Below are 57,671 nucleotides of genomic sequence, written 5' to 3'. Positions count from 1 at the left end.
CGGCTCTGGTTCATGGAGCAGTTCGCGCCCGGCACCGCCGCGTACAACATTCCCGTCGCCCGCAGGCTGCTCGGCGACCTGGACCGGGAGGTGCTGGCACGCGCTCTGGACACCGTGGTCGCCCGGCACGAGACGCTGCGCTCCCGGTACCCGGTGACCGACGACGGCCGCCCGGTCCTGGAGATCGCCGAGCCCGCGCCCGCGCCGCTGCCCCTCGTGGAGGCGACGGACGAGGAGCACGCTGCCCGGCTCGTGGACGAGGCGGGGGCCCAGCCCTTCGACCTGGCCGCCGGGCCCCTGCTGCGCACCCTCCTGGTGCGCGTCGGCACACGCCACCACATCCTGCTGCTCGTCGTCCACCACAGCGTCAGCGACGGCTGGTCCAGCGAGATCCTGATCTCCGAGATCCTGCGCTGCTACGCGGGCCACCTGGAAGGCGACGCCCACGTACTGCCCGAGCTCCCGGTGCGGTACGGCGACTTCGCCCAGTGGCAGCGCGACCGGCTGAGCGACGACGCGCTGGGCGCCGAAGTCGCCTACTGGGCCGGGGAACTGGCCGGCGTGGAGCCCCTCGCCCTGCCCACCGCCCGGCCCCGCCCGGCCCGGCAGACCTTCGACGGGGCCGGCTACGGATTCCAGGTGGACCGCGCACTCCTCGACCGGCTCGCCACCCTCGGCAAGGCGCACGGGGCCACGATCCACATGGTGCTCCTCGCCGCCTTCCAGGAACTCCTGGCCCGGTTCAGCGGCCAGCGCGACTTCGCCGTCGGATCACCAGTCGCCGGCCGCCCCGAACCGGAACTCGAGGGCCTGGTCGGCATGTTCGTCAACGTCCTGGCGCTGCGCGCCCGGCTCGACGGCGACCCGACATTCGCCACCCTGCTGGAACGCACCCGCGAAACCTGTCTCGAGGCGTACGCCCACCAGGAGCTGCCGTTCGCACAGCTGGTCACCGAGCTGAACGTGGAGCGCGACGTCTCCCGCTCCCCGGTCTTCCAGGCAGTACTCGCCGTGCAGAACTACGCCACCGGCCGCCAGGACGGCGCCGGCCCGGGCCTGGACGTGGAGACCTACGGCCTGCGCGCCTCGGGCACTCGCTTCGACGTCGAACTCTTCCTGATGGAGTGGCCGGACGGGCTGCGCGGCGCCTTCAACTACAACACGGACCTGTTCGACGAGGCGGACATCCTCCGCCTCGCCGCCCATCTCGACCGGTTGCTGCACGCGGTGGCCGACCGCCCCGACGTGCCGCTGTCCGCGCTCGACCTGCTCTCCGCCGGTGAACGCGCCCTGGAGATCGATGACTTCAACGGAACGCAGGCGCCGACACCGGCCGACGCCACACTGGTCTCCCTCATCGACGAGCAGATCGCGCGCACGCCCGGTGCCACGGCCGTGACGGCCGACGACCGCAGCCTCACCTACGCCGAACTGGACGCCGCTGCCGACCGCGTCGCCGCCCGGCTCCTCGCGGCGGGCGCCGGCCCCGGCGACGTCGTGGCCGTCGGCGCGGAACGCTCCCTCGAACTCGTCGCCGCCCTCATCGCCGTACAGCGCACCGGCGCCTGCTACACGCCGCTCGACACCGAATACCCGGCCGACCGGCTCGCGTTCATGCTCGACGACAGCGGCGCGCGGGTGCTCCTCACCCAGCGCGGCGCCCCGGTTCCCGAAGGCTGCCGGGCCACCGTCCTGTATCTCGATGACGACGAGCTGCTCGACGGGAGCGCTCCCACACCTCGGAGCCCCGCACGGCCGACGCCCGACGACCCCGCCTACCTCATCTACACCTCCGGCTCCACCGGCCGCCCCAAGGGCGTGCCGAACACCCACCGCGCCATCGTCAACCGCCTGCTGTGGATGCAGCGGGCCTACCCCATCGGGCCGGACGACTCCGTACTCCAGAAGACTCCGGCAGGGTTCGACGTCTCCGTCTGGGAGTTCTTCTGGCCGCTGATCACCGGCGCCCGCATCGTGCTGGCCCGCCCCGGCGGCCAGAAGGACGCCGCCTACCTGCACGAACTCATCCGCTCCGCCCCCGTCACGGTCGCCCACTTCGTCCCCTCGATGCTGCCCCTCTTCCTCGCCGAGGAGGACGCCGGACGGTGCACGGCCCTGCGCCGCGTCGTCTGCAGCGGCGAGACGCTGCCGCCGGACACGGCGCGCGCGTTCCGGGAGGTGCTGCCGGGCTGCGCCCTGGCCAACCTGTACGGACCCACCGAGGCGGCGGTCGACGTGTCGGCGTGGGAGTGCGAGGCCCGGGCCGACGTGGTCCCGATCGGCTTCCCGGTCGACAACATCCGCCTCTATGTCCTGGACCGGGCGCTGCGGCCGGTCCCTCCGGGGGCACCCGGTGAGATCCACATCGCGGGGGCCGGGCTCGCCCTCGGCTACCACCGGCGCCCCGGACTGACCGCCCGCCAGTTCGTCCCCGACCCCTACGGCCCGCCCGGCTCGCGGCTCTACCGCACCGGCGACCTGGGCAGGCGTCGGCCCGACGGCGCCCTGGAACACCTCGGCCGCATCGACCAGCAGGTCAAACTGCGCGGCCTGCGTATCGAGCTCGGCGAGATCGAGTCGGCCCTGCGCGCCCTGCCGCCGGTCGCCGAGGCGGCCGTCGTCGTACGGGAGGACAGCCCGGGAGACAAGCGGCTCGCCGCCTACCTCGTCACCGCGGACCGGCAGCCGGCGCCCGATCCGCAGGAACTGCGCGCCGAGCTCAAGCGGGTACTGCCCGACCACATGGTGCCCGTCTCCTTCACCGCTCTGCCCGCCCTTCCCCTCACCCCCAACGGCAAGCTCGACCGGCGCGGCCTGCCCGCCCCGCAGATCCACCGGACGACCGGTGCGGCCAGTGCGCCCGAGACCCCTGCGGAGCGCGTACTCGCAGCGATATGGGGCGAGGTGCTCGGTCTCGACGAGGTCGGCGCGGAGGAGGACTTCTTCGACCTCGGCGGCCACTCGCTCCTCGCCACCCAGGTCGTCGCCCGCGCCCGCAAGCTGCTCCCCGAGGCGGGTGCCCGGCCGGTCAGCGTGATGGACCTGTTCACGTGCCGCACGGTCAGGGATCTGGCGGCGCTGGCGGACCTCCCGGAAGACGCCCGGGGGCCCCGCCGCCTGCTGCACCGCCTGACCCGCCCGGCCCCCGCCGGGCACCTGCGCGCCACCCTGGTCTGCGTCCCGTACGGCGGTGGCAGCGCGGTCGTGTACCAGCCCGTCGCCGACCTCCTGCCGGAGGGCTACGAGCTGTGGTCCGTGGCCATCCCGGGCCATGACGTCGGCGTGACCGAGGAGCACCTGCCCTTCGGGGAACTCGCGGAGAACCTGGCCGCCGAGATACGCGAACGGGTCCGGGGGCCGCTGATCGTGTACGGGCACTGCGGCGTCGGCACCGCGCTGGCCGTGGCGACCGCCCGTCTCCTGGAGGCTTCGGGACGCGAGCTCGAAGCGGTGTACGCGGGTGCGCAGTTCCCCTTCGCCAAGCCGCGCGGGCGGGTGCTCGGCGCCCTGTCCCAGGTGGCGTCCCTGGAGGCGCTGCTCGGCAACCGGGTGTACGTCAACTGGCTCACCGGTATGGGCGTCGACACCTCCCAGCTCGATCGCGAGCAGACCGCGTTCATCGTGGGGAACATGCGCCGCGACAGCCAGGCCGCCGAGGAGTACTTCACGAGGGCGATCGCCGATGTGGAGGCGGGGGCACCCCGGCTGCGGGCGCCGCTGGTGTCGCTCGTCGGCGACCGCGACCCGGCCGCCGACTTCTACCAGGAGCGCTACCGGGAGTGGCTGCTGCTCGCGGAGCGCTCGGCGGTCGCGGTGATCGACCAGGGCGGCCACTTCTTCGTGAAGTACCGGGCCGCCGAGGTCGCGGAAGCGGTGACGACGGTGCACGAGGCGGTCCGCCGGGGATCCACCGGCACCCTGTCCGCTCACTCCCCGGACGCGGCCTGGTGGTTCCACGCCGAGACCGGGCCGGCCGCCGGCGCGGAGGTAACAGCGGACCCGGCGGCGGGCGGCGCCGGGGACGGTGATGCCGCGGAGACCAAGGGTGCTCCCGCACCGGGTGCCGCGCGCTTCCTCGCCGTCGTGCTCGGGCAGCTGGGCTCGATCGTGGGCTCCGCGCTCACGGAGTTCGCCCTGCCCATCTGGATTCTGCTGGAGACCGGTTCACTCGCCCGGTTCGCGCTGTACTCGGTCGTGGCGATGCTGCCCGGCATCCTCGTCGGCCCGCTGGCCGGCGCGATCGTGGACCGGTTCGACCGGCGCAAGGTCATGCTCGCCGGCGACATCGCGGCGGGGCTCAGCCAGGTGGCCATGCTGTGCCTCCTGCTGGGCGGCGCACTGGACACCTGGTATCTGTACCTGCTGCTCGGCAGCCTCTCGGTGGCGCTCACCTTCCAGCGGCTGGCGTACAGCTCGGCCGTCCCGCAGCTCGTCCCCAAGCGCTACCTCGGCCACGCCAACGGAATCGTGCAACTCGCCTTCGGGGCGGCACAGTTCGTCGTACCCCTCATGGCGGTCGCGCTCATGGCCGGCATCGGTCTGCGCGGCATCCTGATTCTCGACATCGCGAGTTACGCGGTCGCGGTGGCCGTCCTGACGTGCGTCAGGTTCCCCCGGACCCTGCCGTGGAGCCGCCGGGAACCGGTCGTCCAGGAGATCAAGCAGGGCTTCGCCTACACCTGGCGGCACCGGGGATTCCGGTCGATGCTCCTGTGGTTCGCCGTGCTCAATCTCTTCCTGTCCCCGCTTTTCCTGCTGGTGACGCCCCTGGTGCTGTCCTTCGACACCCTGGACGGGGCGGCGGCGGTCGCCACGGCGGGCGGTGCCGGTGCCGTCGCGGGCGGGCTGATCATGGGGGTGTGGGGCGGGCCCCGCAGACGCCGGGTGCGCGGCATGCTGGCTCTGGCCGGGGTGTTCGCCCTGGCCGGTGCGGTGACCGGGCTGCGGGCCGATCTCTGGGTGATCGGCGCCGGCGTCTTCGGGATGTCCTGCGCCATCGGCCTGGTCAACGGGGTGTACTCGACGATCGTCCAGGTCAAGGTCCCGCAGCGCTTCCACGGCCGCGTCTTCGCCCTGAACACCATGGTGGCCTGGTCCACCCTCCCCATCGGCCAAGGGCTCGTCGCCCCCCTGGGCGCCCGCCTGTTCGACCCGTTGATGACGGAGGACGGGGCGCTGGCGGACAGCGTGGGCCGGGTGCTGGGAACGGGGCCGGGGCGAGGCATCGGGCTGATGTACCTGCTGTGCTGTGTGGCGATGCTGGCGCTGGTGGCCCTGGCGCTGCGGCTGCCGGTGCTCGCCCGCTTCGACCTCGATGTGCCGGACGCCGAGCCGGACGACCTCATCGGGCTCCGGGAACGCGCCGCCGCCCTCGCCGCGTCCGCGTCGCGCGCCGAACCCGTCCCCGCGGGAGCGGACCGGTGAGCCCCGCCGCGCCCCCGGGCTCCCTCATCGAGCTGCTGGAGCATCGCGCCGCCCTCCACCCGGACCGCGTCGCCCTGCGCAACGGGCCACGTCACCTGGACTTCGGCACCTGGCGCCTGCGTGCCGCCGCCCTCGCCCGCGGCCTGCTCGCCCGCGGTCTGCGCCCCGGCGACCCGGTGGGGCTGCGCTACGGCAGTACGGAGTGGACGGATTACGCGGTCGCGTACTGCGGGGTGCAGTGGGCGGGCGGCATCGCCGTACCCCTGTCCGACCGGCTGGCCCCGGCCACCGCGGCGCACATCCTGGCGGACAGCCGGACGGTCGGCGTCCTGCATGCCGAGGGCGGGCCACCGCCCCGGCTGCCCGCAGAGCTATGGCAGGCATCCGGAGAAGACCTCGAAACCGGGTCCGGGGCAGGCCTCCCCCTGCCCGACCCGTCCGCACCCGCGCAGTACCTCTACACCTCGGGAACCACGGGGCTGCCCAAGGGCGTCCGGGCCGCCCACGCGAACCTGGCCCACGGCTGCACCCTCGACGAACGCCGCAGGCCCCTGCGCCACTCACGCACATTCCTGCACAGCTTCCCGATCGGCACCAACGCCGGGCAGACCATGCTCGTGAACTGCCTGGACGCAGCGGCCACCGGCGTCGCCGCCCCGCAGTTCACCCCGCTGCGGTTCGCCCGGCTGATCGAGAAGCACGCCGTCGGCAGCGTGTTCCTGGTGCCCTCCACCGCCATCGAACTGCTCGCTTCCACCGCCCTCGCCCGCTGCGACCTCAGCACGGTCAAACTGGTCGGGTCGACCGCGGCGGCGCTCCCGCAGGCTGTCGCCCTACGGCTGTCGCAGGTGTTCTCCGGCGCACAGATCGTCAACTACTACACCTCGACCGAGGCCGCGCCCGCTCAGATCACCCTGCTCTACGACCCCGACCGCCCCGACTCACCCGGCCGCCCCGCCTCACTCGGCCAGTTGCGCGTCACCGGCTCCGACGGGCGCCCGGCCGCCACAGGCGAAGCCGGCGAGGTCTGGCTGCGCTCACCCACCGCACCCCGCTCCTACCTGGGCTCGCCCGACGCGGACGCCGGGGTCTTCCGGGGCAGCTGGGTGCGCATGGGGGACATCGGGCGGCTCGACGAGGACGGCTACCTCCACCTGCTCGACCGGGAGCGCGACGTCATCAAGTCCGGGGCCCACAAGGTGTCCACGATCCAGGTCGAGAACGCGCTGCACGCCCACCCGGACATCGCCGACGCCGCCGCCTTCGGCATCCCGCACCCGGTGCTGGGCAGCGTGGTGGCAGCCGTCGTCGTGCCCCGGCACGACGAGCCGGACATCACCCGGCTGCGGGCCTTCCTGCTCGACCGGCTCGCCGCGCACGAGCTGCCGGCCCGCGTCCTCTTCCGCGCCACCCTGCCCCGCAACGAGGGCGGCAAGGTCCTCAAACGTGAACTGCACCGGCTCCTGGACGACGAGGCGACCTCATGACCCCTTCCACGACCTCCGCCGTACCCGCCCCGCTCGATCCGGCCCAGCACGGGCTCTGGGTCACCGAGCAGACCCTCGACACCGGCTCGGCGTACCACCTCAGCGTCGCCCTGCATGTCCAAGGGCCGCTGGAGACGGTGACCCTGGCGGCGGCCTGGGCCCGCTGTGTGCGGGAGGCCCCCCTGCTCGCCGCCCGGATCGACCCGGCGGGACCCGCCCTGGTCCCGGGCGAGGTGCCGCCGCTGCGGCTGGTCACCGCCGCCCCGGACGACCTCGGCAAACTCCGTGACGAGGAGACCGCCGCCCGGTTCGGCCCGGGTGGCCCCCTGGTCCGCCCCACGCTGTTCACCACCGCCCCGGACCGGCACCTGCTGCTCGTGGTCGCCCACCATCTCGTCTTCGACGGCGAGTCCAAGGACGTCCTCGTCTCGGGGCTGGGCCGCGCGTACCGGGCGGCGACGAGTGAGAGCGAACAGTCCGCTCCGGCCGGGGCGCCGGCACCCACGCCTCCCGCCCCCGCCGAGGCGGCCCTCGACGCCGCCACCCGCTTCTGGGCCGGCCGCTGGCGTGAGAGCTCCACCCCCGCGCTCCCCGGCCTCACCGCCCACCACGGGAACCCCGTCACCCCGGCCCCCGGCGTCGCCTGCGGCTTCCGGCGCGACGGGGAGTGGCACGCGCGCCTGGTGGCCGCCGCCGCGACGCTCGGCGTCACCCGGTTCGAGCTCCTGACGGCGGCCTGGCACGCGCTGTTGCTGCGTTACGGGAACGCCGGCCCTGCCACCGCGATCGAACTCTCCACCCGCGCACCCGGCGCGCCCCGGCAGGCCGGCCTGCACGTCAACGAACTGCCCCTGTTCACCGGCCCGCGGCCGGAGCTCTCCTTCGCGCAGTTCGCCCACGAGGTACGGGCCGAACTGCGCGCCCTCTACCGCCACCGCACCGTTTCCCTCAGCCGCGCGGTGCGCGGACTCACCCCGCGCACCGCACTGTGCCCGCTCTCCCTCAGCTACCGCCGCCGCGACGACTCCCGGCCCGTCGACTTCGGCCCCGCACTCGGCGTGCGCACCGAGTGGATCGGCTTCGCGCACACCGCCCGCAACATCGCCCACCTCCAGCTCGTCGACGCCGCCGACAGCCTCGAAGGCAGCCTCCAGTACCGCACCGCGGCCTTCGAGCCCGGCGCGCCCGCCCGCGTCCTGGACCACTTCCTCACCCTGCTCGACGGGGCCATGGCCGCCCCGGACACCGCCCTGGGCCGCCTGCCGGTCCTGCCACCGCGGGAGCGCGCCACCCTCCTGGCCGACACCACCCGCACCCCGGACAACGCCCGCACCACCCTGCCCGCGCTGTTCGCCGCCCAGGCCGCCGCCACCCCCGACACCGTCGCCGTCATCGAGGGCGACACCACCCTCACCTACGCGGAACTCGACGCGGCCGTACGCCGCCGCGCCCACCGGCTCCGCGGCCTGGGAGCCGGCCCCGGCACCCTGGTCGGCGTCGCCCTGCCCCGGTCAGCCGCCCAACTCGTCGCCGTACTCGGCACGCTCACCGCCGGGGCCGCCTACCTTCCGCTCGATCCCGACCATCCCGCGGAACGCCTGGCGTTCATCCGCGCCGACGCCGGGCTCACCCTGGAGACCGCCACCGATCCGGGGCCCGAGGACCTCGGCCTGCTGCCCGACGCCCCGCCTGCCCCGGCGCCGCCCGCCCTCACGGACCCCGCCTATGTGCTGTACACCTCCGGCTCCACCGGTGTACCCAAGGGCGTCGAGGTGTCACACGGCGCCCTCGCCAACCTCCTCGCGGCCCTGGGGGACACCACCGGCACGGGGCCCGGCAGCCGCTGGCTCGGGCTCACCTCCCTCTCCTTCGACATCTCCACCGTCGAACTCTTCCTCCCCCTGGTCACGGGAGGCACCGTCGTCCTCGTCCCCGAGGGCCGCCACCGAGACGGCTCGGTCCTCACCGCACTCGTCGAACGGCACCGCCTCACCCACGTACAGGCGACGCCGAGTGGCTGGCGAACCATGCTCGCCGCGGGGCTCCACGCGCCGGACCTCGTCGCCCTGACCGGAGGAGAGGCCCTGCCCGACGCCCTCTCCCGGGAACTGCGCACCGCCGTCGGCCGTCTGACCAACGTGTACGGGCCGACCGAGACGACGGTCTGGTCGACCGCCGCCGAGCTCGGACCCGAGGACACCGTCACCATCGGCCGCCCGCTGGCCAACACCCGTACCTACGTGCTGGACGCGCTCCTCCAGCCACTGCCTCGCGGACTGACCGGCGAGCTGTACATCGGGGGCGACGGCGTCGCCCACGGGTACCGGGGCCGGCCCGGACTCACCGCCTCCCGGTTCGTCCCGGACCCCTTCGGTCCGCCCGGTGCCCGCCTCTACCGCACGGGCGACCTCGCCCGGCTCACCGCCGACGGCCGGATCGCCTTCGCCGGCCGGTCCGACACCCAGGTGAAGGTGCGCGGGCACCGCATCGAGCTCGGCGAGATCGACGCCGCCCTCGGCGGCCACCCGCAGGTCGTGCAGGCGACGACGGTGCTGCGGGAGGGCCCGGACGGCGAGCCCGGCCGGCTGGTGGCCTACGTGGTCGCCGCCCCCGACCGCGTACCACCCACGCCCGAGGCACTGCGTGACCACCTGGCCCGGACCCTGCCCGCCGCGGCGCTGCCCGACGCGTACGTGACACTCGACGCGATGCCCCTGACCCCCAACGGCAAACTCGACCGCGCCGCCCTGCCCGAACCGCCGCGCCCGATGCCCGCCCCTGCCGGAGCCCACCCCGCCGAAAGCGGCGACCGGAGCATCACCGCCACGGTCCTGGCCATCTGGCGCGAGGTGCTCGACCTCGACGACCTCGGCCCCGACGAGGACCTGTTCGACCTCGGCGGCCACTCCCTGACGATCACCTCCATCGCGGGCCGGATCCGCAAGGAGTACGGGGTCTCCGTCCCCTTCGACGTCTTCTTCGACAGCCCCACCGTCCACGGCGTCGCCGCCTGCGTCGCCGAACTCATCGAGGAGAACCAGTGAACGCACCCGCAAGCCGCTACCTGGTAGCGGTCAACGACGAGGAACAGCACGCCCTGTGGCCTGCGGGCACCCCGTTGCCCGCAGGCTGGCGGCCGGAGGGTTTCATCGGCACCGAGGACGAGTGCGTGGCCCATGTCGACCAGGTGTGGCCCGACATCAGGCCCCTCAGCCTGCGCCGCAGACTGGCCGGGAAGGAAGGCAGTTGAGCACCGCACAGGAGCCGGCCACGGGGATCCGCGCACGGCTGGCCGGCCTGATCAGCGACGCCATGGACGGGCAGATCGCCGCCGCCGAGATCCTCACCGGCCGGGGAACCCTCACCGAACTGGGCGTCACCTCCCTGGCTCTGCTCCGGCTCGCCGACAACCTGGAGGAGGAGTACGGCATCGAACTCGACCTCGCGGACCCGGCGTTCTACCAGGAGAGCGTCGACAGCCTGGCGGCCCGGCTGGGCGGCCACGAGGGCCGGGAACCCCATGGGTGACCTGGCCACGGCCCGTACCGTGCACGTGCCCTTCACGGGGATCAGGGCGGGCACCGCACCTCTCACCTGGGGCCAGCGGGCGATCTGGAACGCGGTCCTGCGCACGGCGCCGAACGACATCTACTTCAACATCGGACGCCTCCTCCCGCTCGGAGAGCGCGGACGGGTGACGGACCTGCCCCGGCTCACCACCGCGCTGGCCGGCCTGCTGGAACGCCACGAGGCGTTGCGCACCCGGCTGTACGGCTCCGAGGACGGCGACCCCGGCCAGTCGCTCGCGGCCTCCGGCTCCCTGCCGGTCACCGTGGTGGAGGAGGCCGACCCCGCACGGTCCGAGGCCACCGCACGCGCCCTGCTCGACGAGTTGACGGCCACCCGCTTCGACTACGCGGCGGAGTGGCCGCTGCGCGTCGGCGCCGTCTGTCACCGGGGACAGGTGACGCATGCCGCGCTGGTGCTCTGCCATCTGGCGGCCGACGGCCACGCCGCCGAACAGGTGGTACGTGACCTGAGGCTGCTGGTGAGACGGGGATCGGCCGGGCGGGCACCGCGCACCACACCCCTCGACCTCGCCCGCGACCAGCACGGACCGGCCGGTGTGCGCCGCAGCGAGCGGGCCCTCGCCCACTGGGAGGGCTTCTACCGGACCATGCCGCCCACGATGTTCCCCCGGCAGGCCGCCGCACCCCGCACGCCCCGCTTCTGGAGCGGCCGGCTGGTCTCCGAGGCGCTGATGAAGGCGACCGACGTCCTGGCGGCCGCGCACCGGATCAGTGGGTCGACGGTCCTGATGACCGCCCTGGCCGCCCTGGTCGCCGCCGAGGGCGGACACACCGCGGCGGCGATGATGCCCATCGTGGCCAACCGTGCGTCCGAGGACCGGCGGGACCTGGTGGCGATGCTCTCCCAGGACGCACCGTTCCTGCTCGACACGACCGGCGCCGAACGCTTCACGGACCTGCTCCCGGTCGCGTGGCGCGCGGCCATGGCGGGCTACCGGGCGGCGTCCTACGATCCGGTCGCCTGGGAGGCCCTGCGTGAACGGATCGGCAGGGAGCGCGGCACGCCGGTGCACCCGTACTGCTGCTACAACGACCAGCGCTTCTTCGTACGCCCGCCGGACGAAGGACCGCCGCCGGACCCCGCGGAACTGTGCGCGGCGCGGGCCCGAACGGAGTTCGGGTTCCCCGCCACCGAGGACAAACTGGGCTGCCGGTACTGCGTCCACGTCACCGAGGAGCGGGGCGTCCTCGCCGTCATGCTCACCGCCGACACGGCCTACCTGCCACCGCCCAGGATCAGGGCGCACCTGTGGGCGCTGGAGGAGATGGTCGTCGCGTCGGCGTGCGGCGAGGCCCCGGCGCTGGCCGGCCTGCCCGCGCTGCTGGAGCGCGGCGAGGCCGCCGCCTGACGGGCCGGCGTCAGGTCACGTCAAGGCCCGTCCCGGCAGCTTTCCGCGTCGACGCCCAGCGGAACGTCGGGTGGAGTCCGGCGTGGAGTTTCAGCCCGGTGCGGGCCGTCGTCGCGGCGACGGCCCGCACGATGACCTCGCGGCTCCGCATGCCGCTTCCCCGCCCCGGAGAACAGTTGTTTACTGAATGGCATGAGTCACACCGCCGGCATCCGCCAGAGCCAGAAGCTGAAGACGCGCCAGGCCTTGCTGGACGCCGCTCTCGGCCTGCTGGAGCACCAGAGCCTGAGCAGCCTGGGTCTGCGCGAGGTGACGCGGGCCGTGGGCATCACCCCCACGGCCTTCTACCGGCACTTCGACGGCATCCCCGCGCTCGGCGTGGCCCTGGTCGAGCAGACGCTGGGCAGCCTGCACGGAATGATCGGCGCGATCCTCGCCGAGACCGGTGACAGCGAGGTCCGGCTGGACCGCAGCGTCGACCTGATAACGCGCCATGTCCGGGAGCAGCCCGCGCACTTCCGCTTCATCGCCCGCGAGCAGCACGGCGGGGTCGGCCCGGTCCGCGAGGCCATCGCGGCGCAGCTCCGGCTGTTCGCCGAGGAGGTGGCGGCGGCGCTCGCGGACGAACCCGGGTCACGTGGCTGGGACGAGGAGGATCTGCTGATGCTGGGCGGCCTCTACGTCGACCACATGGTGATCACCGCGTCGGCGATGCTGGACGCCGGCCCGGAGGGCGACACGCAGGTGGCCAGGACCGCCCGGCGCCGCCTGCGGCTGGTCACCCTCGGCCGCCTGCACTGGCTGGACGGACCCGCGCCGGACACCGGCTCCTGATGCACGCCCCCCGTGCCGAGCACGTACGGACGTCGGCCGCGATCGGCCCCGCGCGTACGGACGTCAGCCGCGCGGAGCCCGGGCGAGCTGGCGGGACTGCGCGACCAGCCGGTCCGCGCTGTCCCAGACCTCCGCGTCCTCCTCCAGGAAGCCGCCCGCAAGGTTGCGGGTGGTGATGGAGACGCGCAGGGGGCCCGGGGCGGGGCGGCAGCGGATGTGTGTGGTGAGCTCGATGGTCGGGGTCCAGCCCTTGAGCCCGAGCTCGAACGAGGTCGGCGGCAGTGCGTCGACGGTGAGGAGCAGCGAGAGCGGGTCGGCGTCGCGGCCGTCCGCGAGCCCGAACCAGCCGCGCATCTCGCCCTTGCCGGACGGCTGCCCGACGGCCCAGCCCAGGGTGGCGGGGTCGAGCTTGATGTCGAGCCGCTCGGTGATGGCGGAGCTGCCGGGGATCGGGGCCGGGCCGTCGCCCGGGCCCAGGCACTGCTCGCGGGGCGGGATGGCCGGCGGCTCGGCCGCTGTGCGGACGTCGTCGCTCAGGGCATCCAGGTCGCCGTAGGTGGCGATGACCCGGATGCGCTCGACCTCCGTGCCGTCCTCGGCGTACTGGAAGAGGGACGCCTGACCGGTGGAGAGGGTGCGTCCGGTGCGGACGGTCTGGGTACGGATCACGGCCGGGCCGGGGACGGACGCGGTGAGGTAGTGCGCCGAGACCGAGAAGGGGTCCGCGTGCGGCAGGGCCTCGCCCAGTGCGCGGCCGAGCATGGCCAGCAGGTAGCCGCCGTTGACGGCGTGGATGATCGTCCAGCCCGCGGAGAGCTCGGCGTCGTAGACGCCTTCCTCGCGGAGGGTGACGGCGGTGTCCCGGTCGAACTCGCTGTCACCGATGGATGCCTGCGCGGTCGGTGCCGCCTGCGTCGCTGCCTGTGCCATGCACGCACCGTACACCGATCCCATTACTGAGCGGTAGCTTTTTTAGTAGAGGAGAGCTTTCGGCTGAGGAGAGCTGGGGGATTCGGACCCCCTACGCCTCGTCCGCCGTCGCCGAGCGCCGGTTGTAGGCGCGCGGGGCACGCCAGTGGAAGCGCAGCGCCAGGATCCGCAGAACGAAAGCCGTGATCACCGCACAGCCGCTCGTGAAGGCGTTCAGCGCGTCGAAGCGGATGCACAGCACGATCATGGCCGCCCCGACGATGGCGGGAACCGCGTACAGATCGCGGTCCCAGCGCAGCAGCGACGGCACCTCGTTGGCCAGCACGTCGCGCAGCACGCCGCCGCCCACCGCGGTGGCGAGTCCCAGCGCCGCCGACGCGGTGAGCCCGAGGCCGTAGTCGTACGCCTTGACCGTGCCCGTGACGCAGAAGAGCCCGAGACCGGCGGCGTCGAAAACCATGACGCCGGCCTGGATCCGTTCGACCTGCGGATGCAGGAAGAAGACCAGGCCGGCGGCGAGGAGCGGGGTGGTGAAGTACCCGAGGTCCGTGAAGGCGGCGGGCGGCACCGCGCCGATGATCAGGTCACGGAACAGCCCCCCGCCCAGCGCGGTCACCTCGGCGAGCACCGCGATGCCGAAGACATCGAAGTTCTTGCGTACGGCGAGCAGAGCGCCGGAGATCGCGAAGACGAAGATTCCGACGATGTCGAGCGCATGCTGGACGGAGGGCGTGAACAGTTCGTTGAGCACCGGGCAATTGTGCCGGTACTACTCCTTGGGATTGTCCCCCGAGGTCTCGGAGGCTTCCGAGGCGGTCTCGGCCACGGGCTCCGCGACCGGCTCCGCCACCTCCGCGGCCGGCTCGGCGGCCTCGACGGTCTCCGCGACCGCCTCTGCCTTCGTGACCAGCTCGACCGTCTCCCGGGCCCCGGCCAGCACCTGCTCCCCCGGCACCTGGTCCGGAGCGTTCTCCGGGTGGTGGCAGGCGACCTGGTGGCCGGTCTTCAGCGCGATGAGCGGCGGCTCCTGCGTCTTGCAGATCTCCGTCGCCTTCCAGCACCGGGTGTGGAACCGGCAGCCGCTGGGCGGCGAGATCGGCGAGGGCACGTCGCCCTTGAGCAGGATGCGCTCGCTCTTGGCCCCGCGCCGCCGCGGGTCCGGCACCGGCACCGCGGACATCAGGGCCTTGGTGTACGGGTGCATGGGCGCCGAGTACAGCGACTTGCGGTCGGCCAGCTCGACGATCTTGCCCAGGTACATGACCGCGATGCGGTCCGAGACGTGCCGGATGACCGAGAGGTCGTGCGCGATGATCACGTACGTGAGCCCGAGCTCGTCCTGCAGGTCGTCCAGCAGGTTGACCACCTGGGCCTGGATCGACACGTCCAGCGCCGAGACCGGCTCGTCCGCGACGACCAGCTTCGGGCGCAGGGCGAGCGCGCGGGCGATGCCGATGCGCTGGCGCTGACCGCCGGAGAACTCGTGCGGGTAGCGGTTGTAGTGCTCGGGACTGAGCCCGACCAGCGACAGCAGTTCCTGGACGTGATTCTTGAGACCGCCCTCGGGCTCGACGCCCTGGAGCTTGAACGGCGCGCTGACGATCGTGCCGATCGTGTGCCGCGGGTTCAGCGAGGAGTACGGGTCCTGGAAGATCATCTGGACGTCGCGGCGCATCGGCCGCAGCTTGCCCATGGACAGGTGCGTGATGTCCCGGCCCTCGAACTCGACCTTGCCGCCCGTCGGTTCGATCAGCCGGGTGATGAGCCGGCCCATCGTCGACTTGCCGCAGCCGGATTCGCCGACGACGCCCAGGGTCTCCCCCGGGTACACCTCGAAGTCGATGCCGTCGACCGCCTTGACCGCGGCGGTCTGCCGTCCCAGCAGCCCCTTGCGGATCGGGAAGTGCTTGACCAGGCCCTCGACCTTGAGCAGCGGCTCGCGCGAAGAGGTCGCCTGTTCCGGGATCTTCACGTCCTTCTCCAGCACCGGGGGATCCTTCTTCTCGCTCACGTCGCTCACCTCACTCGCCTCGCTCACAGCTTCGGCGCAATCTCTTCGGTCCAGATCCTGGTCCGCTCCTGCGGTGCCATGTGGCAGGCGGAGAAGTGGCCGTCGCCGACCAGTTCCAGTTCGGGACGCGTCGTGCGGGTGACGTTGTCCTTGGGGATGTCCGCGTACGGGCAGCGCGGGTTGAAGGCGCAGCCGGAGGGGACGTTGATCAGCGACGGGGGCTGGCCCTTGACGGGGATCAGCCGCTCGGTCTGCTCACGGTCGATGCGCGGCATCGAGGTGAGCAGGCCCCAGGTGTACGGGTGCTGGGCCTCGTAGAAGACCTTCTCAGCCGGGCCGCGCTCGATGCACCGGCCGCCGTACATCACCAGGAGTTCGTCGGCCATCTCGGCCACGACCCCGAGGTCGTGGGTGATCATGATGACGGCCGAGCCGAACTCCTTCTGCAGGTCCCGGATCAGGTCCAGGATCTGCGCCTGGACGGTGACGTCCAGGGCGGTGGTCGGCTCGTCGGCGATGAGCAGTTCCGGGTTGTTGACCAGGGCCATCGCGATCATGGCGCGCTGGCGCATACCGCCGGAGAACTCGTGCGGGTGGGAGTCGACCCGCTTGTGCGGCTCGGGGATGCCGACGCGGTCGAGCATCTCGATGGCACGGGTGCGGGCGGCCTTCTTGCTGACCTTGTTGTGGACCCGGTACGCCTCCACGATCTGCGCGCCGACCGAGAAGTACGGGTGCATCGCGGAGAGCGGATCCTGGAAGATCATCGCCATCTTGCGGCCGCGCAGCTCGCGCACCCGGGCGTCGGACGCGCCGAGCAGCTCCTCGCCGTCCAGCCAGACCTCGCCGGATATCCGGGCGTTGGGGGCGGTGCGGTGCAGCCCGAGCACGCCGAGCGAGGTGACGGACTTGCCGGAGCCGGACTCGCCCACGATGCCGAGGGTCTGTCCGGGCTTCACGTCAAAGCTGACCCCGTCGACCGACTTGACCAGGCCGTCATCGGTCTTGAAGTGGATGCGCAGATCCCGTACGGAGAGGAAGGCCTCGTCGGAACGCCGGCCGGCCACCGGCTCGCCCGGCGTCTCGGTCTTGGAAACCTCGGTCACGAGAGCCTCACCCTGGGGTCGATGGCGGCGTACACCAGATCCACCAGCAGATTGCATACGACGATGAAGAAGGCGGCGACGAGGGTCACGCCCATGACGATCGGAAGGTCGTTCTCCTGCACGCTCTTGATGGCGTACTGGCCGAGTCCGGGGAAGGAGAACACGGTCTCGGTGATCACGGCGCCTCCGACCAGCAGGCCGAAGTCCATGCCGAAGATGGTCACGATCGGGGTGAGCGCGGCCCGCAGACCGTGCTTGCCGATGACGCGGCTCTCCTTGAGGCCCTTGGCGCGGGCCGTACGGATGTAGTCCTCGCCCATCGTCTCCAGCATCCCGGCTCTGGTGATACGGGCGTAGAGCGCGGAGTAGAGGAAGGCCAGCGAACACCATGGAATCAGCATGTTCCACGCCCACTCCAGCGGATCTTCCGTGAAGGGGACGTAGTTGATGGCTTCCCAGATGGGCCACTGCACCGTCAGCACACCCAGCGCCAGCATGCCGGTGAAGAAGATCGGCAGGGAGACGCCGGCGAGCGCGACACCCATGAAGAAGCGGTCGAGGATCGAGCCCCGCTTCAGCGCGGAGACGACACCGATGGCCACACCGCTGATCAGCCAGATCACCGCGGCGCCGATGGCGAGCGAGAACGTGACCGGAATGCGCGCGGTCAGCTCGGGCCACACCTCGATGTGACGCTTGAAGGAGTAGCCGAAGCACGGCACACCGCAGTGGGTGGCCTCCGGGCCGAACTGGAAGTCGGCGCCGACGAACAGCTGCTTCAGGAAGTGCCAGTACTGGATGTACAGCGGCTGGTCGAGGCCGAGGTTCTGCTTGACCGCGAGGATGGACTGGGGATTGGCGTCCTTGCCCACGTACTGGGCCGCCAATTGGTCCATCGTCTGCCCGGCCAGTCGGGGGACGAGGAAGAAGATCGCGAAGGTGACTGCGCTGACGATCAACAGCAGCAGTACCGCGCCGAAGACGCGTCGGATGATGTACGCAGCCACAGCTATCCGGCGCCGGTACCAGCCCGCCGGGGGTTACCCATGCGTGCGGACACCGTGCCTTCACCTGCCTTTCGGGACAATTCTGAGGGAGTTCCGGTGGCCGCTCCCCGGGCCGCGTCGCGCGGCCCGGGGAGCGGGGCCGTTCCTACTACTTGGCGGAACCCATCAGCACGTAGTCGTACATGCCGAGGTAGGCCTGGGTGACCGTGACGTTCGTCGCGGACTCCGGGCGGAGCAGCAGGTTCTTGCGGTAGATCAGCGGCACGGCGGTGGCGCCTTCGGCGACCGCCTTGTCGATGTCGCCCCAGGCCTTCGCGCGGGCGACGTCATCGGTGGTGGCGATGCCGTCGTTGAGCATCTTGTTGATCTTCGGGTCGTTCAGTTCCTGGACGTTGTTACCACCGGACGGCTTGATGGCCGAGCCGTTGATGATCTGGTCCAGGAAGCCGAAGCCGGTCGGCCAGTCGGCACCCCAGGCGCTCATGATCATGCCGAGCTTGTTGGCGTGCACGTAGCTCGGGTTGCCCGCGAAGTTCTGGAAGTACTTGCCCGCCGGGAAGGTCTTGATCTCGGCGTTGACGCCGATCTTCTTCAGCGAGGCCTGCACCGCGGTGACCATGGCCATCTCGGCGGGGCGGTCGGAGCGGGCCGAGATCTTGGTGTCGAAGCCGTTCGGCTTGCCACACTGCTTCAGCTCGTCCTTGGCCTTCGCCTCGTCGCCCTTGTGGCCGGCGGACTCGTACAGGTCGAACTTCGAGTAGCCGTTGACCGTCGGGGGCAGCAGCGTCGTGGCGACGTCACCCTTCGGGTCGCCACCCTGCGCGGCCTGGACCGACGCCTTGTCGATGCCCCACTGCACGGCCTTGCGGCAGTGGATGTTGTCGAACGGCGCGACGTTGACGTTCAGACCGATGTACGAGGTGGCACCCGCGTACGAGTTGTCGGTCTGCTTCTTCAGGTCGGCCTTGGTGAGGACCTTCGGCTGGGTCGCCGGGGCGACACCGGTGCCGGCTCCGTCAACGGTGATGTTGTCGGAGAGCAGGTTGTTGTCGACCGTCTCCTGCTTCACCTTGAAGCGGATCGTCACCTTGTCCGGCAGGGCCGGGCGCAGCGTGTCCGTCTTCGGGTCCCAGTTCGTGTTGCGCACGAGGGTCGCGCCGCGGCCCTCGTCGTACGACTCGAACTTGTACGGGCCCGAGGACACGATGTTCTTGACGTAGTCGGCACCCTTGTCCTTCGCCGCCGGCACGGGGGCCGTCTGCGAGAAGGTCGCCAGGTAGTCGAAGTCCGCGAAGGCGTCCTTCAGCTTGAAGATGATCGTGGAGTCGTCCGGCGTCTCGATGGAGGCGATGCCGTCCGGGTTCTTGTCCTTGTACGGACCCTGGTACTTGTCGCCGCCGATGAGGTGGGCCTTGAAGTACGTCGGGCCGTTGGACAGGGCCTCCGGCGCGAAGTTGGAGCGCTCGATGGCGTACTTGACGTCCTTCGAGGTGATCGGGGTCCCGTCGTCGTACTTGAGACCCTTCTTCAGCGTGTACGTCCAGGTCTTCGCGTCCGGGCTCGCCTTGCCGAGGCTCTCGGCGAGGTCCGGGACGACCTCGAGGCCCTCCTTGCCGGCAGCCGGCTTGAAGGACGTCAGGGTCCGGCCGTACAGGCGGGAGAAGTTCTGCACCCAGCCGTAGTACGTGTTGCCGGGGTCGAGCGAGTCGGGCTCGTCGGACATCTCGTACGAGACGGTCCCGCCCTTCTTGTCCGACGGGTTGACGATGGACGTCAGTGCCGCGTCGGTCGCGCCCTTGCCGCCCTTGCCACCCTTGCCGCCCTTGGCGGCGCCGTCGTCGTCCCCGCCGCACGCGGAAGCTCCGAGCATCAGGACCACAGCTGTGGCGACCACCGCTGTCATTTTTCCGGTCTTCACGTGAGGAAATCCCCCTCATTCGATGGTTGCCGTGGCTTGTCGCACGACGTTGTGACGATCACCCGGGCACTACTTGCCACGAGGGTCGAGCGCATCACGCAGCCCGTCTCCCAGCAGGTTGAACGCCAGGACCGTGACGAAGATGGCCACGCCCGGCACGATCATGTACATCGGGTCGTTCTCGTAGAAGTCGATCGCGTTGGTGAGCATCCCGCCCCAGGAGGACTGCGGCGGCGCGATACCGACACCCAGGTAGCTGAGACCCGCCTCGAAGAGGATGTTCGAGGGGATGAGCAGCGTGGAGTAGACCAGGATGGGCGCCACCAGGTTCGGCAGCAGCTCCCGGAAGAGAATGAAAGGCCCGCGCGCACCCAACGACCGTGCGGCTTCGACGAATTCGCGGTTGCGCAGACTCATGGTCTGGGCACGGACGATGCGGCCCATGTACGGCCAGCTGAAGAAGCCGATCACGAAGATCAGTACGGCGATCCTCAGCGGCAGCCCCTCCAGGCCGAACGCGCCGTCCTGCAGCGCCGCCGAGATGGAGATCGCGAAGAGCAGCAGCGGGAACGCCAGGAAGGTGTCCATCATGCGGCTGATGACGGTGTCCACCCAGCCGCCGTAGAAGCCCGACACGACGCCGAAGAAGACGCCGATCACCACGGAGAGCAGAGTCGCTCCGACCGCGACGACCAGGGACACCCAGGAGCCCTCGATGACCCGCGTCATGATGTCGCGGCCGTACTGGGGCTCGACGCCGAGGGGGTGGCTCCAGCTGATGCCGCCCCAGTCGCCCTTGGGTGCGAGCAGCGCGGGGTCGATGAGGTCCTGGTGGAACTCGTTGGGGTCCAGGCCGAAGACGGCCTGGATCGGCTTGGAGAGTACGGCGAGCAGGATCAGCAGGATGACAACGATGCCGCCCGCTACCGCCACCTTGTCGCGCTTGAAGCGCGTCCAGGCGATCTGCCCGAGCGAACGGCCTTCGATCTGGCTCTGTTTGACTCCCGTGAGTACTGCCTCCGGCTGCGCCTCGGCAGCCGAACCGGTGGTCTCGATCGGTGCGGTCACAGTGCCTCTGACCCCTCCCGCCGGCGGTGGCCGGCCCCTACTCGCCGCGGTAACGGCCTGGCGCGTGTCAGCCGGGGTTCTTGATCCGGCTGAGGTGTTCGGTGCGATGAATACGTCCGTGAAGTGACCGCCGGTGCAACCTCGTACAAAGGGCGGACGATCCCCACTAGCCGGGAGTCTTCAACGCGATCGCGATCACCCGCCAGACCTGGCGGGGAATGTTTGCTCAACCGTGATGCGGTGAGTGAGCTTCCGTTATCCGGACAGCTTGATCGAGTGAGCGGACTACTCGGCCGCTAATCCACCAGAACGGACATGCCGCCCAACGGGCGCTATTGGGTGTTGATTTGGGTGACCGTCGCGGGCATCTTGTCCACCTGGGGGCCGTTTGTCCGTGAGCGGGACGGGCCCGAGCGGGCCTAGTAGGCGCGCGGGGCGGGACCGGGCGTCTGCGGGTAGCCGTAACCCGGAGCGACGACGGCACCACGGCCGTCCGGGGCGTGCGGCTCGCGGTCGTAGAACGGCCGCGCGTTGGCGCGCAGCCACATCGCGACGGGGTCGTACTCGTCGGCCATCGCGACCGTGGAGACCGGGAGTCCCTCCGGGACGGTGCCGATGGACTGCTGCATCATCGTCCGAACGGCGTCGACGGACGGCTTGCTCGTGTCGTACAGGTCGAGGCCGATGGCGAGATACGGGACGCCGAGCGCGGGCTGCACCCAGGCGCGGCGCAGCGAGCGGATCGCGGGGGTGCGGTGGGCGTTCTGCGTGAGCTGGGCGTAGAACTGCGGGATCTCGACGGCGGGGGCGCTGATCCGCAGCGGGCCCGCCGGCATCCGGTCCAGGCCGGTGGCGATCCGGCGCAGGTCCAGCCAGGGGATGCCCACGCCGCCGCCCCGCGCGTGCGGGTTCAGCCAGATGCCCCAGCGGTCGGGGAACAGGGCTCGGGCGATGTCGCGGCCGCCCACGACCTCGTGGTCCCGGTTCCAGCCGCTGGCGGAGAGCTCCTGGGCCGAGGTGACACACGGGGCGTAGCCGAGGCCGTCGACCTCCATGTTGCCGTACTGGGCCTCGGGTGAGCCGGCCCGGCCGTGCCAGAGGAGCATCCAGACCCGGTCGGCGGCCAGCGCCTGGAGGAGTGCCTCGTACGCGTCGTAGCGCCCGGGCGTCACTTGGCGCAGCATGTGCTCGACCTGCCCGGCCGCCGCGGTGCCTGACGCACTCACCCTGGGTCCCGCCCCTCTTCGATCCAACGTGTCGGCCGCCTGCCGCTCCCGGGGCTCCCGGGGGCGGCGCGGTGCCGGGCACCGCCATCAAACCAGCTTATGCGGCGGCCCTGACACCGACTTGACTCCGCGGCCCCGGGCCCTCGTGCGGCCGCTACTCGGCGGGGCGCTGGTAGAAGGGCCGCACCCGGGCGCGCATCCAGTCGGCGACCGGGTCCTGGGCGACGTCGAGCAGCACCAGGTTGACCGGCCACGGCACCTGGACCCGCCCCAGCGCCCGCCCGAGGGCGTCCATGGGCGCGTTGCGCCCGGCTCCGTCCCACGTGGAGAACTCGATGCCGACGAAGAGGACGGGGTCACCGCCCTCGATGCTGGCCAGGGCGCGGCGGGCGCTGAGCACGACGCCGCTCTCCTCGAACTCGCCGGCCGCGGCGGAGAGGAAGTCGACGGGCTCCTCCTGCCAGTCCGGCTCGTACAGCCGGACCCGGCCGCCGCTGGCCGGTCCGTCGAGCACGGTGCGCCCGGCCCGGCAGAGCTCGGCGACGGCGGGCGGCGGCAGCGGCATGCCGACCGCGCCGCCCGGGTTCACCGCGATCCCGAGCTGCGGCGGCAGGCCGCGGGCGAACTCGCGGGCGGGCGCCACGGTGAACGACATATGGGCGCCGACGCAGGTGAGGAACTGCTGTTCGGAGCTGAACACGGGGACGTACGGCGCGCCCTCGACGTCCAGCGTCGGCAGATCCAGGTCGGTGGCGTCCTGCGAGCCGCCGTTGGGCAGCGGCACCCAGAGGTGGCTGCGGCCGAGCACCTCCACCAGACGGCCGCCCGCCTCGGGGCTGCCGAGCGAGGCGCTCAGCACTTCTTCGAGCTCGTTGGCCGGCCATCCGCCCTGCGGATGGGTCCGGGCCGGTGCCGGAATGTCCACTGTCTCCCTCTCTCACCCCGTGTCGTGCAGCAAGAGGTTAACGCCGCGCCCCCGGATGCCCGCCGCCCGCACACCTGCTGTCCAGCCATCGGACAGGCCTCTTTCACGCCTCGCTCTGTGCGTCTGCGAAGGTGATCCGCTTCAGCAGGCCCGCCGCCTCCCGGTCCAGCAGCACCGCCGAGGCGCACCCGGGCGGCAGGAGGCCCGATTCGGTGTCCCGCAGGAGCCGGCCCACGGCCCTGCGGTGCCGGGCGAAGGCGTAGCCGGAGACTCCGCGCCCGCGCTCGCGCTGCCCCTCCCTCGCCGTCCGCGGGGTCACGTCGAGCAGCACGAGGTGCAGCGTCCGGCCGCGGCGCCGGGCGTCGCGGGCCAGCCAGCCGCGCACCCAGGACTGGGTGCCGCAGTCGTGGACGACGACGGAGGCGCCCGAGCGCAGCACCCGCCACAGTCCCCAGTAGTGGGCGACGCGGACGAGCGGGCGGTAGAGGGCGTACGGGAGTAAGCGGGGCAGCAGGGCCGCCCAGCGGTCCCTGGTGTCCTGGGAGTCGACGGCGTGGGCCGAGACGGCCCGCTGGATGAGTGTCGATTTGCCGCTGCCGGGCAGCCCGGAGACCACCACCACGTCGCCCGCCGCGAAGTGCAGGCTGCGCGGGCTGCGCCCGTCCCGCCTGCGCAGGTCCCGTACGACGGGCGCGTGCGGCCCCACCGCCTCCCTGGCCGGCACCCCCGACTGTGCGGGGAGTGCGCCGTGCGCGACCCCCGCGGTCGTCACGTACCGCTGCAACGTCATCGCCCTCCCCCTGTCGGCTGACCGGCACCTGCCCAAGAAGTGTAAAGAAAAGGTAATGCGGCACAACCGTCCGACCCGCCGGATCCCGCAGGAGACCGGGATCGGTACCGACCACCCACTCTCCCGCAATGCGTGCGATGATGACCCCCGTCAACTGCATAAAGGCCGCTCGAATCCGCGCGGGAGAGTCCCGGTCACCGTGCCGGGCGCCGAAGGAGCAAGATCCTCCCTTGAATCTCTCAGGCCCCGTACCGCGTGGATGAGGCAGATCTGAAAAGCGAGCCGCGCTGCGGCTCCACCCAAGGTGCAAGCCGAACCCCTCCGGGGCCTCTCGGCGAACCTCTCAGGTTCCGATGACAGATGGGGAGGGATCGTCCTCGTCGTCATGCCCTGGGAGCCTTATCCATGAGCACCGCCCCCCGCCTCACCGCCCTCGATGCCCTGCACCGCTCGCTGGGCGCGACCATGACCGACTTCGCGGGCTGGGACATGCCGCTGCGGTACGCCAGTGAGCGCGACGAGCACAACGCCGTACGCACGAAGGCCGGCCTGTTCGACCTGTCCCACATGGGCGAGATCACCGTCACCGGCCCCGAGGCCGTGGCGCTGCTGAACTTCGCGCTCGTCGGCAACATCGGCACCGTCTCCGTGGGCCGCGCCCGCTACACGATGATCTGTGCCGAGGACGGCGGCATCCTCGACGACCTGATCGTCTACCGCCTGGGCGAGACCGAGTACATGGTGGTCGCCAACGCGGGCAACGCGCAGATCGTGCTGGACGCGCTGACCGCCCGGGCCGAGGGCTTCGACGCCGAGGTCCGCGACGACCGTGACGCGTACGCGCTGATCGCCGTCCAGGGCCCCGAGTCCCCCGCCATCCTGGCCGCGGTCACCGACGCCGACCTGGACGGCCTGAAGTACTACGCCGGGCTGCCCGGCACGGTCGCCGGGGTTCCCGCGCTGATCGCCCGTACCGGCTACACCGGCGAGGACGGCTTCGAGCTGTTCGTCGCGCCCGAGCACGCCGAGCAGCTCTGGAAGGCGCTCACCGAGGCGGGCGCCTCCCGCGGCCTGATCCCGTGCGGGCTCTCCTGCCGCGACACGCTGCGCCTGGAGGCGGGTATGCCGCTGTACGGGCACGAGCTGACCACCGCGCTGACGCCGTTCGACGCCGGTCTGGGCCGGGTCGTGAAGTTCGAGAAGGAGGGCGACTTCGTGGGCCGCAAGGCCCTTCAGGCCGCCGCCGAGCGCGCCGAGACCGCTCCGCCCCGCAAGCTCGTCGGCCTGGTGGCCGAGGGGCGCCGGGTGCCGCGCGCCGGCTTCTCGGTCGTCGCCGGCGGCCAGGTCATCGGCGAGGTCACCTCGGGAGCGCCCTCGCCCACGCTCGGCAAGCCGATCGCCATGGCGTACGTCGACGCCGCCCACGCCACGCCCGGCACCGAGGGCGTCGCCGTGGACATCCGGGGCACCCACGAGCCGTACGAGGTCGTGGCGCTGCCGTTCTACAAGCGCCGCAAGTAGAACCTCGGGGCGCGACGGGCGCCTCGTACGTGACGCAGTCGCGTCTCACACCGTAAGACCACCGTTCATCAGCACTCCCCCGCGTACAGGAGAATTCAGGTCATGAGCAACCCCCAGCAGCTGCGGTACAGCAAGGAGCACGAGTGGCTGTCGGCCGTCGAGGACGGCGTGGCCACGATCGGCATCACGGAGCACGCGGCCAACGCGCTCGGTGACGTCGTCTACGTCCAGCTCCCCGAGGTCGGTGGCACGGTGACCGCGGGCGAGACCTGCGGCGAGCTGGAGTCGACCAAGTCGGTCAGCGACCTGTACTCGCCGGTGACGGGCGAGGTCACGGCCGCGAACCAGGACGTCGCGGACGACCCGTCGCTGGTGAACTCCGCTCCGTTCGAGGGCGGCTGGCTGTTCAAGGTACGCGTCGCGGAGGAGCCGAAGGACCTGCTCTCCGCCGACGAGTACACCGAGTTCTCCGGCAACTGAGACCCCAAGGGACCACCTGATGTCGCTTCTCAACTCCTCCCTCCACGAGCTGGACCCGGACGTCGCCGCCGCTGTCGACGCCGAGCTCCACCGTCAGCAGTCCACCCTCGAGATGATCGCCTCGGAGAACTTCGCTCCCGTCGCGGTCATGGAGGCGCAGGGCTCCGTCCTGACCAACAAGTACGCCGAGGGCTACCCCGGCCGTCGCTACTACGGCGGCTGCGAGCACGTCGACGTGGTCGAGCAGATCGCGATCGACCGCATCAAGGCGCTCTTCGGTGCCGAGGCCGCGAACGTGCAGCCGCACTCCGGTGCGCAGGCCAACGCCGCCGCGATGTTCGCGCTGCTGAAGCCGGGCGACACGATCATGGGCCTGAACCTGGCCCACGGCGGTCACCTGACCCACGGCATGAAGATCAACTTCTCCGGCAAGCTCTACAACGTGGTCCCGTACCACGTCGACGACACCGGCACCGTGGACATGGCCGAGGTCGAGCGCCTCGCCAAGGAGTCCAAGCCGCAGCTGATCGTGGCCGGCTGGTCCGCCTACCCGCGCCAGCTGGACTTCGCCGCCTTCCGCCGCATCGCGGACGAGGTCGGCGCGTACCTGATGGTCGACATGGCGCACTTCGCCGGTCTGGTCGCCGCGGGCCTGCACCCCAACCCGGTGCCGCACGCCCACGTCGTCACGACCACCACGCACAAGACCCTCGGCGGTCCGCGCGGCGGTGTGATCCTCTCCACGCAGGAGCTCGCCAAGAAGATCAACTCGGCGGTCTTCCCGGGTCAGCAGGGCGGCCCGCTGGAGCACGTGATCGCGGCCAAGGCGGTCTCGTTCAAGGTCGCGGCGACCGAGGAGTTCAAGGAGCGCCAGCAGCGCACCCTGGACGGCGCCCGCATCCTCGCCGAGCGCCTGGTCCAGCCGGACGTCACCGAGGTGGGCGTCTCCGTCCTGTCCGGCGGCACGGACGTGCACCTGGTCCTCGTGGACTTGCGCGACTCCGAGCTGGACGGCCGGCAGGCCGAGGACCGGCTCCACGAGCTGGGCATCACGGTCAACCGGAACGCCATTCCCAACGACCCGCGGCCGCCCATGGTGACCTCGGGCCTGCGGATCGGCACGCCGGCGCTCGCCACCCGCGGTTTCCAGGCGGCGGACTTCACCGAGGTCGCCGAGATCATCGCGTCGGCCCTCAAGCCGTCGTACGACGCGGACGACCTGAAGGCCCGCGTCATCGCGCTGGCCGACAAGTTCCCGCTGTACCCCGGTGTGAAGTAGTCGAACCGGCGCATTTGCACATTCGGGCGGGGCACCGCGCACACTGAACAGTGAGCGCGGTGCCCCACCTCTTGCCCCACGCTCCCTTGTCCCGCTCTTCGGGCCCACCCCGCCCGTACCGCACCACCCGGCAGACAACGGCGTCTACCAACCCTTAGGAGTCTCCCCGTGGCCATCTCGGTCTTCGACCTGTTCTCGATCGGCATCGGCCCGTCCAGCTCCCATACGGTCGGCCCCATGCGCGCCGCCCGTATGTTCGCGCGCCGGCTGAAGAACGAGGGCCTGCTCGCCCACACCGTCTCGATACGCGCCGAGCTCTTCGGCTCCCTCGGCGCCACCGGCCACGGCCACGGCACCCCCAAGGCCGTCCTGCTCGGCCTGGAGGGCGAGTCCCCCCGTACCGTCGACGTCGAAACGGCGGACGCCCGGGTCGACGCCATCCGGAGCACCGGCCGGATCAATCTCCTCGGCATGCACGAGATCGCCTTCGACGCCGACAAGCAGCTGGTCCTGCACCGCCGCAAGAGGCTTCCGTACCACGCCAACGGCATGACCGTCTTCGCGTACGACCACGAGGGCGCCCCGCTGCTGGAGAAGACCTACTACTCGGTCGGCGGCGGCTTCGTCGTCGACGAGGACGCCGTCGGCGAGGACCGGATCGTCCCCGACGACACGGTCCTCAAGCACCCCTTCCGCACCGGCGACGAGTTGCTGCGCCTCGCCCGCGACACTGGTCTGTCGATCTCCTCCCTGATGCTGGAGAACGAGCGCGCCTGGCGCACGGAGGACGAGATCCGCTCCGGCCTGCTGGACATCTGGCGCGCCATGCAGGCCTGCGTCTCGCGCGGCATGGCCCGCGAGGGCATCCTGCCCGGCGGCCTCAAGGTCCGCCGCCGCGCGGCGAACACTGCCCGCCAGCTGCGCGCCGAGGGCGACCCGCAGACCCACGCGATGGAGTGGATCACCCTCTACGCGATGGCGGTCAACGAGGAGAACGCCGCGGGCGGCCGTGTCGTCACCGCACCGACCAACGGCGCGGCCGGCATCATCCCGGCGGTGCTGCACTACTACATGAACTTCGCGGCCGGCGGCGCCACCGAAGCGGAGAAGGACGACAGCATCGTCCGCTTCCTCCTGGCGGCCGGCGCCATCGGCATGCTGTTCAAGGAGAACGCCTCCATCTCCGGCGCCGAGGTCGGCTGCCAGGGCGAGGTCGGCTCCGCCTGCTCCATGGCCGCGGGCGCCCTCGCCGAGGTCCTGGGCGGCACCCCGGAACAGGTCGAGAACGCCGCCGAGATCGGCATGGAGCACAACCTGGGCCTGACCTGCGACCCGGTCGGCGGCCTCGTCCAGATCCCGTGCATCGAGCGCAACGGCATGGCGGCCGTGAAGGCGGTCACCGCGGCGAAGATGGCGCTGCGCGGCGACGGCAGCCACAAGGTCTCCCTCGACAAGGTCATCAAGACCATGAAGGAGACGGGCGCCGACATGAGCGTCAAGTACAAGGAGACGGCGCGGGGCGGGCTCGCGGTGAACATCATCGAGTGCTGAGGGAACAGGCCCCGAACAGGCCGTTCGCATCGTTCAGCACGGTCGGGGCCTTCCCTGCCCACGCAACGGAAAGTCCCTAAAAGGTCCCCGGGGCAGACGTGAAAGTCCCTGAAACGGGGTGCGAACCGCAGGTGGAGCGCCTGCGGGATGGCCGGCGTTCCGGTTACGGTTGCGCCATGGTGACAGCGGAGGACGTACGAAGACTCGCGCGGGCCCTGCCCCGTACGAGCGAGCATCTGATCCGGGACCACGTGAAGTTCCGTATCGGCAGCATCGTCTATCTTGCGCTGTCACCCGACGAGAGCGTGCTCGGCTTCGCCTTCCCCAAGGAAGAGCGGGCCGCGCTGGTGAAAGCCGAGCCGGAGAAGTTCTCCCTCCCCGGCACGTCGGACATGCGCTACCACTGGGTGCATGCACGGATGGCCGCCCTCGACGAAGTCGAGCTGTCCGAACTGGTCAACGAGGCCTGGCGGATGTGCGTGCCGAAACGTCTCGCCCGCGAGCAGCTGGGCACACCTGACGAGCCGCTGCCGCCGGCCCCAGGGCTTGCCCAACTGCGGGCCGCGGCCGAGGTGTTCAACAGCTTCCCCGGGGTCGACCGCAGTTGGCTGAAGCTGCGGTCGGAGACAACACCCGGGCTCGACCTGGCCGATCCTGCTCATCGCACGGCGATGCATCGCTGGCTCAATTCCTGGGGTTGCCGGATCCGTTATGCGAGGGACGGCGAGACCGATCTGCTCGGCGAAGGCCTCGCGGCCTGGTGGGTCAGGCATGCCCCCCTGCCTGATGCCGCGCTGGCCGAGTTGAAGGACCCGGCGATCGGAAAGATGGTGGCGGCGTACGAGGAGCTGGCCGCACTTCGGATCGGCGGCCGCACTCTGGGTCCGACCGCGGCCGCCAAGGCGCTTTTCGCCCTGCGCCCCCAGACGGCAATGCCCTGGGACGCGGCGATTGCCACCGAGTTGTACGGCACCCGGGACGCCACCGCGTTCGCCCGGCATCTGCGCATGGGCCGGGCATGGGCACGGTCAACGCTGGCGGAGAGCGGGCTGGACGAGGAAGGGGTGGTGGCGGAGCTGGGAAGGCCCGAGGTTCCGCTGGCCAAGGTCCTCGATGAATATCTGTATGTGGTGATCACCCATCAAGGATGAGCAGCGGATCTCCGGGGCAGTCCCATGCACGCGAAGGAACAGGCGCTGCGACTGCGGAAACTGATTGCGGCGGGCGTGCTGGTGCTGCCCAAGGCCTGGGACGCGGGTAGCGCGGCAGGGCGATGCGTCCGGCGAACAGGCCCCTCTCTGAACGGGCTGCTCGGCGACTGACGACGAGAGCATCACGACCGTGCCGGCCGCACCGCCCGGTGGCGCGGTCCGGCCGGCAAGACTGCATCGGAACCAACTCCATTGAGCGCTGACCCCCGTTGGCGGGGCTCCGGTGTAGCCGGAGCCCCGCGCTCGGGTCAGCTGGTGGGGAAGTTGTCCGAGGTGCTGATGCGGCTCTTGATCAGCGTCCCCGACTCGGTCAGCACACCACTGCTGCTGTAGTCGCTGCCGTCACAGGTACCGGGCCGGAACGCGGCGCTGCTTTCGTTGGCGTCGGAGTAGGTCCAGTTCGCGTAGCCGATCTTCAGCTGGTCCAGCAGGTCCAGCCAGGCCGTGGTGCTCGCCCGGTCCATCGATCCGCCACCGGTGGCGCTCACCGTGCCGAACTCCGTCACGAACAGCGGCAGCCGGGAGGCCGCCCGGCTCACCGCGGCGCGGTAGTTGTCCTTGTGGCTAGCGGCATAGAAGTGGAACGCGTACATGATGTTGGTCGCGTTGACGGGGCTGTTGATGATCTCGCTCTCGCTGGAGCCGTCCGAGACCCCGAGCGAGGACCAGCCGCGGGTGCCGACGATGACCACCGCGTCCGGGTCGTTGGCGCGGATCACCGGGATGACCTGTTCGGCGTAGCTCTTGATGGCCGCCCAGCTCACACCGTTGGGCTCGTTGGCGATCTCGTAGATCACGTTCTTCTTGCCGGCGTTGCGGGCCGCGACGGACGCGAAGAACGTCTTCGCGCGGTCGAGGTTGAAGTTCGGGTCACCCGGCGTCAGGGTGTGGAAATCGATGATCGCGTACATGCCGCGTGCCTCGGCCATGTCGACGAGGCCGTTCACACGGCTGGTGAAGCCCGCCGGGTCGGTCTCGTACCCGCTCTCCTGCACGTACATGGCGACCCGCAGCAGGTCGGCCTTCCAGTTGTTCGCCAGCGCGTCGAGGGAGGCACCGTTGTAGCACTTGCTGAACCACTGGATGCCGTGCGTGCTCATTCCGCGCAGCTGTACGGGTCGGTTGTACTGGTTGCACAGGTTCACCCCGCACACGTGAAGCTGCCCGTTGACGCCCACGGGCGTGCCGGTGGTGCCGCCGCCGCCCGGGTCGGGGGGCGTGGTGCCGTCGACGGTGCCCGTGCAGGCGACGCCGTTGAGCGTGAACGCCGTGGGCTTCGGGTTGGCGCCCGTGAAGGAACCGACCATGCCCAGGTCGGCCGCCGCGCCGGTGGCCAGCGTGCGGTTCCAGTCGAGGCCGACGGCGCTGACCGTCGAACCGGACTGCGACCAGGTGGCGTTCCAGCCCTGGACAAGCTTCTGCCCCGCGTCCGGCAGGGCGATCTTGAGCGTCCAACCGTTGACGGAGTCACCCAGATTGGTGACCTTGACTCCGGCCTGGAAGCCGCCCTGCCACTGGCTGGTCACCGTGAAGTCGACCTTGCATCCCGTGGCGGCCATCGCCGGAGGGCTGAACAGGGCCGTGAGGCCCAGGATCGTCGCGCAGGTCGCCAGTAGAGCCAATAGGCGTTTCACAGCATTCCTCCATGGATGAAAAATGGGAATACGCGATGGGAGCGCTCCCGAAGCCGTTGGCACGAAAGGGGCCGTGTCCTGCCTGGTGAAGCGGGACCGACATCGGCGCGATCCGGTGTCAGGGTTGGCCGATTGGGCACCACCGAGATGGGAGCGCTCCCAATTTGGGGGTCGGGCGACGCGCCGTCAAGCCGTTCGACAGGATTCGCCCGGGGAGCCGGCCCGGGGCCCCGGCACCCGCCGGGCCGTAGGATCGGGTCCTCATGGGGGTGGGAACATGCTGAAGCGGGGTTCCGGCACACCGACGCTGGAGGAAGTGGCGGCCCTTGCCGGAGTGGGGCGGGGCACGGTCTCGCGGGTGATCAACAACGCGTCGGGGGTCAAGGCGTCCACACGCCGTGCCGTGCAGCGCGCCATCGACGAGCTGAACTACGTGCCCAATCTGGCCGCGCGTTCACTGGCCGGGCGGCGCGCGGACGCCGTCGCGCTGGTGATGACCCAGACGGACTGGCGGCTGTTCGGTGAGCCGTTCTTCTCGGAGGTCGCGCGGGCGGTCGGGGACGCCCTGACCGAGGCGGGCGTCCAGCTGATGCTCACGCTCGTACGGACGGACGAGGACCGGCAGCGTCTTGTGGAGTACGTGCGCGGCGGCCGGGTCGACGGGGCGCTGCTGATGTCCGTGCCGGCGGGCGACCGGCTGCCGGACATGCTCGCCGACGCCGGGCTGCCCACGGTGCTGCTGGGCCGGCGCTCCGCCGACGAGCGGGTGACCTATGTCGACGCGGACAACATCGGCGGGGCGCGGGCCGCGGTCGGCCATCTGGCGAGGAGCGGGCGGCGGGCCATCGCCGCGATCACGGGCCCGCCCGAGATGTACGTCGCCCAGTGCCGGCTGCGCGGCTACCGGGAGGCGCTGGAGGACGCGGGGCTCGACGAGGTGCCGTCCCTGGTCGTCCAGGGAGACTTCACCGAGGCCAGCGGGCGGCGGGCGATGGCGGGGCTCATCGCCGAGCACCCGGAGGTGGACGCCGTCTTCGCGGCGTCGGACAGCATGGCCGCGGGGGCCCTGGCCGCGCTGCACGCGGCGGGGCGGCGGGTGCCGGAGGACGTGGCGGTGGTCGGCTTCGACGACTTCGAGCTGGCCGAGCAGACGGAGCCGGCGCTGACGACCGTCCGCCAGCCGATGGAGGAGATCGGCCGGACGATGGTGCGGCTGCTGCTGGAGGAGATGGACCAGCCGGAGGTGGCCTGGCGCCATGTGACCCTGCGGACGCAACTGGTGGTGCGCGAGTCGGCTTGAGGGGCCGTGCGACCGTTTCGGACGAAGCATCCCGAAAACCCGCGCGTGTGCCTGACAAGTCCCCCGCGTGTCTGCCCGAGAGGCCGAGCGCGGGGGAGCGCTCCCAGGTGCCCGCGTCCGCACCGATGGCGCACCCCCGCATCTTCTCGCTACCGGAAATCGCCTCGTCGGAAATCCTGGCGACACTTTCGGTCCGAAGGGTTGTCAGGGACACGACGCGCTCTTACAGTCCCTACCAACCCACACATGGGAGCGCTCCCAGAACCCGCCGAAGGCAATCCCCACACAGGCACAGGAGAGACCATGGCTCGACGCAAGAAGCAACTCACCGCCTTGTTGGCGGCGTTCGCGACCCTGCTCGCCGGAATCGCCCTGACGTTACTTGGCGGCCAGGGCAGCGCGCAGGCTCACGGCGTGACGATGACGCCGGGATCGCGTACGTACCTCTGCATGCTGGACGCCAAGACCAGCACCGGGGCCCTGGATCCGACCAACCCTGCGTGCAAGGCCGCGCTCGCCGAGAGCGGGGCGACCTCGCTGTACAACTGGTTCGCCGTGCTCGACTCCAACGCGGGCGGAAGAGGGGCGGGTTACGTCCCGGACGGAAAGCTCTGCAGCGCCGGCGACCGGTCCCCGTACAACTTCACCGGGTACAACGCCGCACGCTCCGACTGGCCCCGGACGCACCTGACATCCGGGAACACCATCGAGGTCAAGCACAGCAACTGGGCGGCGCACCCGGGCTCCTTCCGGGTCTACCTCTCGAAGCCCGGCTACTCACCCAGCACCGAACTCGGCTGGGACGACCTGGACTTGATCCAGACCGTCACCAACCCGCCGCAGACGGGCTCACCGGGCACGGACGGCGGCCACTACTACTGGAACCTGGCCCTGCCCTCGGGCCGCTCGGGTGACGCGGTGATGTTCATCCAGTGGGTGCGCTCGGACAGCCAGGAGAACTTCTTCTCCTGCTCCGACGTCGTCTTCGACGGCGGCAAGGGCGAGGTCACCGGCATCCGCGGCTCGGGCACCACTCCGAACCCGGACCCGACCCCGACTCCCACTCCGACCGACCCCACACCGACCCCGACCGACCCGACCGACCCGCACACCGGATGCATGGCCGTCTACAGCGTGACGAACTCCTGGGGCGGCGGCTTCCAGGGTTCCGTCGAGGTCATGAACCACGGAACGGCGGCGCGTGACGGCTGGGCCGCGAAGTGGACGCCCGGCGCGGGCGCCAAGATCAGCAGCGTGTGGAACGGCGTGCTGACCACGGGCTCCGACGGTGCGGTCACCGTCAGGAACGCCGACTACAACCGGACCATCCCAGCGAACGGCAGTGTCACCTTCGGGTTCACGGCCACCTCGACCGGCAACAACTTCCCGGTCGGCTCGATCGGCTGCGTCAACCCGTAACGGCTGACAGAGTCGGCGCCGGTTCCCGTGCCGTACGGGGACCGGCGCTTTCGTGTCCCCGGGCCCAGGCCCAGGCCCAGGCCCGGGCCCGGGCGCACGGAAGCAGGTGGCGAAACATTTCGAACCATTGACCGCAACTATCGGACGGACTAGCCTGCCGCGTGGTCCGGCGACGCATGGACGGGAACATTGTCCGCGTACGTGGACACATTGCGCTTTGTCCCGTTTCCCCACCGCACAGAGGGAACACGTCCATGAACCGAAGATCGTCACTGATCAGCCTGATCACCGCGGGAGCGCTCCTCGCCTCCCTCGCCGCCGTCTCACCCGCCCTCGGGGCCGGAGAGACCGCCGGGGCCGCAGAGACGGCGGCGGCCGCCGACCACGCGCCCGGGCCCAAGGAGCGGAACGCGCACTGGGTGGCCGCGTGGACCTCGATGCCGCAGCTGACGGAACCGTCCAACATGCCGCCCGCGCCGTTCACCCAGGCCGACTCCGTGCTGACGGATACGACGCTGCGGCAGACCGTCCACGTCTCGGCGGGCGGTGACCACATCCGGCTGCGGTTCTCCAACGCGTTCGGCGGCGCGGTGCTGCCCCTGACCAAGGTGTCCGTGGCCCTGCCGCTGGACGGCCGGGCCGGCACGGGCGCCGTCCGTGAGGGAACCACGCGCCGGGTGACCTTCGGCGGCAGCGCATCGGTCACCGTCCCGGCCGGCGCGCAGGCCGTCTCCGATCCGCTGGACTTCCGGGTCGAACCCGGCTCCAATCTGACGGCGACGGTCTACCTGGCCACCGGACAGGCGTCCACCGCCCTCACCTCGCACCCCGGTTCGCGTACGACCTCGTACCTCCGGTCCGGGGACCACGTCGAGGACGCGGATCTCCCCGGGGCCACCACCACCGACCACTGGTACCTCCTCAGCGGCGTCGAGGTCTGGTCCAGGAGCAGCACCTCGGCGACGGCCGTGCTCGGCGACTCACTGACGGACGGCCGGGGTTCCACCACCAACGGCAACGACCGCTGGCCGGACGTGCTCCAGCAGCGGCTGGCGGCCGGAGCGGGCCCGGCACGGATCTCGGTCGTCAACCAGGCGGCCGGCGGCAACCGTCTGCTCAACGACGGGCTGGGCCCGAACGGACTGGCCCGGCTGGACCGCGACGTACTGGCCCAGAGCGGCGTCGACCGGCTGATCGTCTTCGAGGGCGTCAACGACATCGGGACGGCGGCCGCCACCCTCGCCGCCCAGAAGGGGACGGCGGACGACGTCATCGCCGCGTACGACCAGATCATCACCCGGGCGCACGCCCTGGGGATCCGGGTGTACGGGGCGACGCTGACGCCCTTCGGCGGCAACACCGGCTACGACGACCCGGACGGCTATCGCGAGGGGGCCCGGCAGACGGTCAACACCTGGATCCGTACCAGCGGCCGCTTCGACGAGGTGATCGACTTCGACCGGGCCGCCCGCGACCCGCAGAACCCCCGGGCGCTGCGCCCCTCGCTGGACGTCGGCGACCACCTCCACCTGAACCCCGCGGGCTACCGGGCACTGGCCGACGCCGTCCCCGCACGCCTGTTCCGGCAGTCCCCGCTCCCGGCGGGCTTCGGCTACAACTGACGACCGGCACGACGGACGGCCCGCGCACCCGCGAAGGGTGCGCGGGCCGTCCGTCGTGCCGGTACGGCCCGGCCGGTGAGGGCGCCACGCCGGCCGGTCCTTCCCGCCTCCGGAGGCGAATCGGCCAGAATCGCGGCCGCGGTCACCTGCCCCGGTCAACCCAGGAGTGCACCAACTGCTCATAACTGAGCAGCTGTTCATGACGGACACACATTTTCGGTCACGAGCAGCTTCCCTCCTCTCCATACTGGGAGTTCACTGGTCGTGACGAGTGGTGACGCGATCGCCGTGCACGTCAGGCGGTGCGCTGCCCTGGGCCCTGCGGGGTCCCGCCTCGACGGACCGGCTCTGCGGAGGAAAGAGGACAGCGATGACAGCCGCCCCTCCCGTGACGTCTCCTCGGCGGGATCCGGCCGTCCGGCCCGGCCATGGCGCGCGAAGAGTGCCACGGGTCGCCCGCTGCGACCGTCCGCCCCGCCGGTCCTGATCCGCTCCTGCGGCGATCGCCGCAGCCGGCTCACGGCCGGCGCCGCCGTTTCCGACGCCGGTGCGGACAGCTGTCCCCGATGACGCGGCTTTGCCGAAGCGCCGATCGACAACCTCGCGTTCACCGTCTGCCGCACCGGTCTGTGCGTGCGCGGTCCTTCCGCGCATCCCCCTTCCCTGTACGTATCGTTCAGACGAGGTGCACCATGAGCAAGTTGGCGCTTCCAGAATTCCACATGCCGTTCGAGAGCGCGGGATGCAATCCGGGAGTCGAACGGACCAAGCAAGCCGCCTGGGAATGGGCGGCCGCCGCCGATCTCGTCCTGTCCCCGGTGGCCCGCAAGAAGATGATCCGGACCCGCCCCGAACTCTGGATATCCCTGATATTTCCCGAGGCGTCGCAGAAACACCTCGACCTCTTCTGCCAGTGGCTGTTCTGGGCCTTCCTCGTCGACGACGAATTCGACGACGGTCCGGCCGGCCGTGACCCGCAGCTGTGCGAGAGCGCGATCGCCCGCCTCGTGGACGTGCTCGACGGCGCACAGGCACCGGTCGGCCCCATGGAACACGCGCTGGACGAACTGCTGGTCCGCACCTGCACGGGCAGGCCGGCGCACTGGGTCCGGCAGTTCCGCCGTGACACGGCGGCCTGGCTGTGGACGTACTACGCGGAGGCGGTCGACCGGGCCGCCGGGCATGTTCCGAGCACGGCCGATTTCGTGAAGCACCGGCGTGATTCGGTGGCCATGCAGCCGTTTCTCGATCTGCACGAGATCACGGCGGAAATCGACCTGCCGGAATCCGCGCGGAGCCTTCCCGCCTATATCGCTCTGCGCAATGCGGTGGCCGACCATTCGGGGCTCTGCAACGACATCTGCTCCTTCGAGAAGGAGGCCGTACTCGGATACGAGCACAACACCGTCCGGCTCATCCAGCGGGACCGCGGTGGCACACTCCAGGAGGCCGTCGACGAGGCCGGGATTCTGCTGGCCCGCATCGCCGACCGGGTCCAGCGGGCCGAGAAGGAACTGATCGAGGAGATCGAGGCGGCGGGAATCGAGGGCACCACGCGACGCGCCCTGGAACGGTGCGTGAGGGATTACCGGGGGCTCGTACGCGGCGACTTCGACTATCACGCACGCGCCGAGCGCTACACCCGTCCCGACCTCATGGAGATCGACGAAGTGGGGTCCATGTCCAGCAACTTCGCCGCCTGAGGGACCCACGCGGCGGACGCACCCCTTCACGATGGCGAGTTCCGGCCATTTGTCGTCGATGCGGCACGAGGCTTTCCGGTCGCTCCGCAGCGGCCGGAAAGCCGTCCCGCCCGAACCGGCCACCCTCCGGGCGCGCTGCGGTCACGGTCGGCGGGCGCCGATTCCCTGAGGTCCATGGGAATGGCGGATGTTCACCCGGAAGAGGGCATTGGAGAAAGCGCGAACGTTTCTGCGGCGCGACGTGGCGGACCCTCGGGTTAGGTTCACCGACTGTCACCTCACCGACCGTCCCCCACCGACTGTCCTGCGGACCCCGGGTGCGTCCTCGGGGCCCGGCGCTGCGGAGAGGCATCCATGACCGAGACGTCGGCCCCCACGGCAACCCCCGTGCAGGCCCTGCTGCCCGAGCCGTGCGGCCGGGTGTACCGCCGGGACGGCTGCACGGTGGTGGCGCTGCGCGACGAGATCGACATCGCGACCGCCGCGCTGATCACACCGGCCCTGGACTACGCGACCTCGGACGGCTCACCCCGGCTGGTGGTCGATCTGACGGAGGTGAGCTTCCTCGACTGCTCGGGGCTCACACTGCTGTGCCGCGCCCGCCGGCGTGCGCTGGACCGCGAAGGGCGGTTCTGGCTCGTCTGCGCGTGCCCGCGGACCCTGCGCCTGCTGCGGGCCGGCCGGCTGCACGACCTGTTCGGCCCGGTGGCCACCCCGGACGAGATCTTCCGCCCGCCGCCTCCTGAGCACACCCCGGAGGTCGTTGCCCCGGTCGTCTCCTGAGCGCACGCCGGAGCGCGGCCCCCGGCCCGTCGGCCGGGGACCCTGCGGACGTCAGTTCTGTGCGGCCCAGAACTCGTCGAACGTGAGGAGCCCGTCCCCGTTCGCGTCGTGGGAGTTGATCACGGCCTGCGCGACCGTCTCGGTGACGTACGGGTCACCCAGCTGGGCCATGACGCTCTTGTACTCGACCGCCGAGATGAGCCCGTCGCCGTTCAGGTCGAACCGCTCGAACGCCTTGCGCGCCGATTCGATGTCCGCCATTTTTCCGCCCCTTCATATGACTGTATGACGGAGGTCAGATTAACGGGCGCGACGGATGGCCCCGGCGGCGGCCGGTCGCCGATCATGGAGGGGCCGTCCACCGCCCGGTGGCCGGCGCCCGAGCGGGGAGTACACGGCGCGGTGAATTACCGGCCGGTGGACTCGGAGGCCCTGCTGGTCGCGGGGTGAGTCACCGGCCGGACACGCCCCTGGGACCGGCTCAGCGGAAGACGCCCGTGTGGCCGAGGGAGTAGCGGCCCGGCTGCGGGTAGACGGCGAGGCCGTGCGGTCCGCTGCCCACCGGGATCCGGGCCAGCTGCTTGCCGGTGGCGGTGTCGATCGCGTAGACCTCGGCGTTGTAGCGCCCCGACAGCCACAGGACCTTGCCGTCGGCCGAGACCCCGCCCATGTCCGGGCTGCCGCCGTTCGGCAGGTGCCACTTCTTCGCCAGCTTCTTCTTCGCGAAGTCGAACACGGAGACCGAGCCCTCACCCCGGTTGGAGATGTACATCTCCTTGGCGTCGCGGCTGACGTAGAGCCCGTGGCAGCCCTTGCCGGTGGGCAGCAGTCCGGGCGTGGTGAACTTCTTCCCGTCCAGTACCCACACGCCGTTGGCCACCATGTCCGCGATGTAGAAGGTGCTGCCGTCGGGTGACAGCTTGACGTCCTGCGGCATGGCGCCCTGGAGCGGCAGTTTCTGCTGGCCGACCACCTTCATCTTCGCCGTGTCGACCTTGAGCAGTTCGCCGGAGAACTCGCAGGAGACGATGAAGTACCGGCCGTCCGCGGAGAAGTCGGCGTGGTTGACGCCCGCGCAGCTCACGGGAACGGTCCTGGCCGTCTTCATGGTGTGGGCGTCGCGGAAGACCAGTTCGCGGTCCATGGAGGCCATCACGATGGCGTATTTGCCGTTCGGCGTGAAGTAGAGGTTGTACGGGTCGGAGACGTCGACCGTCTTCCCCGCCTTCCCGGTCGCCGGGTCGATGGCGGTGAGGCTGTCGCCGACGTCGTTGTTGACCCAGAGCGTCTTCAGGTCCCAGGACGGGACGACGTGCTGCGGCTGGTGGCCGACCGGGATCGTCTCGATGACCTTGTATGTGGCGGGGTCGATGACCGACACGGTGTCGGAGTTGGTGTTGGGCACGTACACCCGGGACGGGAAGTCCTTGACGACCGGCGACAGCTTTCCGGGGGCGTCGGCCGCGTACACGTTCCTGGCGTCGAGCACCGGCGGCATTCCGGGCAGCCCCGGCGGCGCGGGCGGGGTGATGTGCTCGGGCCTGGCGGGAGGGGCGGCGGCCTCGGTGGCGGCGTCGGACGCGCCCTTGTCCGCCGGCGTGCCGCAACCGGTGAGTACGGCGAGCAGGACGCCCCCGAGGAGGGCCGCGGTGCGTGTGGTGGAGGGAGACATCAGGTCAGCAGCTCCGTGGTCGTCACCGCGCGCAGTTGGCGACGGTCGAGTTCGGTGAGGAGGAGGGGCAGCGCGGCAAGGGTGTCCGCATAGCCGAAGTGCATGCTCACCACGGATCCGTTGCGGATCTCCCCGGCCACCTTGCGGGTGACGGCCGCGGCGCCGGGCGAGGTGAAGTCGAGGGAGTCCACGTCGTACGAGAGGACGTGCGGGTATCCCGCCCGGGCGGCGAGCCGCTGGACGAGCGGGGTGGCGTCCCGGGTGCGCGAGGGCCGGAACCAGGTGCCGATGGAGCCGGTGAGCCGGCGCAGCCGCTGGGCGCAGCCGGTGATCTCCGCGTACGCCCGCGTCTCGTCCATCGAGGAGATGTCCGCGTGGTGCTGGGTGTGATTGCCGAGGTCGTGGCCGCCGTCGAGGATCCTGCGGGCCATCTCGGGGTGTTCGTCCAGCCAGCTGCCCACGGCGAGGACGGTGACCCTCGCCCCTGCGCGCTCGGCCTGCCCCAGGACGGTGCGGGCGAGGGCGGGGTCGCCCTGGCCGTGGAAGGTGAGGGCGACGCGCGCCCGGTCGCGGGGGCCGTGGTCGATCTGCGCGGGCTGCCCGGGGATGCGGTGCGGGGCGGGCGCGGGGGCGTGCGCACCGGTGGTGGCGGCCCGTCTCCTGGGTTCCGGGCTGGTGGGGGGCTTCGCCGGTGCCCCGGCGGCGTCCGGGTCCGCGCAGCCGGCGGCGAGAGCGGCCGCGAGGGCGGCGCCGGCTCCGGCGCGCAGGGTGCTGCGGCGGTGCACCGGTCTGTCGGAGGCGTTCATGCGCAGAACATTAAGTCCGTGATGTCAGGAAAATAACATCTGACCCACAATGGCCGGATAAGGTCACACGGATGCGCACCCGCAACCCACCGGCGATCAATGAATAGCCCGGGGAATCCCTCACGCACGCATCGATTGCCAGGCGAGTGACCCAACACACCTGTGATTCATCGAGGAAATGAGCAGGTATGCATGGCTATGTCCGTGTCGCGGCTTTGGCTGTGGAGTCGCCCGTCTGTCATAGTCGGAGCCACGACCCCCTTGACCCGGGCCAGGTCGTCATGAGCGGCCGTGAACACCCCCCCATTTCACGGTCCCCACACAGCAGCCCCCGCAGCGCCGCACCCCGGCCGACCGGGGGCTTCTGTATGCCCGCTCCGCGGGCAGGGGCTCCGACGGGTCACCGGCCGGAGGCGGTCAGCGGTCGGAGATCCGCATCTCGAACCAGGTGGTCTTGCCGCGCGGCAACAGATCGACGCCCCACCGGTCGGAGAGCTTGTCGACCAGGAAGAGCCCGCGTCCGCTGATGTCCATCTCCTGGACGGGCATCAGGCACGGCAGTCCTCGCGAGGGATCACGCACCTCGATCCTGATCCAGCCGCGCCGCCGCATCATCCGTAAGCCGAAGACCCGGGCGCCGGTATGACGCACGGCGTTCCCGACGAGTTCGGACACCAGCAGAACGGCGTGCTCGGCGGTCTGCGGGGAAAGCGCCCACTGACGCAGCACCACACAGGAGGTGAGCCTGCGGGCGGTGGCCGCGGACTCCGGGCGGGAGGGCAGCCGGACTTCGTCCTCCGTCGGGTTTCCGAACAACTCCAGCACTTGGAACGCCTGTTCGTCCTCGACGGCCGGCATCCTCCGTGCCGCGGTCGCGCTGCTGCGCTGTCGCGGCTGCTCCACACCCTCCAGGCCCGCCATGGACACCATCATGGCTGCACAGCGGGCGCCGCGTGGTCGTTCCGCGGGAATCCCTGACCCGGAATCAGGTGTTCCACAGCGGGCTCCCGGCATATGCCACCGGCAGAATGCCTCATCGAACACCCGCACTGACCTGCACGGATACCGAAGCCGAGCGGGTTTCCCGGAACCGGCGAGCGGCTGAGCCTTAAGGTTGCCTTAAGGCTCAGCTAATCCGCCCACACGGATGAACGCACCTCCGGCCGTTCCCAACTTGCGTTCGGTTAGAGGAACTTGGCCTTGCCCGGCCCCTCTTCCACAAAGCTGCGCATTCCGCGCTCCCGGTCCTCGGTGGCGAAGAGGCCCGCGAACCAGGTCCGCTCGATGGTGAGGCCGGTGTCGATGTCCGTCTCCAGTCCGGCGTCGACGGCCTCCTTGGCGGCGCGCAGTGCGAGCGCCGGTCCCTTCGCGAGCTTGGCGGCCCAGGCATGCGCCTGCTCGTACACCTCGGCGGCGGGCACCACACGGTCCACCAGCCCCATGGTCAGGGCCTCCTCGGCCTTCACATGACGGCCGGTGAAGATCAGGTCCTTCGCCTTGGCGGGGCCCACCAGCCGGGCGAGGCGCTGGGTGCCGCCCGCCCCCGGGATCACCCCGAGCATGATCTCCGGCTGTCCCAGCCTGGCGTTGTCCCCGGCGATCCTGAAGTCCGCGCACAGGGCCAGCTCGCAGCCGCCGCCGAGCGCGTAGCCGGTGACGGCCGCGACGACCGGCTTGGGGATCCGGGCCACCGCGGTGAAGGAGTCCTGCAGCGCCTTGGAGCGGACGACCATCGCCGGGTGGTCCAGCGCCTGCATCTCCTTGATGTCCGCACCGGCCGCGAACACCTTCTCACCGCCGTAGAGCACCACGGCGCGCACGTCGTCACGCCGGGACGCCTCTTCGGCGAGCTCGCGCAGCCGGTCCTGGGTGGCGACGTCCAGGGCGTTCATCGGGGGCCGGTCCAGCCGGATCGTGCCGACGCCGCCGCTTACTTCAAGGGTTACGGTCATGGAGGCAGGTTAACGGTCGCTCACGCAGAGGAGCCCGGTGCCGTTGGTCACAGCACCGGGCCCGTTCCGTACGCCTCGAAGAAGACCTACTTGGTCCACTCCGACCAGCTCATGTTCCAGCCGTTGAGGCCGTTGTCCGGCTGGATCGTGCTGTCGTGGGAGTTCTTGACGATCACGACGTCCCCGATGAGGGAACGGTCGAAGAACCAGGCAGCCGGGGTGCTCGGGTCACCGGCGCCGCGCGCGTCCTGCAGGCCGACGCAGCCGTGGCTCGTGTTGGTGGTGCCGAAGATGCCCGACCCGCCCCAGTAGTTGCCGTGGATGAACGTGCCCGACGTGGACAGGCGCATCGCGTGCGGCACGTCCTTGATGTCGTACTCGCCGCCGAAGCCGACGGTGTCACCGTTCATCCGGGTCACCCGGAGCTTCTCGCTGATGACCATCTGGCCGTTGTACGTCGTGGTGGCCGGCGCTCCCGCCGAGATCGGGATGTCCTTGATCTGCTTGCCGTCGCGGACGACCTTCATCCGGTGCGTGCTCGCGTCGACGGTGCTGACCTGCCGGCGGCCGATGGTGAAGGACACGGTCTTGGCCTGCTTGCCGTAGACCCCCGGCCGTCCCTCGACGCCGTCGAGGTTGAGCTTCACCGTCACCTTGGTGCCCGCGGCCCAGTAGTCCTCGGGACGGAAGTCCAGACGGTCGTTGCCGAACCAGTGGCCCTCGACCTCGACGGCGGGCTCGGCCGTCACCTCGATGGCCTTCTCGACGGCCTCCGGGTCGGTGATGCCCCGGGTGAAGTGGATGGAGACCGGCATGCCGACGCCGACCGTGGAACCGTTCTCCGGGGTGTACTGCCCGATGAAGGTGTTCTTCGGGACCAGCGTGGTGAAGGTGGTGTCCTTCGCCGACTCACGGCCCTTCGCGTCCTTGGCGACCGCGTGGACCTTGTACTTGGTCGCCGATGCGAGGTGACGGTCCGGCACCCAGCTCGTGCCGTCGGCCGCGATCTTCCCCGCGACCTCCGCCCCCTTGGGGTCGGAGACCTTGACCGTGGCCAGCTTCCCCTGCTGGGCGGAGATCTTCAGCGCCCCGTTCGTGGCGACGGAATCGGCCCCGTCCGCGGGGACGATGTTCACGACCGCCTGCGAGGCGGTGGTGTCCGCGCTTCCCGCCCCGCCCGCCTTGCCGCCGCCCTTGCTCCCGCCGGTGTCTCCCCCGCCGCACGCCGTCACCAGCAACAGCAGCGCACCCAGCACCAGAGCCATCAGACCCGTGGACCCACGCCCCCGCCGGCTGCTGTCCGCCCCGGCCGATGTCCCCGATATCGGCTGCCCGTTCAATGTGGTCGTCTCCCCTCACACGGCCTCGTCCCCGACAAGGCCCCAGGGAACCCGCAGGCTCCCACCCCCGCACGCTGCACATGCGCGCTCATCGAAAGATAATCACACGTGCCGTGGGCAGATCTCCTCCGGAATGTCACCGTTCCGTCCCAACCCGGCCCAGGAGTCGCCTGGTCGCGCGTGGTATCCCCGCCCCGGTGCCGGTACGACGGACGGCGCGGCCGGAAGTGGCCGCGCCGTCGATGAGGGACCGGGGAACGCCGGTGCGTGTCAGTGGAGTGCGGAACCCGCCTTCCATCGCTTCCAGTCCATGTTCCAGCCGCCCAGGCCGTTGTCCGGAGCGACCATCTTGTCCTTGGAGTTGACGACCTCGACGACGTCGCCGATCAGCGTCCGGTCGAAGAACCAGCCGGCCGGGGTGGAACCGCTGCCGCCCTGTACGTCCCGCAGCCCGATGCAGCCGTGGCTGACATTGTCCGAGCCGAAGACATCCTCGTCGGACCAGTAGTTGCCGTGCAGGAAGGTGCCGGACTTGGTGAGCCGCAGGGCGTGCGGGACGTCCTTGATGTCGTACTCGCCGCCGAAGCCGACGGTCCGCCCGTCCATCCGCGTCACCTCGTGCATCTCGCTGACGACCATCTTGCCGTTGTACGTGGTCGTCGTCGCCGAGCCCGCGGTGATCGGGACGGTGGAGACGAGCTGCCCGTCCCGGCGCACCTCCATCGTGTGCGCGGCCGCGTCCACCCGGGACACCTGCTCGCGGCCCACCGTGAAGCGGATCGTCTTGCGCTGGCTGCCGTACACCCCGGGCGCGCCCTGCACGTCGCGCAGCCCGACCTCGACGGTCACCCGGGTGCCCGGCTGCCAGTAGGCGGCGGGGCGGAAGTCCAGGCGGTTGTCGCCGAACCAGTGCCCCACGACCTCGACCGCCGGATCGGCCGTCACCCGGATGGCTCGCTGCACGGCCGCGCGGCGGGTGACCGGACGGTTGAACTCGAAGGAGACGATCATGCCGGTGCCGACGGTCGAGCGGTTCTCCGGCTTGAAGTAGCCGATGAAGCGGTGCTCGGGGACCGCCGTCGAGAAGGTGGTGTGGCGAGCCGAGCGGCGCCCCGCACCGTCCACGGCCACCGCGTCGATGCTGTACTTGGCGGCCGGCCCGAGCCGCCCGGCCACCCCCTGCGGGGACCAGGAGCGTCCGTCCTGCGCGATCAGGCCCCGTACCTCCTGCTCCTGCGCGTCCTCGATCCGGGTCACCTCGACGCTCTCCAGCCGCCCGTCGGGGACCGTCACCTCGACCCGGCTGTCCGGCGCGACGTTCTCGGCCCCGTCCCGCGGGGTGATCCGGATGGCCTCCTGCGGCGAGCGGGGTTTCCCGCCGATGATCGAATCCGTACCCGAGCAGCCGGTCAGAACCGCCAGTACGGCCAGTACGGCGAGCAGTCCCGACCGGGCCGTCACGGTCGCCGGGCTCGCCCCTGCCTTCTTCGCTACGTGGTTCACGTCCCCCCAACGACGCGGGCGGTCCGGGGGAAACGTGAGTGCGGGCCCCGTCCTGGGCAGAACAGAGGGGACGACCACACTCGGGGAGCCGCGGCCGGGACGCCGCGCGCACCCTTCCGGTGCCGGTCCCCACGAGCCGCGGGAGGCGAGCAGGTGTCGAGCGCAGCCGAGCAGGAGGCAGTGCCGAGGACGGATACGGGGCCGTCCGGGACGGCGGTGGAGCGGGCGCCCACCGCCGGAACGGGGCGGGCCGCCGAGCCGGTACAGCGGCCGCCCGCCGTGTGGCCGGGTGCGCCGACGCCGCTCGGCGCACGCTTCAGAGTGGGCCCCGACGGGGTCGCGGGCACCAATTTCGCCCTCTGGGCCGGCGGGGCGGAGGCCGTCGAGCTCTGCCTCTTCGACGAGGACGGCACCGAGACCCGCCTCGCGCTGACCGAGCTGACCCACGAGATCTGGCACGGCTTCGTGCCCGGTGTGCGGCCCGGCCGGCGTTACGGCTACCGGGTGCACGGCCGCTGGGACCCGTGGACGGGTTCGCGGTGGAACGCGGCGAAGCTGCTCCTCGACCCGTACGCCCGGGCCGTCGACGGAGATTTCACCCTTCCGGCCGAGGTGTACGGCCATGTGAGGGACTGGCCCCAGCAGCAGGTCGCCGACACCGTGCGCGACGAACGGGACTCGGCTCCGTACGTCCCCAAAGGGGTGGTCGTCCATGACGACGACGACTGGGCCGAGGACCGGCGGCCCAAGACGCCCTGGGCGGACTCCGTCATCTACGAGCTCCACGTCCGCGGCTTCACCGCCCGCCACCCCGGCATCCCGGAGAAGCTGCGCGGCACGTACGCCGGCCTCGCGCACCCCGCGGCCATCGGCCATCTGCGGCGCCTGGGGGTCACGGCGGTGGAGCTGCTGCCGGTGCATCAGTTCGCCCACGAGGACCATCTGCTGCGGCGCGGGCTGCGCAACTACTGGGGCTACAACTCGATCGGCTACTTCGCCCCGCACGCCGGTTACTCCGCGAGCGGCACGGCGGGCGAGCAGGTCGGCGAGTTCAAACGGATGGTCCACGCCCTGCACGACGCGGGGATCGAGGTGATCCTCGACGTGGTCTACAACCACACGGCGGAGGCGGGCGAGCTGGGCCCGATGCTGTCGCTGCGCGGCATCGACAACCGCGGCTACTACCGGCTCCAGGCCGACGCCCGCCGGTACGCGGACTACACGGGGTGCGGCAACACCCTGCACGTGGTGCAGCCCAACGTGCTGCGCCTGATCACCGACTCGCTCCGCTACTGGGTGACCGAGATGGGCGTCGACGGATTCCGCTTCGACCTGGCGGCGGCGCTCGCCCGGTCCATGCACGACGTCGACATGCTGTCCCCGTTCCTCGCGGTGATCGCCCAGGACCCGGTGCTGCGCCGGGTGAAGCTGATCGCCGAGCCGTGGGACGTCGGCAACGGCGGCTACCAGGTGGGGGCCTTCCCGCCGCTGTGGACCGAGTGGAACGACCGGTACCGCGACGCCGTACGGGACTTCTGGCGCGGGGCCCTGCCCGACGTACGCGATCTCGGCTACCGGCTGACCGGATCGAGCGACCTCTACGCCTGGGGCGGCCGGCGGCCGTACGCCTCGGTCAACTTCGTCACCGCGCACGACGGATTCACCCTGCGCGACCTGGTGAGCTACGAGCACAAGCACAACGAAGCCAACGGCGAGGGCAACCGGGACGGAACGTCCGACAACCGGTCCTGGAACTGCGGCGCCGAGGGCGAGACCGACGACGCGGACGTCAACGCGTTGCGCCGCCGCCAGCTGCGCAACCTCCTCGCCACGCTGCTGCTGTCGACCGGGGTGCCGATGCTCGTCGCGGGCGACGAGATGGGTCGCACCCAGGGCGGCAACAACAACGCCTACTGCCAGGACAACGAGACCGGCTGGGTGGACTGGTCGCTGCTGGAGCAGCCTCAGTGGCGGGAGCTGACCGAGCTGACGGCCCGGGTGCTGGCGCTGCGCCACACCCATCCGGTGCTGCGCCGCCGCGCGTTCTTCTCCGGCCGGCCGCAGGCCCCGGACGGGCTGCGGGACCTGGCATGGTTCACCCGTGAGGGCGCGGAGATGACCGAGGGGGACTGGTACGCCCCGGCCGCGACGGTCGGTCTCTATCTCTCCGGCCGCGACATCCCGGGCCGTGACGCCCGCGGCGAGCAGGTGACCGACGACAGCTTCCTGGCGATCCTGCACGCCGGGCACCGCCCCGCGGACTTCCTGCTGCCGGGTCCGCCGTGGGCGGACGCGTACGAACTGGTCCTGGACACCTCACGGGAGGACCAGTCGGCCGCCCCGGGCACGGTGCACCAGGGCGGGGCCCGCATGACGGTACCGGGGAGGTCGGTGCTGCTGCTGCGGGTGTCGGGGTGAGGCGCGGTCAGCCGAGGATGCCGCGTTCGTAGCCGGCCGCTACCGCCGCGGCGCGGTCCTTGGCGCCCAGCTTCGCGAAAACATGGGTGAGATGGGTCTTCACCGTCGCCTCGCTGATGAACAGTTCCGCCGCGATCTCCCGGTTCGGCCGTCCTCTGGCGACGAGTGCGAGCACCTCGCGCTCGCGCGCGGACAGTGTCTCGTGGCCGGGCGGGAGCGGGGTGCGCACCCGTGAGATCAGCCGGGAGGCGACGGCGGGCGACAGGACGGTGCGCCCGTCGGCGGCGGCACGGACGGCGGTGAAGAGTTCGTCGCGCGGCGCGTCCTTGAGCAGGTAGCCGGTGGCGCCCGCCTCGATCGCGGGCAGGGTGTCGGAGTCGGTGTCGTACGTGGTGAGGACGAGGATCTTGGAGCGGGCACCGCGCCGGGTCAGTTCGGTGATGGCCGCGACACCGCCGCCGCCCGGCATCCGCAGGTCCATCAGGACGACGTCAGGGTCGAGCCGGACGGCCATGTCCACGCCCTCGACGCCGTCGGCGGCTTCACCGAGCACCCGGAAATCCGCCGCCGACGCGAACATGCCGCGCAGTCCGTCCCGTACGACGGGATGGTCGTCGACGACGATCAGGGTGATGACGCGCGCGGGTTCCTGAGCCATAGCGGCCAACCGTACTGCGCCGGCGCGGGGCGCGTCTCAGCCCTGGCGGACCATCGGGACACGGGCGCAGACGGCCGTGCCGAGGTCCGGGCCTGTCTCCACCTCGACCGTGCCCGCGATGCGTTCGGCACGCGCCCGCATGCCGCCGAGGCCGAATCCGCCGGCGCCCCTGTACGGCGGGAGGGCGGACGGATCGAAGCCGCGGCCGTCGTCCCGTACGTCCAGCGATATCTCGTCGCCCATGTACGACAGGGTGATGCCGGCCCGGGACGCCCCGGCGTGCCGGGCCGCGTTGGCCAGGGCCTCTTCAGCGATGCGCAGCAAGGTGGCGCCGACCTCGTCGTGCAGCGGTTCGGCGGTGCCGGTGACGGTGAACTCGGCCCGGACGCCCGTCTGCTGCGCCCAGGTGGCGACCGTCTTCTCCAGGGCTCCGGGCAAGTCGTCGTGCTCCAGCGCGGCCGGCACGAGATTGTGCACCGAGCGGCGCGCCTCGCCGAGGCTGTGCCGGGCAAGGGCGGCGGCGCGTCCGAGGTGTTCCCTGGAGAGCGCGGGGTCGGCGTCCGCCGTGGAGGTGACGGCCTGGAGCTGGGCGATGATGCCGGTGAGTCCCTGGGCGATGGTGTCGTGGATCTCGGCCGCCAGCCGGCTCCGCTCTTCGGCCACCCCCGCCTCCCTCGCCTGCACGAGGAGTTGGGCGTGCAGGCCGGCGTTCTCCGCCAGGGCCTGTTCGAGCCGGGCGTTGGCCGACTCCAGCGCGCTGATGGTGTCGGTCTGGGTGCGGGACTGCTCGGCCTCCCGGTCGCCGATCTTGGCGAAGACCATGGTGAGGGTCACGTGGACGGCCAGCACGACGGCGAAGACGGCCCAGTTCATGAGGGTGGTGGGCGGCAGGCCGCTGCCGGACTGCGACCCCGCCATGATGATGGCGGTGGCCAGCAGCCCGGCCCGCATGCCTCGCTGCGGAAGCACCCGGCCCGCGTCGAAGTAGCCGAGCACCGCGTAGATCGAGAAGAACGGATTGCACCAGGTCAGCCCGAACGCCAGCAGGGTGCGGACGACGAAGTAGCACCGGGCCGCCCGAGATCCCGGCGCGGCCGGCGTACGGCTCCACCAGAGCTGAAGGGCGAGCGCGGCAGGGAGCATCGCCGCGGCGGCGTACACACCCGTGCGGGACATGATGAGCCCGCTGGTCAGGGCCGAGACCACGGTGGCCAGGCCGAGCATCCCGTACGGTCCGTGCCGGAAGAACCGCTCCCACCACTGCTCGGCGGTCGTCACCGGGGTCTCCGTCATCGTTCCCCCCTGTTCATGGGTGAAGTGTGCCCCGTACCGCTACTCCCACCGGAAGGTTCGGATGGCGGCAGCCGCCGTCAGTACGGTCCACAGCGCCACCAGACCGAGATGCGCCCAGCTCGGCCAGGCGCCGCCGGCCGCGCGGTCCAGCACCTGGGACGCCGCGCCGAACGGGGTGACCTCGACGATCCGGCGGAGCGCATCCGGCATGGCCTGGACCGGCACCCAGACGCCCGCGGTGAACATCATCGCGAAGAAGACTCCGGAGCCGATGGCGGCCGCGATCTTGCTCGTGCGCGAGATGGCGCAGACCAGCGCGCCCAGTGCCAGCACACAGGCGATCGCCAGCAGCAGTCCGAGCAGATAGCCGAGCAGTTGTCCGGGCAGCCGAACCGCGAAGGCTGTCCGCCCGACGGCCATCACGAGTACGGCGGAGCCGAGCGCCGCCGCGCCGTGCAGGGCGATCTGCGCACCGAGCAGGGCGGAGGGCCGCACGGGGGTGGTCGACATGCGGCGCAGGATGCCGCGTTCGCGGTAGCCGGTGAGGACGGGAGGCATCGCCTGGATACCGGCCATGATCATGGCGAGCAGCACCGCTACGGGGACGTACAGGTCGATGGCCCGGCGGCCGCCGAGCTCGACGTCATGCTCCTGGAACGACGGGATCAGGCCGAGGATCGTCAGGAGCACGGTGGGAAAGGCGAGGATCCAGAACAGACTGACGGGTTCGCGGAGGAAGAGCCTTGCCTCGGACCGCAGGACCGCGCGCAGCGGGCGGGCGGAGGTGGCGCGGGGCGCTTGTGCCCGCGCAGTGTGCGCTGTGGCCATCTCAGGCTGCCTGTTCTGTCAGGCCGCGCTCGTCCGCGGCGCCGGGGTGCTCGGTCAGGTCGAGGAAGGCATCGTCGAGCGAGGTCTCGGCGACACGGAGCCGGTGCGCGGTGATGCGGTGCCGGGCCAGCAACGAGATAACGGCGTTGACGGTGTCGTCGGTGCCGTTGATGACGATCCGTCCGTCCCGCGTCTCGTACGAGGTCGCGCCCGGCAGCCCCGCCAACTCGGCTTCGGGGAGCGGCTCGGAAGGTGTGAAGGAGATGGCCGTGGAACTGCCGGCCCTGGCGATCAGTCCGGACGGAGTATCGAGGGCGGCGAGCTTTCCCCCGTCGATCACGGCGACGCGGTCGCAGAGGCGCTGGGCCTCCTCCATGAAGTGGGTGACGAGCAGGACGGTGACCCCGCTGTCCCGGACCTCCTCGACGAGCTGCCAGGTGTCGCGCCGTGCGCGCGGGTCCAGTCCGGTGGTCAGCTCGTCGAGGACGACCACCCGAGGGTTGCCCACGAGCGCGAGTGCGACGGAGAGGCGTTGCTTCTGGCCGCCGGAGAGCCGGCCGAACCGTGTGGTGAGTCTGGTGTGCAGCCCGAGGCGTTCGGCGAGCGGGCGCCAGTCGGCGGGCCGGGGGTAGAAGGCGCTGTACAGCTCCAGCGCCTCGCCCACAGTGATCTTCGGCGGCAGTTCGCTCTCCTGGAGCTGCGCGCCCAGGAGCAGCGTCACGCGGTCATGGTCGGCGACCGGGTCCAGCCCGGCGACCCGCACCGTACCGGCGTCGGGGACGCGCAGGCCTCCGACGCATTCGACGATGGTGGTCTTGCCCGCGCCGTTGGGGCCGAGAATCCCGAAGATCTCCCCCTCGTCCACGGAGAAACTCACCCCGTCGACCACGGGGCGGCCGGCGTAGGTCTTGCGCACCCGGTTCACTTCGATGATGGCCATGCCATGAGCATCCCGGGCCCGGGCCCTCGGTGGCATCCACCGACGAGCTTGAACCGGCATCAACCGATCGGCTGATGCCGCGCTACGACCGGGCGCGCCCCGACCCGGTTCCCTCGGGCGCCGAAATCGACGGCGGGGGCACCCGGCCGGTCCGTCAGGCGCCGGCGCCGGTCGCCGGGCCGATGGGGGCGCCGGGCTCCGCCGGTTCTGCGAGCCTTTCCTCCAGGCGTGCCACGGCCGTCCGCTGGGCCTCCTTGCGGAGAGAGGAGAGCCTGGTGTCGGCCGCCAGCATCGGGAGCATCCACAGCAGGCCCCACGGCGCGAAGCCTTCGACGGTGCCGGTCTGGCGGAGGAGCGCCCCGGTCAGGGCCGAGAGGCCGACGGACACCGCCCAGACCACGCCGCGGTGGCGGGCGATCCAGCGCAGTGGGGCGTTTCCGGGGCCTGAAAGGGCGTCGAGCGTGGCCGCGAGCACGGCTGTGCGCTGGTCCTCGGGCCGGGCCCGCGCCGCCTCCGCTGCCTGCGCCCTCGCACCCCCGAGGTCCTGTCTCCGCAGGGCGTCGGCCACATCCCCGGCCTGCGTCTCCACCTCCTGCCGCTTCACGGCGCCCCGGGCAGCCGCCATCCGCACGTCCTCCCAGTAGCTCCGGGCCGCCCATCGGTGGGCCCGCCGGAGCTGTTCGTTCTCCGCGGAGTCGGGGGCGATCTCTTCGAGGCGCCGGGTCAGTTCCACGCCGCGGGCGGCCCGGCCCGGGTAGTCGAACGTGTCGGCGCGCAGGCACAGTTCGCCGTAGCCGGCCAGCAGGCCGAGGTGGTCCGCGTCGAGGGCGAGCCCCTTGCGGAAGGCGCGTTCGGCCTCGGTGTCGTGATCGTCGTCGTCCTCCGAGGCGTGGGCCACGGCGAGCCAGCAGTAGAGGTCGGGGTGCGGGCCCACCTCGTCGAGTCCCTGCTGCGCGGCGCGCCGGACGGCGCCGAGTCCGCCCGCCAGGAACAGCTGCTCGCAGCGCTCGTTGTACGCATCGGCCGTGGTCATGCGTCCCACCCCAGGTCGTTCACAAGGTGGCGCGCACCTGTCTGCGCACCCGCCCCTCCCCCGGGGTCGCACAAATATCGGGTGCGGTCCGCTTTCCGTCAAGTCCGTGCCGGGCGGGGAAAACCACGTGAGCGATGTCAGTGGTGAAACGTAGGCTCGCCCCTGATGCCCGAAGAACATGCAGAGCCCAAGGACCGGTCCGCCGCGCAGACGCTTCTGCGGCTGTGGCCGTATGTGAAGCCCGTGCGGAACCGTCTGTTCGGCGCCGCCCTCATCGCGATCGTCGCCTCGTGCCTCGGCCTGGTGATCCCGCTCGTACTGAAGTGGATCGTCGACGGACCCGTCGCCCACCAGGACCCGGGCGGTGTCTGGCTCGGTGCGCTGTTCCTGCTGCTGCTGGGGATCACCGAGGCGGTCCTGTTCGGAGTACGGCGATGGATGGTGGCGCGTCCGCTGGCCGGTGTCGAGGCGTCGATGCGGGCCGATCTCTACCGGCATCTGCAGCGGCTCCCGGTGGCCTTCCACGACCGGTGGTCCTCGGGCCAGCTGCTGTCGCGCGGGACCACGGATCTGATGCTGCTGCGGATGTTCCTGGTCTTTCCGCTGACCTTCCTGCTGGTCAACACCACCACGATCCTGGTCGGCTTCGTGATTCTGCTGCTCCAGGAGTGGACGCTCGGGCTGGTGCTGCTGGCCCCTGTCGTGCCGCTGGTGATCATCTGCTCGGTCTTCGAGACGAAGTACTCGGTCGTGGCGCGCAGGGCCCAGGACCAGGTGGGCGATCTGACGACGGTGGTCGAGGAGAGCGTGCTCGGCATCCGCATCATCAAGGGCTTCGGCCGGCACCGCAGCCAGGCCCTCGCGTTCCGGGCGCTCTCCGAGCGGCTGCGCACCACGGAGCTCGGCAAGGCGCGGCTCCTCGCGGGCATCTGGGCCCTCATCACGACGATTCCGGAACTCGCGATCGGGGCGGCCCTGGTGCTCGGCACCATCGAGGTCGCGGACGGGGGGCTCTCGGCGGGCACCCTCGTCGCCTTCCTCTCGACGGCGCTGGCGCTGCGGTGGCCGGTCGAGTCGATCGGTTTCCTGCTGGCGATGAGCCAGGAGTCGGCGACCGCGACGGAGCGGTTCTTCGAGGTGATGGACGTGGCGGAGGAGGCGGACACCGCCGTGGCCGGGCGGGAGGCCGGTGACCTTCCGGAGGCGGGCGGCATGGTCTTCGAGGGCGTCGGGTTTTGCTACCCGGACGCGGAGGAGGACTCCGTGCCCGTCCTCGCCCGGATCGATCTGCGGATCCGGCGGGGCGAGACGATGGCCCTGGTCGGGGCCACGGGATCCGGCAAGACCACGCTCACCGCGCTCGTTCCCCGGTTGCACGACGCCACGTCGGGCCGGATCACGCTGGACGGCGAGGACATCACCGCCATGCCGCGCGAGCGGCTGCGCGAGCTGGTGTCGGTGGCGTTCGAGGAGCCGACGCTCTTCTCGGCGAGCGTCGGGGAGAACGTGCTGATGGGTGCCGGCGGCGCGGGTGAGGAGGAGTTGCGGCGGGCCCTGTCGGTCGCGCAGGCCGACTTCGTCCACGACCTGCCGCACGGCATCGACACCCAGGTCGGCGAGCAGGGCCTCAGCCTCTCCGGCGGCCAGCGCCAGCGTCTCGCTCTGGCCAGGGCGGTCGTCGGACGGCCGCGCTTCCTGGTCCTCGACGACCCGCTCTCCGCGCTGGACGTGCACACGGAGACGCTGGTCGAGGCGGCGCTGCGGCGGGTGCTTGAGGAGACCACGGCGATCGTGGTCGCGCACCGGCCGTCCACCGTGATGCTCGCCGACCGGGTAGCGCTGCTGTCGGAGGGCCGGATCAGCGCGGTCGGCACCCACCAGGAACTGCTGCGGAGCAACGCCGAGTACGCCTGGCTGATGTCCGGCGCGGACGTGGCGGACGGCGAGCCCACCGGCATGCCCGCGGACGTGGCGGACGGCGGGGGGCCCACCGGCATGCCCGCGGACGTGGCGGACGGCGGGGAGCCCACCGGCGTGCCCTCGCACACCCCCGGCCACGGGGACTCCCCCGCGGACACGACGGCCGATGACCTTGCGGGCGTGCGCGCCCCTGCCGAGGAGAGCAGCACCCGATGACCAGCACCACGACCGGCCGTCCCACCGAGCCGGACGACAGCGACAAGAACGCGTATCCCGAGGCGGCCCCGGAAGCGGCGTCCGACGCACCCCCCGGACGCGCCGGGGACCCCTTCGACCGTGACGACCTGCCCACTCCGCGCGGCGCCACGCGCGCCCTGCTCGTCTCGCTGCTGCGGCCGATGCGTGGCCGGGTCGTGGTGGCCGCCCTGTTCCTGCTGATCCAGCAGGCCGCGGTCCAGGCGGGCCCGTTGCTCGTGGCGTACGCCATCGACAGCGGGGTGCCCGCCTTCCGGGACGAGGACTACGGGCCGCTGATCGCGGTGGCCCTCGGCTACTCGCTCTGCTCGGCCGGTGCGGGCGCCATGCAGTACGCCTTCATCCGGGCCTCCGCACGGGTCAACCAGGATGTGCTGCTCGATCTGCGCGGCCGGATCTTCCGCCATGCGCAGGCGCTGAGCGTGGACTTCCACGAGCGGTACACCTCGGGGCGGCTGATCTCCCGTTCCACGACCGATGTGGAGTCGCTGCGGGAGTTGCTCAGCGAGGGCCTGCAGGAGCTGATCGGGGTCGTCCTCTCCTTCGTCTCCATCTCCCTGATGCTGCTGTGGCTGGATTTCGGCACGGGCGCCGTCGCGGTGCTGTCCTTCGTGCCGCTGTACCTGCTGGTGCGGCTCTACCAGCGCCGGGCCGCGGTGATCTTCGCGTCGCGGTCGACGGCGATCGCCGGGGTCATCGTGAAGTTCGCGGAGACGATGAACGGGATCCGCCCCGTCCGGGCCTTCCGCCGCGAGTCCGTCAACGACGAGGTCTTCCGGGGACTGAACGAGGAGCACCGGCGCACGAACGGCGACGCGATGCTGGAGAACGCGCGTTACGTCGTCGGGTCCCGGCTCGTCGCCAACACCGCCGTGGCCGGAATCGTCCTGTGGGGCGCCTACCGCGTCGCCTCGGGAAGCATGGCGCTGGGTGTGCTGGCCGCGGTCGTGCTCTATCTGCGGCGGCTGTACGACCCGATCGACCGGCTCAGCATGTTCCTCAACTCCTACCAGTCGGCGGCGGCCTCGCTGGAGAAGATCGCGGGGCTGCTGGCCCAGACGCCCACCGTCCCCGAGGCCGTGGAGCCCCGGGAACTGCCGCCGCTCACGGGCGGCCATCCGGGCCGCGAGGTGGTCTTCGACGCGGTGCGTTTCGCGTACCGCACGGGCGGTGAGGTGCTGCCGCGCTTCGATCTGACCGTGCCCGCCGGCCAGACGGTCGCCGTGGTCGGTTCGACGGGCGCGGGCAAGTCCACGCTGGCCAAGCTGCTGGCGCGTTTCTACGACCCGACCGAGGGCCGGGTCCTGCTGGACGGCACCGATCTGCGGGATCTGGCCACGCCTGAACTGCGGCGCGGGGTGGTCATGGTGACCCAGGAGGCGTTCCTGTTCTCCGGGACGGTCGCGGAGAACATCGCGATCGGCAGCCCGGACGCGAGCCGCGCGGACATCGAGCAGGCCGCCAAGGCGATCGGCGCCCATGACTTCATCGCCGGTCTGCCCGACGGGTACGACACGGACGTACGCAAGCGGGGCGGCCGGATCTCGGCAGGTCAGCGCCAGTTGGTCGCGTTCGCCCGCGCCCTGCTCGCCAATCCGGCGGTCCTGATCCTCGACGAGGCGACGAGCTCCCTGGACATCCCCGGCGAGCGGGCGGTGCAGCGGGCCATGGACACCGTGCTGCACGGCCGCACCGCGGTGGTCATCGCCCACCGGCTGTCGACCGTGGAGATCGCGGACCGGGTCCTGGTGATGGAGCACGGCCGCATCGTGGAGGACGGGGCCCCCGCCGAACTCATCGGCGGCACGGGCCGCTTCGCCGGCCTGCACCGCGCCTGGCGGGAGAGCCTGGCCTGAGGGCGCGGGAGGAAGAGCCCGGCGCCTGAGCGCGCGGAACGCGCCACGTTCCCAGCCGTCTCGGCAGGTGAGAACTTTCCGGTTCTTCAAATTGTTTTCGAACACGTCATATTCGGACCGAACCTCAACTCCCTCTGCGCGTTCAGGCTTCCGGGGCTCCCGGTGACATCGTGGTGATGATCGGCGAAACGTCCGCTTAACGAACATGACCATTCCGGCAACGGACGAATTCCGGCCAACTTGTTGACGCGGTCCTGACACGCAACGCCTTCTGCTGGCACTGTTCACCCCGTTCTGCGCACTGCCTGCTCTGCCCGGACGGCTCACCCAGCCGCCGGTAACCCCCCTCGCAGAAGGAGTCCGCGTGAGATCCACGCTCAGCCGTCGCACCACCGCGACCGGCGCTCTGATAGCCGCAGCCGCCCTCCTCGCCGTAGGAGTCCAGACCGGAACGGCCACCGCGACGCCCGGCGGCACGGCCGAAGCCGCCGCCGCGTCCAAGGCCCGGCCCGGCGCACTGGCCAAGCAGCTCTCGCCCTCGCAGCGGGCCGAGCTGATCCGTGAGGCGAGCGCCGGCACGGCGGCCACGGCCAAGAAGCTGGGGCTCGGCTCGCAGGAGAAGCTCGTCGTCAAGGATGTCGTCCAGGACGTCGACGGAACCACGCACACGCGTTACGAGCGCACCTTCGGCGGGCTTCCCGTCCTCGGCGGCGACCTGGTCGTCCAGGAGACGAAGGCCGGCGCGACCCAGAGCGTCACCAAGGCGTCCAGGACCAGTTCGGCGCAGCTCAAGGCCGTCGACCTGAAGGCGTCCGTGGCCCCCGCGATCGCCACGAAGCAGGCCGTCGGCCTGGCCAAGGCGGAGGGTTCGTCCAGGACCGCGGCCGACAAGGCGCCCCGCAAGGTCGTCTGGATGGCCTCGGGCACCCCGCAGCTCGCCTACGAGACCGTGGTCGGCGGACTCCAGGAGGACGGCACCCCCAACGCCCTCCACGTCATCACCGACGCCACCTCCGGCGCGAAGCTCTA

Annotated in this window: 45 protein-coding genes and 1 riboswitch (2 of these 46 only partly in view); of the genes, 21 read left to right on the top strand and 24 right to left on the bottom strand. The window is 71.0% G+C overall.

From position 1 onward, the window contains the following. The 6 genes in view from ABTX18_RS10115 to ABTX18_RS10090 are tightly spaced (each overlapping or abutting the next) and all read left to right on the top strand, a layout consistent with a single transcriptional unit that may run on beyond the window. Positions 1-5,424 carry the 3' portion of a non-ribosomal peptide synthetase/MFS transporter gene (locus ABTX18_RS10115; protein ID WP_352122262.1) on the top strand. 153 nt of this gene lie to the left of the window's left edge, so 5,424 of the gene's 5,577 nt are visible here — the last part of the coding sequence; its start codon lies off the left edge, out of view; the stop codon is at positions 5,422-5,424. Then, on the top strand, positions 5,421-6,911 hold the full coding sequence (locus ABTX18_RS10110) for a class I adenylate-forming enzyme family protein (protein WP_352122261.1): 1,491 nt from the start codon (positions 5,421-5,423) through the stop codon (positions 6,909-6,911). The genes ABTX18_RS10115 and ABTX18_RS10110 overlap by 4 nt, the downstream gene beginning before the upstream one ends. Next, entirely contained in the window at positions 6,908-9,955 is a 3,048-nt protein-coding gene (locus tag ABTX18_RS10105; RefSeq protein WP_352122260.1) for a non-ribosomal peptide synthetase, read from the top strand. Before ABTX18_RS10110 ends, ABTX18_RS10105 begins: the two co-directional genes overlap by 4 nt. Then, positions 9,952-10,161: an MbtH family protein gene (locus ABTX18_RS10100; protein ID WP_352122259.1), complete on the top strand. Its 210-nt coding sequence runs from the start codon at positions 9,952-9,954 to the stop codon at positions 10,159-10,161. Before ABTX18_RS10105 ends, ABTX18_RS10100 begins: the two co-directional genes overlap by 4 nt. Continuing rightward, entirely contained in the window at positions 10,158-10,439 is a 282-nt protein-coding gene (locus ABTX18_RS10095; protein ID WP_352122258.1) for an acyl carrier protein, read from the top strand. Before ABTX18_RS10100 ends, ABTX18_RS10095 begins: the two co-directional genes overlap by 4 nt. After that, positions 10,432-11,850: a condensation domain-containing protein gene (locus tag ABTX18_RS10090; RefSeq protein ID WP_352122257.1), complete on the top strand. Its 1,419-nt coding sequence runs from the start codon at positions 10,432-10,434 to the stop codon at positions 11,848-11,850. The genes ABTX18_RS10095 and ABTX18_RS10090 overlap by 8 nt, the downstream gene beginning before the upstream one ends. A 10-nt stretch (positions 11,851-11,860) precedes the next feature. On the opposite strand, the gene ABTX18_RS10085 is transcribed toward ABTX18_RS10090, so the two are convergent. Then, on the bottom strand, positions 11,861-12,001 hold the full coding sequence (locus ABTX18_RS10085; RefSeq protein WP_352122256.1) for a hypothetical protein: 141 nt from the start codon (positions 11,999-12,001) through the stop codon (positions 11,861-11,863). 41 nt (positions 12,002-12,042) lie between these two features. On the opposite strand from ABTX18_RS10085, the gene ABTX18_RS10080 reads away from it, so the two are divergent. After that, positions 12,043-12,684: a TetR family transcriptional regulator gene (locus ABTX18_RS10080; RefSeq protein ID WP_352122255.1), complete on the top strand. Its 642-nt coding sequence runs from the start codon at positions 12,043-12,045 to the stop codon at positions 12,682-12,684. A gap of 63 nt (positions 12,685-12,747) precedes the next feature. Here ABTX18_RS10080 and ABTX18_RS10075 read toward each other — a convergent pair whose 3' ends face one another. The 10 genes from ABTX18_RS10075 to ABTX18_RS10030 all read right to left on the bottom strand — a co-directional run bounded on the left by ABTX18_RS10075 (position 12,748) and on the right by ABTX18_RS10030 (position 23,665). Next, the gene (locus tag ABTX18_RS10075; RefSeq protein WP_352122254.1) at positions 12,748-13,614 is read right to left on the bottom strand and encodes a thioesterase family protein; all 867 of its coding nucleotides are present in this window, start codon (positions 13,612-13,614) and stop codon (positions 12,748-12,750) included. A 91-nt stretch (positions 13,615-13,705) separates the two neighbouring features. Further along, on the bottom strand, positions 13,706-14,365 hold the full coding sequence (locus tag ABTX18_RS10070; RefSeq protein WP_352122253.1) for a trimeric intracellular cation channel family protein: 660 nt from the start codon (positions 14,363-14,365) through the stop codon (positions 13,706-13,708). Positions 14,366-14,383: 18 nt separating this feature from the next. Beyond that, the gene (locus ABTX18_RS10065) at positions 14,384-15,601 is read right to left on the bottom strand and encodes an ABC transporter ATP-binding protein (protein ID WP_352122480.1); all 1,218 of its coding nucleotides are present in this window, start codon (positions 15,599-15,601) and stop codon (positions 14,384-14,386) included. A 47-nt stretch (positions 15,602-15,648) separates the two neighbouring features. Beyond that, complete coding sequence (locus tag ABTX18_RS10060; protein ID WP_352122252.1) at positions 15,649-16,731, bottom strand: ABC transporter ATP-binding protein; 1,083 nt, start codon at positions 16,729-16,731, stop codon at positions 15,649-15,651. Then, positions 16,728-17,738 (bottom strand): ABC transporter permease, encoded by a 1,011-nt coding sequence (locus tag ABTX18_RS10055; protein WP_352122251.1) that lies wholly within the window; start codon positions 17,736-17,738, stop codon positions 16,728-16,730. Before ABTX18_RS10055 ends, ABTX18_RS10060 begins: the two co-directional genes overlap by 4 nt. Positions 17,739-17,886: 148 nt before the next feature. Next, complete coding sequence (locus tag ABTX18_RS10050; protein WP_503061118.1) at positions 17,887-19,656, bottom strand: ABC transporter substrate-binding protein; 1,770 nt, start codon at positions 19,654-19,656, stop codon at positions 17,887-17,889. 69 nt (positions 19,657-19,725) lie between these two features. Then, positions 19,726-20,724: an ABC transporter permease gene (locus ABTX18_RS10045; RefSeq protein WP_352122250.1), complete on the bottom strand. Its 999-nt coding sequence runs from the start codon at positions 20,722-20,724 to the stop codon at positions 19,726-19,728. A 419-nt stretch (positions 20,725-21,143) separates the two neighbouring features. Then, positions 21,144-21,950 carry an enhanced serine sensitivity protein SseB C-terminal domain-containing protein gene (locus ABTX18_RS10040; RefSeq protein WP_352122249.1) on the bottom strand — a complete coding sequence of 269 codons (807 nt, stop codon included), beginning with the start codon at positions 21,948-21,950 and terminating at the stop codon, positions 21,144-21,146. 154 nt (positions 21,951-22,104) lie between these two features. Then, on the bottom strand, positions 22,105-22,875 hold the full coding sequence (locus ABTX18_RS10035) for an enhanced serine sensitivity protein SseB (protein ID WP_352122248.1): 771 nt from the start codon (positions 22,873-22,875) through the stop codon (positions 22,105-22,107). A 103-nt stretch (positions 22,876-22,978) separates the two neighbouring features. After that, positions 22,979-23,665: an AAA family ATPase gene (locus tag ABTX18_RS10030; RefSeq protein WP_352122247.1), complete on the bottom strand. Its 687-nt coding sequence runs from the start codon at positions 23,663-23,665 to the stop codon at positions 22,979-22,981. A 170-nt stretch (positions 23,666-23,835) separates the two neighbouring features. Further along, positions 23,836-23,929, top strand: a riboswitch (glycine riboswitch). Between the two features lie 141 nt (positions 23,930-24,070). Here ABTX18_RS10030 and gcvT point away from each other — a divergent pair. From gcvT to ABTX18_RS10005, 5 genes are all read left to right on the top strand, one after another. Next, positions 24,071-25,186, top strand: coding sequence for a glycine cleavage system aminomethyltransferase GcvT (gene gcvT, locus ABTX18_RS10025; RefSeq protein ID WP_352122246.1), 1,116 nt, complete (start codon positions 24,071-24,073; stop codon positions 25,184-25,186). Between the two features lie 102 nt (positions 25,187-25,288). Next, positions 25,289-25,666 (top strand): glycine cleavage system protein GcvH, encoded by a 378-nt coding sequence (gene gcvH / locus ABTX18_RS10020; protein ID WP_352122245.1) that lies wholly within the window; start codon positions 25,289-25,291, stop codon positions 25,664-25,666. Between the two features lie 19 nt (positions 25,667-25,685). Further along, complete coding sequence (glyA, locus tag ABTX18_RS10015) at positions 25,686-26,945, top strand: serine hydroxymethyltransferase (protein ID WP_352122244.1); 1,260 nt, start codon at positions 25,686-25,688, stop codon at positions 26,943-26,945. A 168-nt stretch (positions 26,946-27,113) separates the two neighbouring features. Further along, positions 27,114-28,496, top strand: coding sequence for an L-serine ammonia-lyase (locus tag ABTX18_RS10010; protein WP_352122243.1), 1,383 nt, complete (start codon positions 27,114-27,116; stop codon positions 28,494-28,496). Positions 28,497-28,672: 176 nt separating this feature from the next. After that, positions 28,673-29,647, top strand: coding sequence for an MmcQ/YjbR family DNA-binding protein (locus ABTX18_RS10005; protein WP_352122242.1), 975 nt, complete (start codon positions 28,673-28,675; stop codon positions 29,645-29,647). 308 nt (positions 29,648-29,955) lie between these two features. On the opposite strand, the gene ABTX18_RS10000 is transcribed toward ABTX18_RS10005, so the two are convergent. Beyond that, positions 29,956-31,341, bottom strand: coding sequence for a cellulase family glycosylhydrolase (locus ABTX18_RS10000; RefSeq protein WP_352122241.1), 1,386 nt, complete (start codon positions 31,339-31,341; stop codon positions 29,956-29,958). Positions 31,342-31,618: 277 nt separating this feature from the next. Between ABTX18_RS10000 and ABTX18_RS09995 the strand changes: the two genes are divergently transcribed. The 5 genes from ABTX18_RS09995 (at position 31,619) to ABTX18_RS09975 (ending at position 38,168) form a co-directional block, all read left to right on the top strand. Beyond that, complete coding sequence (locus ABTX18_RS09995; RefSeq protein ID WP_352122240.1) at positions 31,619-32,641, top strand: LacI family DNA-binding transcriptional regulator; 1,023 nt, start codon at positions 31,619-31,621, stop codon at positions 32,639-32,641. Between the two features lie 303 nt (positions 32,642-32,944). After that, positions 32,945-34,060: a lytic polysaccharide monooxygenase gene (locus ABTX18_RS09990; RefSeq protein WP_352122239.1), complete on the top strand. Its 1,116-nt coding sequence runs from the start codon at positions 32,945-32,947 to the stop codon at positions 34,058-34,060. A gap of 254 nt (positions 34,061-34,314) precedes the next feature. Further along, positions 34,315-35,682, top strand: coding sequence for an SGNH/GDSL hydrolase family protein (locus tag ABTX18_RS09985; RefSeq protein ID WP_352122238.1), 1,368 nt, complete (start codon positions 34,315-34,317; stop codon positions 35,680-35,682). A gap of 692 nt (positions 35,683-36,374) precedes the next feature. Further along, positions 36,375-37,385: a terpene synthase family protein gene (locus tag ABTX18_RS09980; RefSeq protein WP_503061117.1), complete on the top strand. Its 1,011-nt coding sequence runs from the start codon at positions 36,375-36,377 to the stop codon at positions 37,383-37,385. Between the two features lie 354 nt (positions 37,386-37,739). Continuing rightward, positions 37,740-38,168 carry an STAS domain-containing protein gene (locus ABTX18_RS09975; protein WP_352122237.1) on the top strand — a complete coding sequence of 143 codons (429 nt, stop codon included), beginning with the start codon at positions 37,740-37,742 and terminating at the stop codon, positions 38,166-38,168. A 51-nt stretch (positions 38,169-38,219) separates the two neighbouring features. On the opposite strand, the gene ABTX18_RS09970 is transcribed toward ABTX18_RS09975, so the two are convergent. From ABTX18_RS09970 to ABTX18_RS09940, 7 genes are all read right to left on the bottom strand, one after another. Beyond that, positions 38,220-38,429, bottom strand: coding sequence for an EF-hand domain-containing protein (locus ABTX18_RS09970; RefSeq protein ID WP_124716283.1), 210 nt, complete (start codon positions 38,427-38,429; stop codon positions 38,220-38,222). Between the two features lie 220 nt (positions 38,430-38,649). Continuing rightward, a complete protein-coding gene (locus ABTX18_RS09965; protein WP_352122236.1) occupies positions 38,650-39,840 on the bottom strand; it encodes a YncE family protein in 1,191 nt (396 codons plus the stop codon). Beyond that, on the bottom strand, positions 39,840-40,646 hold the full coding sequence (locus ABTX18_RS09960; RefSeq protein ID WP_352122235.1) for a polysaccharide deacetylase family protein: 807 nt from the start codon (positions 40,644-40,646) through the stop codon (positions 39,840-39,842). Before ABTX18_RS09960 ends, ABTX18_RS09965 begins: the two co-directional genes overlap by 1 nt. A 417-nt stretch (positions 40,647-41,063) precedes the next feature. Next, positions 41,064-41,579 (bottom strand): ATP-binding protein, encoded by a 516-nt coding sequence (locus tag ABTX18_RS09955; protein WP_352122234.1) that lies wholly within the window; start codon positions 41,577-41,579, stop codon positions 41,064-41,066. Between the two features lie 251 nt (positions 41,580-41,830). Further along, positions 41,831-42,598: an enoyl-CoA hydratase/isomerase family protein gene (locus ABTX18_RS09950; RefSeq protein ID WP_352122233.1), complete on the bottom strand. Its 768-nt coding sequence runs from the start codon at positions 42,596-42,598 to the stop codon at positions 41,831-41,833. Between the two features lie 86 nt (positions 42,599-42,684). Continuing rightward, positions 42,685-43,938 (bottom strand): L,D-transpeptidase, encoded by a 1,254-nt coding sequence (locus tag ABTX18_RS09945; protein ID WP_352122232.1) that lies wholly within the window; start codon positions 43,936-43,938, stop codon positions 42,685-42,687. Between the two features lie 270 nt (positions 43,939-44,208). After that, the gene (locus tag ABTX18_RS09940) at positions 44,209-45,441 is read right to left on the bottom strand and encodes a L,D-transpeptidase (protein ID WP_352122231.1); all 1,233 of its coding nucleotides are present in this window, start codon (positions 45,439-45,441) and stop codon (positions 44,209-44,211) included. Between the two features lie 153 nt (positions 45,442-45,594). On the opposite strand from ABTX18_RS09940, the gene glgX reads away from it, so the two are divergent. After that, positions 45,595-47,859 carry a glycogen debranching protein GlgX gene (gene glgX, locus ABTX18_RS09935; protein WP_352122230.1) on the top strand — a complete coding sequence of 755 codons (2,265 nt, stop codon included), beginning with the start codon at positions 45,595-45,597 and terminating at the stop codon, positions 47,857-47,859. A gap of 7 nt (positions 47,860-47,866) precedes the next feature. Here the strand turns inward: glgX and ABTX18_RS09930 are convergent, their stop codons facing one another. The 5 genes from ABTX18_RS09930 to ABTX18_RS09910 all read right to left on the bottom strand — a co-directional run bounded on the left by ABTX18_RS09930 (position 47,867) and on the right by ABTX18_RS09910 (position 52,611). Continuing rightward, on the bottom strand, positions 47,867-48,517 hold the full coding sequence (locus tag ABTX18_RS09930) for a response regulator (RefSeq protein WP_352122229.1): 651 nt from the start codon (positions 48,515-48,517) through the stop codon (positions 47,867-47,869). A 36-nt stretch (positions 48,518-48,553) separates the two neighbouring features. Beyond that, positions 48,554-49,810 carry a sensor histidine kinase gene (locus tag ABTX18_RS09925; protein WP_352122228.1) on the bottom strand — a complete coding sequence of 419 codons (1,257 nt, stop codon included), beginning with the start codon at positions 49,808-49,810 and terminating at the stop codon, positions 48,554-48,556. 39 nt (positions 49,811-49,849) lie between these two features. Then, positions 49,850-50,638, bottom strand: coding sequence for an ABC transporter permease (locus tag ABTX18_RS09920; protein WP_352122227.1), 789 nt, complete (start codon positions 50,636-50,638; stop codon positions 49,850-49,852). Position 50,639: 1 nt separating this feature from the next. Then, a complete protein-coding gene (locus ABTX18_RS09915; protein ID WP_352122226.1) occupies positions 50,640-51,578 on the bottom strand; it encodes an ABC transporter ATP-binding protein in 939 nt (312 codons plus the stop codon). A 154-nt stretch (positions 51,579-51,732) separates the two neighbouring features. Then, entirely contained in the window at positions 51,733-52,611 is an 879-nt protein-coding gene (locus ABTX18_RS09910; RefSeq protein WP_352122225.1) for a tetratricopeptide repeat protein, read from the bottom strand. A 165-nt stretch (positions 52,612-52,776) separates the two neighbouring features. Here ABTX18_RS09910 and ABTX18_RS09905 point away from each other — a divergent pair, with 165 nt between their 5' ends. The 3 genes from ABTX18_RS09905 to ABTX18_RS09895 all read left to right on the top strand — a co-directional run. Further along, a complete protein-coding gene (locus ABTX18_RS09905) occupies positions 52,777-54,747 on the top strand; it encodes an ABC transporter ATP-binding protein (protein ID WP_352122224.1) in 1,971 nt (656 codons plus the stop codon). Further along, complete coding sequence (locus ABTX18_RS09900) at positions 54,744-56,642, top strand: ABC transporter ATP-binding protein (RefSeq protein WP_352122223.1); 1,899 nt, start codon at positions 54,744-54,746, stop codon at positions 56,640-56,642. The genes ABTX18_RS09905 and ABTX18_RS09900 overlap by 4 nt, the downstream gene beginning before the upstream one ends. A 364-nt stretch (positions 56,643-57,006) precedes the next feature. Beyond that, positions 57,007-57,671: the 5' portion of a M4 family metallopeptidase gene (locus ABTX18_RS09895; RefSeq protein ID WP_352122222.1), read on the top strand. The gene runs 1,366 nt beyond the window's last position; the window shows 665 of its 2,031 coding nt (coding positions 1-665); its start codon is at positions 57,007-57,009; its stop codon lies off the right edge, out of view.

Source organism: Streptomyces sp. NPDC096323, assembly GCF_040302845.1.
GTDB lineage: Bacteria > Actinomycetota > Actinomycetes > Streptomycetales > Streptomycetaceae > Streptomyces.
The sequence above is the reverse complement of the archived record's forward strand: the minus strand, read 5'-3'. Positions and strand labels throughout refer to the sequence as shown.

Excerpts from the sequence above, each read along its gene's own strand:
- ABTX18_RS10085 (WP_352122256.1), bottom strand. The coding sequence starts at position 12,001 with ATGCGGAGCCGCGAGGTCATCGTGCGGGCCGTCGCCGCGACGACGGCC.
- ABTX18_RS09965 (WP_352122236.1), bottom strand. The coding sequence starts at position 39,840 with ATGTCTCCCTCCACCACACGCACCGCGGCCCTCCTCGGGGGCGTCCTG.
- ABTX18_RS09950 (WP_352122233.1), bottom strand. The coding sequence starts at position 42,598 with ATGACCGTAACCCTTGAAGTAAGCGGCGGCGTCGGCACGATCCGGCTG.
- ABTX18_RS09910 (WP_352122225.1), bottom strand. The coding sequence starts at position 52,611 with ATGACCACGGCCGATGCGTACAACGAGCGCTGCGAGCAGCTGTTCCTG.
- ABTX18_RS09995 (WP_352122240.1), top strand. The coding sequence starts at position 31,619 with ATGCTGAAGCGGGGTTCCGGCACACCGACGCTGGAGGAAGTGGCGGCC.
- ABTX18_RS09985 (WP_352122238.1), top strand. The coding sequence starts at position 34,315 with ATGAACCGAAGATCGTCACTGATCAGCCTGATCACCGCGGGAGCGCTC.
- ABTX18_RS09960 (WP_352122235.1), bottom strand. The coding sequence starts at position 40,646 with ATGAACGCCTCCGACAGACCGGTGCACCGCCGCAGCACCCTGCGCGCC.
- ABTX18_RS10080 (WP_352122255.1), top strand. The coding sequence starts at position 12,043 with ATGAGTCACACCGCCGGCATCCGCCAGAGCCAGAAGCTGAAGACGCGC.
- gcvH (WP_352122245.1), top strand. The coding sequence starts at position 25,289 with ATGAGCAACCCCCAGCAGCTGCGGTACAGCAAGGAGCACGAGTGGCTG.
- ABTX18_RS09900 (WP_352122223.1), top strand. The coding sequence starts at position 54,744 with ATGACCAGCACCACGACCGGCCGTCCCACCGAGCCGGACGACAGCGAC.
- glyA (WP_352122244.1), top strand. The coding sequence starts at position 25,686 with ATGTCGCTTCTCAACTCCTCCCTCCACGAGCTGGACCCGGACGTCGCC.
- ABTX18_RS09920 (WP_352122227.1), bottom strand. The coding sequence starts at position 50,638 with ATGGCCACAGCGCACACTGCGCGGGCACAAGCGCCCCGCGCCACCTCC.
- ABTX18_RS10075 (WP_352122254.1), bottom strand. The coding sequence starts at position 13,614 with ATGGCACAGGCAGCGACGCAGGCGGCACCGACCGCGCAGGCATCCATC.
- ABTX18_RS09915 (WP_352122226.1), bottom strand. The coding sequence starts at position 51,578 with ATGGCCATCATCGAAGTGAACCGGGTGCGCAAGACCTACGCCGGCCGC.
- ABTX18_RS10105 (WP_352122260.1), top strand. The coding sequence starts at position 6,908 with ATGACCCCTTCCACGACCTCCGCCGTACCCGCCCCGCTCGATCCGGCC.
- ABTX18_RS09980 (WP_503061117.1), top strand. The coding sequence starts at position 36,375 with ATGAGCAAGTTGGCGCTTCCAGAATTCCACATGCCGTTCGAGAGCGCG.
- ABTX18_RS09975 (WP_352122237.1), top strand. The coding sequence starts at position 37,740 with ATGACCGAGACGTCGGCCCCCACGGCAACCCCCGTGCAGGCCCTGCTG.
- ABTX18_RS10030 (WP_352122247.1), bottom strand. The coding sequence starts at position 23,665 with ATGACGTTGCAGCGGTACGTGACGACCGCGGGGGTCGCGCACGGCGCA.
- ABTX18_RS10090 (WP_352122257.1), top strand. The coding sequence starts at position 10,432 with ATGGGTGACCTGGCCACGGCCCGTACCGTGCACGTGCCCTTCACGGGG.
- ABTX18_RS09925 (WP_352122228.1), bottom strand. The coding sequence starts at position 49,810 with ATGACGGAGACCCCGGTGACGACCGCCGAGCAGTGGTGGGAGCGGTTC.
- ABTX18_RS09930 (WP_352122229.1), bottom strand. The coding sequence starts at position 48,517 with ATGGCTCAGGAACCCGCGCGCGTCATCACCCTGATCGTCGTCGACGAC.
- ABTX18_RS10005 (WP_352122242.1), top strand. The coding sequence starts at position 28,673 with ATGGTGACAGCGGAGGACGTACGAAGACTCGCGCGGGCCCTGCCCCGT.
- ABTX18_RS09905 (WP_352122224.1), top strand. The coding sequence starts at position 52,777 with ATGCCCGAAGAACATGCAGAGCCCAAGGACCGGTCCGCCGCGCAGACG.
- gcvT (WP_352122246.1), top strand. The coding sequence starts at position 24,071 with ATGAGCACCGCCCCCCGCCTCACCGCCCTCGATGCCCTGCACCGCTCG.
- ABTX18_RS09970 (WP_124716283.1), bottom strand. The coding sequence starts at position 38,429 with ATGGCGGACATCGAATCGGCGCGCAAGGCGTTCGAGCGGTTCGACCTG.
- ABTX18_RS09955 (WP_352122234.1), bottom strand. The coding sequence starts at position 41,579 with ATGATGGTGTCCATGGCGGGCCTGGAGGGTGTGGAGCAGCCGCGACAG.
- ABTX18_RS09990 (WP_352122239.1), top strand. The coding sequence starts at position 32,945 with ATGGCTCGACGCAAGAAGCAACTCACCGCCTTGTTGGCGGCGTTCGCG.